Annotated in this window: 43 protein-coding genes and 1 pseudogene; 15 read left to right on the top strand and 29 right to left on the bottom strand. The window is 43.1% G+C overall.

Translation table 11 applies throughout. The features are described from left to right. Positions 1-265: 265 nt before the first annotated feature. A complete protein-coding gene (locus RB622_RS26895) occupies positions 266-889 on the top strand; it encodes an IS5 family transposase (RefSeq protein ID WP_308049893.1) in 624 nt (207 codons plus the stop codon). A 235-nt stretch (positions 890-1,124) separates the two neighbouring features. On the opposite strand, the gene RB622_RS30415 is transcribed toward RB622_RS26895, so the two are convergent. From RB622_RS30415 to RB622_RS26850, 10 genes and pseudogenes are all read right to left on the bottom strand, one after another. After that, on the bottom strand, positions 1,125-1,379 hold the full coding sequence (locus RB622_RS30415) for a transposase (protein ID WP_409021990.1): 255 nt from the start codon (positions 1,377-1,379) through the stop codon (positions 1,125-1,127). Between the two features lie 137 nt (positions 1,380-1,516). Continuing rightward, the gene (locus RB622_RS26890; protein ID WP_308049890.1) at positions 1,517-2,002 is read right to left on the bottom strand and encodes a transposase; all 486 of its coding nucleotides are present in this window, start codon (positions 2,000-2,002) and stop codon (positions 1,517-1,519) included. Positions 2,003-2,236: 234 nt separating this feature from the next. Beyond that, positions 2,237-2,957 (bottom strand): annotated as a pseudogene (locus RB622_RS26885) (helix-turn-helix domain-containing protein); the annotation flags it as partial. Between the two features lie 95 nt (positions 2,958-3,052). Further along, entirely contained in the window at positions 3,053-4,609 is a 1,557-nt protein-coding gene (locus RB622_RS26880) for a T9SS type A sorting domain-containing protein (protein ID WP_308049889.1), read from the bottom strand. A 28-nt stretch (positions 4,610-4,637) separates the two neighbouring features. Beyond that, on the bottom strand, positions 4,638-6,461 hold the full coding sequence (locus tag RB622_RS26875) for a tail fiber domain-containing protein (protein WP_308049887.1): 1,824 nt from the start codon (positions 6,459-6,461) through the stop codon (positions 4,638-4,640). A gap of 876 nt (positions 6,462-7,337) precedes the next feature. Then, positions 7,338-8,114, bottom strand: coding sequence for a LytTR family DNA-binding domain-containing protein (locus RB622_RS26870; RefSeq protein WP_308049886.1), 777 nt, complete (start codon positions 8,112-8,114; stop codon positions 7,338-7,340). A gap of 56 nt (positions 8,115-8,170) precedes the next feature. Continuing rightward, positions 8,171-9,241: a histidine kinase gene (locus RB622_RS26865; RefSeq protein ID WP_308049885.1), complete on the bottom strand. Its 1,071-nt coding sequence runs from the start codon at positions 9,239-9,241 to the stop codon at positions 8,171-8,173. 1 nt (position 9,242) lies between these two features. After that, positions 9,243-9,875, bottom strand: coding sequence for a histidine kinase (locus RB622_RS26860; protein ID WP_308049892.1), 633 nt, complete (start codon positions 9,873-9,875; stop codon positions 9,243-9,245). 1,213 nt (positions 9,876-11,088) lie between these two features. Continuing rightward, positions 11,089-12,606, bottom strand: coding sequence for a SusD/RagB family nutrient-binding outer membrane lipoprotein (locus RB622_RS26855; RefSeq protein WP_308049884.1), 1,518 nt, complete (start codon positions 12,604-12,606; stop codon positions 11,089-11,091). Between the two features lie 22 nt (positions 12,607-12,628). Then, positions 12,629-15,796, bottom strand: coding sequence for a SusC/RagA family TonB-linked outer membrane protein (locus RB622_RS26850; RefSeq protein ID WP_308049883.1), 3,168 nt, complete (start codon positions 15,794-15,796; stop codon positions 12,629-12,631). 753 nt (positions 15,797-16,549) lie between these two features. Between RB622_RS26850 and RB622_RS26845 the strand changes: the two genes are divergently transcribed. Continuing rightward, complete coding sequence (locus RB622_RS26845) at positions 16,550-17,146, top strand: short chain dehydrogenase (protein ID WP_308049882.1); 597 nt, start codon at positions 16,550-16,552, stop codon at positions 17,144-17,146. Between the two features lie 964 nt (positions 17,147-18,110). On the opposite strand, the gene RB622_RS26840 is transcribed toward RB622_RS26845, so the two are convergent. Next, complete coding sequence (locus tag RB622_RS26840; protein WP_308049880.1) at positions 18,111-18,956, bottom strand: hypothetical protein; 846 nt, start codon at positions 18,954-18,956, stop codon at positions 18,111-18,113. A gap of 33 nt (positions 18,957-18,989) precedes the next feature. Beyond that, positions 18,990-19,718 (bottom strand): hypothetical protein, encoded by a 729-nt coding sequence (locus RB622_RS26835; protein WP_308049879.1) that lies wholly within the window; start codon positions 19,716-19,718, stop codon positions 18,990-18,992. 335 nt (positions 19,719-20,053) lie between these two features. Between RB622_RS26835 and RB622_RS26830 the strand changes: the two genes are divergently transcribed. Continuing rightward, a complete protein-coding gene (locus RB622_RS26830; RefSeq protein WP_308049878.1) occupies positions 20,054-22,561 on the top strand; it encodes a mechanosensitive ion channel domain-containing protein in 2,508 nt (835 codons plus the stop codon). 50 nt (positions 22,562-22,611) lie between these two features. Here RB622_RS26830 and RB622_RS26825 read toward each other — a convergent pair whose 3' ends face one another. The 6 genes from RB622_RS26825 to RB622_RS26800 all read right to left on the bottom strand — a co-directional run bounded on the left by RB622_RS26825 (position 22,612) and on the right by RB622_RS26800 (position 28,388). Further along, on the bottom strand, positions 22,612-23,298 hold the full coding sequence (locus tag RB622_RS26825) for a hypothetical protein (protein ID WP_308049877.1): 687 nt from the start codon (positions 23,296-23,298) through the stop codon (positions 22,612-22,614). A 27-nt stretch (positions 23,299-23,325) separates the two neighbouring features. Then, on the bottom strand, positions 23,326-25,188 hold the full coding sequence (locus RB622_RS26820; RefSeq protein WP_308049876.1) for a hypothetical protein: 1,863 nt from the start codon (positions 25,186-25,188) through the stop codon (positions 23,326-23,328). 65 nt (positions 25,189-25,253) lie between these two features. Then, positions 25,254-26,261, bottom strand: a complete 1,008-nt coding sequence (locus RB622_RS26815; protein ID WP_308049875.1) for a S41 family peptidase — start codon at positions 26,259-26,261, stop codon at positions 25,254-25,256. A 2-nt stretch (positions 26,262-26,263) separates the two neighbouring features. Next, the gene (locus tag RB622_RS26810) at positions 26,264-27,199 is read right to left on the bottom strand and encodes a hypothetical protein (protein ID WP_308049874.1); all 936 of its coding nucleotides are present in this window, start codon (positions 27,197-27,199) and stop codon (positions 26,264-26,266) included. A 65-nt stretch (positions 27,200-27,264) separates the two neighbouring features. Then, positions 27,265-27,813 (bottom strand): DUF4833 domain-containing protein, encoded by a 549-nt coding sequence (locus RB622_RS26805; RefSeq protein WP_308049873.1) that lies wholly within the window; start codon positions 27,811-27,813, stop codon positions 27,265-27,267. A gap of 131 nt (positions 27,814-27,944) precedes the next feature. Continuing rightward, a complete protein-coding gene (locus RB622_RS26800; RefSeq protein WP_308049872.1) occupies positions 27,945-28,388 on the bottom strand; it encodes a hypothetical protein in 444 nt (147 codons plus the stop codon). 266 nt (positions 28,389-28,654) lie between these two features. Between RB622_RS26800 and RB622_RS26795 the strand changes: the two genes are divergently transcribed. From RB622_RS26795 to RB622_RS26750, 10 genes are all read left to right on the top strand, one after another. Next, positions 28,655-29,287 carry a hypothetical protein gene (locus tag RB622_RS26795; protein ID WP_308049871.1) on the top strand — a complete coding sequence of 211 codons (633 nt, stop codon included), beginning with the start codon at positions 28,655-28,657 and terminating at the stop codon, positions 29,285-29,287. 88 nt (positions 29,288-29,375) lie between these two features. Beyond that, complete coding sequence (locus RB622_RS26790) at positions 29,376-30,260, top strand: lysophospholipid acyltransferase family protein (protein WP_308049870.1); 885 nt, start codon at positions 29,376-29,378, stop codon at positions 30,258-30,260. A gap of 40 nt (positions 30,261-30,300) precedes the next feature. Beyond that, positions 30,301-31,482, top strand: a complete 1,182-nt coding sequence (locus tag RB622_RS26785; protein ID WP_308049869.1) for a porin — start codon at positions 30,301-30,303, stop codon at positions 31,480-31,482. A 16-nt stretch (positions 31,483-31,498) separates the two neighbouring features. Beyond that, entirely contained in the window at positions 31,499-32,932 is a 1,434-nt protein-coding gene (locus tag RB622_RS26780; RefSeq protein ID WP_308049868.1) for an anion permease, read from the top strand. 51 nt (positions 32,933-32,983) lie between these two features. Further along, the gene (locus RB622_RS26775; protein WP_308049867.1) at positions 32,984-34,894 is read left to right on the top strand and encodes a fumarate reductase/succinate dehydrogenase flavoprotein subunit; all 1,911 of its coding nucleotides are present in this window, start codon (positions 32,984-32,986) and stop codon (positions 34,892-34,894) included. Between the two features lie 19 nt (positions 34,895-34,913). Then, on the top strand, positions 34,914-35,660 hold the full coding sequence (locus tag RB622_RS26770; protein WP_308049866.1) for a succinate dehydrogenase/fumarate reductase iron-sulfur subunit: 747 nt from the start codon (positions 34,914-34,916) through the stop codon (positions 35,658-35,660). A 61-nt stretch (positions 35,661-35,721) separates the two neighbouring features. Beyond that, complete coding sequence (locus RB622_RS26765; protein ID WP_308049865.1) at positions 35,722-36,105, top strand: hypothetical protein; 384 nt, start codon at positions 35,722-35,724, stop codon at positions 36,103-36,105. Between the two features lie 64 nt (positions 36,106-36,169). Next, positions 36,170-36,526 (top strand): PKD domain-containing protein, encoded by a 357-nt coding sequence (locus tag RB622_RS26760; protein WP_308049864.1) that lies wholly within the window; start codon positions 36,170-36,172, stop codon positions 36,524-36,526. A gap of 210 nt (positions 36,527-36,736) precedes the next feature. Then, positions 36,737-38,395, top strand: coding sequence for a molybdopterin-dependent oxidoreductase (locus tag RB622_RS26755; protein WP_308049863.1), 1,659 nt, complete (start codon positions 36,737-36,739; stop codon positions 38,393-38,395). Positions 38,396-38,539: 144 nt separating this feature from the next. Then, positions 38,540-39,223 (top strand): hypothetical protein, encoded by a 684-nt coding sequence (locus RB622_RS26750; protein ID WP_308049862.1) that lies wholly within the window; start codon positions 38,540-38,542, stop codon positions 39,221-39,223. A gap of 423 nt (positions 39,224-39,646) precedes the next feature. Here the strand turns inward: RB622_RS26750 and RB622_RS26745 are convergent, their stop codons facing one another. From RB622_RS26745 to RB622_RS26730, 4 genes are all read right to left on the bottom strand, one after another. After that, on the bottom strand, positions 39,647-39,970 hold the full coding sequence (locus RB622_RS26745) for a hypothetical protein (protein WP_308049861.1): 324 nt from the start codon (positions 39,968-39,970) through the stop codon (positions 39,647-39,649). Between the two features lie 41 nt (positions 39,971-40,011). Continuing rightward, entirely contained in the window at positions 40,012-40,935 is a 924-nt protein-coding gene (locus tag RB622_RS26740) for an NAD-dependent epimerase/dehydratase family protein (RefSeq protein ID WP_308049859.1), read from the bottom strand. Between the two features lie 53 nt (positions 40,936-40,988). Then, the gene (locus RB622_RS26735) at positions 40,989-41,588 is read right to left on the bottom strand and encodes a Crp/Fnr family transcriptional regulator (RefSeq protein WP_308049858.1); all 600 of its coding nucleotides are present in this window, start codon (positions 41,586-41,588) and stop codon (positions 40,989-40,991) included. Between the two features lie 219 nt (positions 41,589-41,807). Continuing rightward, a complete protein-coding gene (locus tag RB622_RS26730) occupies positions 41,808-42,062 on the bottom strand; it encodes a hypothetical protein (RefSeq protein ID WP_308049857.1) in 255 nt (84 codons plus the stop codon). Positions 42,063-42,350: 288 nt separating this feature from the next. On the opposite strand from RB622_RS26730, the gene RB622_RS26725 reads away from it, so the two are divergent. Continuing rightward, entirely contained in the window at positions 42,351-43,853 is a 1,503-nt protein-coding gene (locus RB622_RS26725) for a choice-of-anchor I family protein (RefSeq protein WP_308049856.1), read from the top strand. A 182-nt stretch (positions 43,854-44,035) separates the two neighbouring features. On the opposite strand, the gene RB622_RS26720 is transcribed toward RB622_RS26725, so the two are convergent. The 4 genes from RB622_RS26720 to RB622_RS26705 form a co-directional block, all read right to left on the bottom strand. Next, entirely contained in the window at positions 44,036-44,884 is an 849-nt protein-coding gene (locus RB622_RS26720; protein WP_308049855.1) for a ThuA domain-containing protein, read from the bottom strand. Between the two features lie 120 nt (positions 44,885-45,004). Then, the gene (locus RB622_RS26715; RefSeq protein ID WP_308049854.1) at positions 45,005-45,850 is read right to left on the bottom strand and encodes a glycerophosphodiester phosphodiesterase family protein; all 846 of its coding nucleotides are present in this window, start codon (positions 45,848-45,850) and stop codon (positions 45,005-45,007) included. Positions 45,851-46,105: 255 nt separating this feature from the next. After that, positions 46,106-46,300 (bottom strand): helix-turn-helix domain-containing protein, encoded by a 195-nt coding sequence (locus tag RB622_RS26710; RefSeq protein ID WP_308049891.1) that lies wholly within the window; start codon positions 46,298-46,300, stop codon positions 46,106-46,108. A gap of 45 nt (positions 46,301-46,345) precedes the next feature. Beyond that, positions 46,346-46,594: a hypothetical protein gene (locus tag RB622_RS26705; RefSeq protein ID WP_308049853.1), complete on the bottom strand. Its 249-nt coding sequence runs from the start codon at positions 46,592-46,594 to the stop codon at positions 46,346-46,348. 577 nt (positions 46,595-47,171) lie between these two features. On the opposite strand from RB622_RS26705, the gene RB622_RS30410 reads away from it, so the two are divergent. Beyond that, complete coding sequence (locus RB622_RS30410; protein ID WP_409021988.1) at positions 47,172-47,372, top strand: transposase; 201 nt, start codon at positions 47,172-47,174, stop codon at positions 47,370-47,372. On the opposite strand, the gene RB622_RS26700 is transcribed toward RB622_RS30410, so the two are convergent. The 3 genes from RB622_RS26700 to RB622_RS26690 all read right to left on the bottom strand — a co-directional run. Beyond that, the gene (locus RB622_RS26700) at positions 47,328-47,471 is read right to left on the bottom strand and encodes a hypothetical protein (RefSeq protein WP_308049852.1); all 144 of its coding nucleotides are present in this window, start codon (positions 47,469-47,471) and stop codon (positions 47,328-47,330) included. The two genes, RB622_RS30410 and RB622_RS26700, sit on opposite strands and share 45 nt — an antisense overlap. A gap of 81 nt (positions 47,472-47,552) precedes the next feature. Then, complete coding sequence (gene arr, locus RB622_RS26695) at positions 47,553-47,981, bottom strand: NAD(+)--rifampin ADP-ribosyltransferase (protein WP_308049851.1); 429 nt, start codon at positions 47,979-47,981, stop codon at positions 47,553-47,555. Between the two features lie 67 nt (positions 47,982-48,048). Beyond that, positions 48,049-48,456: transposase (locus tag RB622_RS26690; protein ID WP_308049849.1), on the bottom strand; the 408-nt coding region annotated here is incomplete at its 5' end.

The following is a 48,456-nucleotide window of genomic DNA, read 5'->3' as shown; positions in this document are numbered from 1 at the left end:
AATTCCGGCGTTAATTCTAATTAATAGGCGGCCCCATAGTTCACCCTCATACTTCCAGATTTTTACTTGGACAAAAGAAAGTTAATATTTATTGTGCTAATCTAAAGGGGCGGCCCCGTGACTCTCAATGGCAGTTTGTCGAAAAAATAGTTGACAACAAAAGGGCAAGGCAACATTCCTTAAGAACCGTTGTAAATTCTATTTTTTGGCTCGTTGAAACTGGAACGCAATGCGGTCCGCCGCGCGGGCGAAATATGGAAAGTAAATACCCCGCCTGGCAGACAATTTACAGCGCGGCTGCCGTTACCATTTTCGGCAGTTTAAGCTTCGTGGAATCTGGAATCAATTGCTTGAAAGTATAGCCATTAGCGAACGCGAAAGACAGGAAAAAGAGCAAACTCCAAGTCTATTAGCTATTGATAGTCAAAGCGTTAAAAAAATGCAGTTTATTAATTTAGATTCAGGAATCGATGGCAATAAAAAGATCAATGGACGAAAAAGAACTATTCTGGTGGACACAATCGGAATTCCATGGTCAATCAAGGTTACGTCTGCTAATATTTCTGATAATCAAGCTGGTATTCAGGCACTTGAGCAGCTAAAAGGAAAAGTGCCACGATTACAAAAGATTACTGCTGATAATGGTTATAAAACTACATTTATTGAACACATAAAAAGTAATTTTAACTGGGAGGTAGAAATTGCACAAAAACCAGAATCCTCACAAGGATTTGTCCCCCAAAAGAACCGCTGGCAAGTCGAACGGTCATTTGGTTGGCTTAATTTTAAGCGAAGACTTTTCAGAGATGTTGAGAAAACCATAGAGTCTTCTGAGGCAATGCTTGAAATTGCCTATTTATCAATTTTCTTAAACAGAGTGACAAAATAAATATCCAAAACATACTCTAAGATAAAAACAAATTTTTATATAATTTTTTCAAGGAACCTGAAATCAGGTTTTATAACAAGTCCACATTTTGCCTGCTATTTTAGGCCGCTTTGCTATACTTCATAAGTTCAACATACTCAGTTCCACGGGTTATGGTAGCAAATACCCGATTAATGAGTTTGGCCTTAACGGCATTGAGTACACTCATTTTAGCTTTGCCATCCTTTATTTTGCGTTAATAATATAATTTAAGTTCCGGATCATTCTGTATAGCAGCGCTGGCACAGTTGCTTAATAAAGCCTTCATTTTTCTATTAGCAAGTGGGCTGACCTTAGTTTTTCCCCTGATGCTGCTACCTGAGCTATGCTCGAAAGGCGCGACTCCAGCATAACACGCAAACTGTCGACCCGTATTGAATGCTGTAAAATTCTGTGTAAAGATCAGGAAAGCTACTGCTGTAATCATGCCAATACCTACAACTGACTTGATCAGGTCAAAATGTTTTTGTACTTGTTCATCCTCTTTTACAGTCGCTTCTATCTGTTTATCAGTATCCTTTATTTGCTGTTCAATAAGTTTATGTTGAGCTGCCGACTGCTTGATAATAAACGAATTATCTACTAAATCTATAATATTTTGTAAATCCTTAACTGCATTTTAAGACTTACACTTGTCTTGACGAGCCTGTCACGAAAAGCCACCAAATTCTTTAATTTGAGCAAACATGCAGATGGCAACTGCATAGGTTTTAACATACGATGATGCAGACAAGCAAATTGAGCAATCCGTTTTGCGTCTATTTTATCATTTTTACCTCTAATGAGGCCTAATGATTTTTTTAAGTGCAATGGGCTTACTTTGGTAAACGGAAAATTTCCGTTCTGTAAAAAACAGCATAAAGCCAGGGTATAATGTCCCGTATGCTCCATACAAAAGAGGCTATTACTACTAGTTACATGATCTTTTTTAAGCCCAATAAGCATTTTCTTAAATCCCAACGTACAGTTTGCAAACTGGCGATGAATAAACTGATTTGGGTTATTTACATTGCATAGAGCAAAATCCAGTGTTAGTTTTGAAATATCAACACCGATAAACCATTCCTTTTCCATAGCGTAATTATTAATGTTGAATGACAATCCGAATGTATTGAAATGCTAATCCCTTTACTAAGCCCGTTGCTTAACATTCTAAATGGCACCTGTTCAATTCAAAAAGTATAAAGGACTAATTCCGGCGATAAGTCTAGTTAATAGGCGCCCCATAGTTCATCCTCATACTTTCAGATCTTTAAATTGGACAATAGGAAGTTAACATTTATTCTGTTAATCTAAAGGGGCGGCCCGGTCTGTTCCCCGATCAGTCAGTATGCGTAGCAGGTCAACTTCTTGCTCTTGATAAAATGGCAACACCTTATCGTTTAGTGTATCCGCAGCAACAAGTGCATTTTTACGGTCATAGACCTTTGCAAACGCTACTCGGCTATATGTGTCAATAAATGTTTGCTGATAGATCTTACCCACGCCTTTAATATAACCGACGTAATAAGTATCCGCGCGGCGGCCGCCTGAGCACCTAGGTAACCTGGATGGTGTGTTTCAATTTCACCCCTGCTTTGTTCTTCCTCTTTTTTGCGTTCAAGGGTGGCGACTTGCACATCTGAGAGAATTAATCCCTCTTGAGCGACCTTGGCATCTAGTGCTTTGAGCCTCTTCTGAAACGTTTCCAAATCATGTCGCACCCAAACACAGCGAATGGTTGAAGACGCAACAGAGATTCCGCGTTTCCTTAGCTCATTAGAAGCCCGTTGCTGTCCAAACGCTGGTGATTCTATGGCATAAGCTACTACCACATCCTCGCGTCGTTCGCTTCAATTTGCTTTTCAATGCGGTTCTTCAATAATGGGTTGCTTCCGCTGATTTCTTTCAAAGCAAGCTCCCCACCTTCATCATATAGCTTCTGAAAGCGATAAAAACTGTCCCTGGAGTAGCCCATAACTTTACAGACATCCGACACATTACCCAACTTCTCTGCTAACTTTAACAAGCCAAGTTTTGGTTGAATCAACTTCTGCGTTGTTGTCGTACTTAACTGATTTTAAGGCTAGTAAATTTACTAACTGTCAGATTAAGTTTCAACTAATACACAGTCAATGATGATTTTTATCTGTTAATTAATACTTTAGTCGTGTTTGTAGTTCCATCTGCTTTGTTAATTCTAAGCATGTAAATTCCATTTTTAAGCAGCTCTACATTTATTCCTTCTGAGGGAAGTACATTTGACTGATACACAGTCGTGCCTTTCGTATCCAGTACGGAGATTTCCGTAACTAAAGTATTGTTTGCATTTTTTAAGTAGATAACATCCGACACAGGGTTCGGGAAAATAATTACCGATTTGGAAAGGGCATTGAGTATAACACTTTGAATACGGCTGTATGCGAAAGAAAGATCCCTATCGACCATTTTGAGACGATAATAATTTGTTACAGGTGCGGGAGATTCGTCCGTGTAATGATAATTAACGATCTTTTTGCTTTCTCCAATGGCAGATTTTACTCCGATAACAATCCAGTCTTTTGCGTTAATGCTTCGTTCTATTTCAAAACGCTCCGAATTAATTTCTTCCGATGTTTCCCAGTAAAGTTGTGATACTTCTCCTTCGGCATTGGCTGTGAAACGTACCAATTTTACGGGTAATGGTAAGGAAATGGCACCGATGGCGATGGCACTGTACGAGCTCATGTTACTAACCGTACCGGTTACAATCGACCCTTCGGAATTAGTTGCGGCTCCTGACGAGCCACTCAGATTGTCCCATTGGTTCGTCACGGTATTCCATCCAACCAATCGGATATCAGCCGGTACATAACCATGCAGACCGGAAAAATCAGGAATTGAAACGGAAACGGTTAATGATGATGTTCCTGATACAGGAATCCAATCCCAAAAGCCAATAGGTGAAACCGATTCCAGCTTACTTATCCCTGCTGTACCCGCAGTATTCAGTGAAGTTCGGGCATGAGCTCCGCCAGTTGGGTCCAGCGTAGTGCCGACATCTCCTTGCCAGTAAGCTATCGAGAGTTCATCCGCAGGTAACGAAGGTGCTGAGATTGTGAGTGTACGAAGGTCAGCACCGGTCTGATTACCCACTGGATACACAAAGGCATCGTTTCCAGTCTTACTAACATAGCCGTTCACATACTGCGCATCACCTAAACTGCTGTGGGTATACGTCGCATTATCGGCAAAATGTATGGCTCCGGTAGCATGATTACTTCGGATTGTCGTCGTTAAACCGTTATTGAAGTCCAGGTGGTTTGCAACATTAATACCATTGTTGTTTGTGATAGCTGTAATTTCCGGGCCATTGTTAAAATTACCGTTGTAGAAATTTGGTGCCAACGTACCAGAAATAGTGTTTAAACCCCGAGCAAGAAATAAATCCATGCTTCCGCTAAGACTTGTCCAGTTTCCCAGATTGTTCATGACCGTGTTGCCGTGCTCGTATGTGCTTTTGTTTTGCAATGTCATCGAACCGTTTTCAAGAATAAAAAGACCGTCAGGGCTATAATCGCTGGCATAGCCTGCATCCAATATCAAGGGGTCTTTATCACCGCCGATTGTAGTACTTTGAGCAAAGGCTACTGTTCCAACCAACAGACCGACGGCACAACCCAACCATCGGGCAGGTTTATAAATTTTGTTATTTAACTGCATACAGATCAATTTTAAAGGTTTAGCCTGATTACTTTGCAGAAGAGGTATTTTCTGATTGCGGTTTTTGAAGGGCCATCAGCTTCTGTAATTCGATAACCTGATCTGCCAGTTGGGCAATGGCTTTTTCTGAATGTTCGCTTCTGTTTACTGCTGCCGATAATTTTTGGTTTTCAACTTTTAAAGAAGTTACCTGTGCACTAAGTTCTTGTATTGCTTTTGTTAATACAGGGATCAGTGAATTGTAATCGACAGCCAGGGTTTTATTGAGGTCTTTTCCTTCTCTGACAAGCTGAGGAAGCACTTTCTGAATATCCTGGGCTAAAAAGCCTATTTCTGAGCGGTTGTAGTCATTACTTTCAACAGCGCTTTTTTTCTCATAAAACACTGGCCGAAGCTTTTGCACTGTAGTTAAACCATTTTCAAATGTTTTGATGTTTCTTTTAAGGCGAGCGTCCGAGGTCAATATGACGCCACTATTGCGGACTTCTCCGGTGGCATTAATATCTCCGGTAACATCCAATTTGTAAACTGGCGCTGTCGAGCCAATTCCTACGTTTCCATTGGAATTCATGATAACCATTCTGGTATCCCGTGTAGTGGAAGTTCCGTCCGTTGTCGTTTCAAACGATATAGCACCATTTGTTCCGTAAGAACGATTGTATGCGATGCGGGCATCACGATCAAGGCCTTTTGTCTTTTTAAAGTCTATAAAGCCATTGTACTGCGCGTCGATAGTAGCGTCCCGGTACAATTCAATGCTACCATTTACAGCTGTAACCGATGTTGGAGATGCTAAAACACTTGTTTCATTGCTGATCAATAACCCTCCGCTCACATGAAGATCTGCCTCAGGTGCAGGTGTGTGAATACCAACATTTCCGCCATTATTTGTAATACGCATACGCTCCACAGTGTTGGTTCCACTATTTGTTTTGAAAATCATGTTGCCCTCGGCGCGCGATGATTCCACCACAAGGCCATTAGCCACCCCCGTTTCTTCTGTGGTATACAACCTGCCACCTAAATTTCCCGCGGGACTGTAAGCTTCAAACATCCCATCGGTACGTGTAGTACCTACCGTATGTAATCTTTGCGCGGGAGTACTGGTGCCTAAACCAACATTGCCATTACTGTTTAAAATAACCAGCCTTTTCGATAATGTAGCAGAAGTACCATCCGTCGTTGTTTCCAGAACCAGTCCGCCAGTGGGACCCACTGTATTATCAAAGAAAATCCGTGCATCGCGATCATGATCCCGATTGGCCTTAAAATCGACATATCCGTTAACATTCGGAACACTGGCAGTTGGGTCCCGATAGAGTTCTACGCCGCCGCCAACAATTTGCGTGGTCACCAGCGACCCAGCGACTGTACTTTCTGGGGTAACAAGAACAGAACCTCTTACATGCAGTTCCAGCTCCGGATTTGTAACGTTAATACCAACCTTTCCCATCTGATAAATGTTCTGGGTATTGGTTGTTGCACCAGTGTTGGTAGCCACGTTGAACCAGGGTTCAACATAAGCGTTGCCTGCACTAAACTTCTTACTAACCCAACCCGTGCCGTCCCAGAAATATTCACCGATTCCGTTTGCCGGGTAATTGGTGTTGCTGCTGGTAATACCAATGGTTGTATTGTAAACCGACATACCGGCAACGGGCTCTGATCCTGCCAACCCCCATGTGGTGGTGGTGATAAGTGCTACGCGAGGCATGAGCAAGCCTTTGTTGCTGCTGCTTAGTTCAAGTATTGCGCTGGCATCAGGTGCGCCGCTCGCGCCAACTTTCATTTGAGCAAAGGCAGTGGATGCTGCCAGGGAGGCAATTGCAAAAAATGTAATTTTTCTAAGCATAACAGGTTGGCTTTAATAGTCAATTAATAAAATAGGATTTAACAGCTCTACATCACCTGGATACTTTCATGGATGGAGCAGCGATCGAGGTTTGTTGAGTGTCTGATCATTAGATCATTTTATAGAGAACCTCATGCAAGAATAGAAAGCTGTATTGGCTATTCAAAAATACATTGCCCCGATTTTGACCAAACAGGCAAATTTGAATCCGAACCTGACAATTGACTATTTGAAAATTAGAGACAATGAATGATCCAGCGGTTCAAAGGACTTAAATCGAAGAAAGAATGCTGATTTCAGAAATTCGGAACAGGAAAGCTTTGAAGAATAAATCAATATCGTGCGGCCATATTTTCTCAATAGTATCCTTATCTGCCTCCACTTAAAAGAGAGGCTTCTGCAATGTTAAGGGTTGACCCGAGCCCAGTTGAGGAATAAATTTATGCTTTGGGGTATTTTGTTTTTATTCAAGTATTTACGTTTTCTTTTATCGTACGATTCGTAATATTTCCCCGAATATCCGGGGAAATATTGACCTGAAAATAAACGAGGAGGGTATTGATATTGTGTGTTAATCAGTGATTTGTGTGTGGATAGTGTTCCGTCCAGACGGGTAATCTTTACAAGATAAATTCCGGTAGAGAGGTTTTTTAATTGGCCTGGCCGGTCGAAACAGTTACGGGCGTTGCGTTATTTACTGAGTTTTCTCCGTTAACCGGTACGTTATCAGTAAAGGTGTTCATGTGCGATGTGTTTGTTAGCAATACTTGTACAAGTATAGAAAACAAACCGGGCAACAGAAAAATTGAACGAAGCAATTTTCTTGAACCCGGCAAAGTACTATATGAAGGCTTCAATTGTGGACATGAATATTCTTTATGCCCATTCGATCCACTTAAGGAATTCCGCAGCTTTTTCTTTACTTACGATAATTGATTCGGAGTTTTCAACGTTTAATTTAACCGACAATTTACGGGTTGAAAGAGGCTCAATGTCTAAAATTGAATTTCTGTTGATAATAACTTGACGATTCGCGCGGAAAAAGTCACGGGCCGGCAATGATAACATCAGATCGTCCAGTTTTTCCTTAACCTCGAATTTCTCATTTTCAGTGTGGACATACACGGTCATGAACGAATATCGAAGGAATTTAATGTTGGAAATGTAAACCGGGATAATTTTATTTTTGTAATAAACCAGAAGGGTGGTTTTGTAAGCATGGCTGAGTTCTTTTATAACATTATGATAGCGGGCAGGGCTTGAAATCGTCTCAGCGGGTGTCAGACTCTTTTGCATTTGAATTATCCTGTCAAAGCTTTTTTGGAGTTTTTCTTGCTCAATGGGTTTTAAAATATAGTCAACGCCATTATTTTTAAACGCCTGAAGGGCGTACTGATCGTAGGCAGTGCAAAAAATAACAGGTGCAGTAATCAATATAGAAGCGAATATATCAAAGCTGTTCCCATCTGTCAATTCGATGTCTGAAAGTATAATGGATGGCATAGGATTGGCGGAAAACCAATCAATAGATTCTTTTACGGATGAAAGAACACCACAAACGTTCGCTTCAATCGGTAACTGTTCGATCATTTTTGTTAATTCAGTTGCAAGCCTTAAATCGTCTTCAATTATTAAAATTTCAATCATCTGCATTAACTAATATTTTGTAAAATCTAATTGTAAATGGTTTAGGAATCCGGCAGGAATCATCAGATTGTCGCAATTCTGACAGTAAGGCAGTATTCATCTTCAACAATAACCACGGGTTCTTTCGCTATCAGAAGATAACGCTCACTCAAATTTTGTAATCCAATCCCCTTAGTGGTTTTACAGCCGACATTATCTTTAAAATGCAAATCGCTTTTTACTACAATATGGTGCTGGTCGCTAAAAATCTTTATTTTAAGAGGGATATTTGTCAATGTGGTATTATGTTTTACAGCGTTTTCAACTAACGTTTGCAAAGCCATAGGAGGAATTTTTCGGTCAAGAATTTGACCTTCCAGGTGAATCTCTACTATTACACCACCATCAAACCTCTCATTTAAAAGATGGATGTATGATTCTATGAATTCGACTTCCTTATGAACATCAATAAGATTTGTCTCCTGAGTTTGTTCCAGCAGATAGCGGTACACATTGCATAATCTGACGATGTAATTTTTTCCCCATTCATCCGTAATTCCCGACCTTAAAATACTTAATGAGTTAAACATGAAGTGTGAATCCATCTGTTGTTGTAGAAAACCGAGATGGGTAAGCAGGCTTTTATTATTTAGCCGTTCTAATTCAATTCTCTCTTCTTGAATTTCTTTTTGTTTTTCCAAATAATATGCAATGGGATACATCAGTCCTGCGAAGAGCAGACCTTTATAAATGGAGCCTTTTGTTCCGGTCAGCCATGCAGGATCATTTAGAGATTGAATCGAAAAATACTGAAATGCCAATTCGAAAGTATGGTAGAAGAGCAGGGAAAGCGATATGCAAAATAAAGAACTTATAGCTGCCTTTTGCCAGCCAGAGGCAATGTTAAGATTCTGAATAACGTATATTATGGAAAGCCATATTAGCAGGCATAACACAACGAACACGAGGTGGTGTATTGCCATAACCGTAGTATCAACATCATGATTCAAAGAAAGCCGTAATTGAAAGGCTCCCAAGGTTAGAAGAAATGATAAAAAAATGCCCTGTTTTGCAAGATCATTTTTAACCAAAGCGAAAATGGTTTTTTTTATGTTTAGAGAAAAACGATGTAAGGCGGAGGCATTTACTGGCATCTTAAATGGTTGAGATGGTTACATCATAATGGTTTGCATCACTTCTTACTACGACAGGGGTTTTGGTAAGAATTCTATAACGTTCTCGTAAATTTTGGAGACCAACCCCTGGTTGTTTTGTTCTCGAGAATCTTAACTGCACGTTATTACGTACGATGATATTATTCTTCTCATTAAATATTTCAATATACAGAGGGGAGTCCGGGCTCACGACATTGTGTTTAACTGCATTTTCAACCAATGTTTGTAAAGACATGGGTGGTATTTTTCGGCTTAAGAGCAGGTCATTGAGGTTGATGTTTAATTTGATACCGTCTTCAAACCGCACCTTAAGAAGATGATTATAGGATTCGATAAATTCCACTTCTTTCCTGACTGTAATGATGTTATCTCCCTTCGCTCCATCCACCAGGTAGCGATACACATTACAAAGTCTTTTTATATAATTCCTTCCCCATTCCTCTTCGATTCCCGAACTCAAAACATTAAGCGAATTAAGCATGAAACGATTATCCATTTGTTGTTGAAGAAAACCCAGGTGTGACAAGATGTTCTTGCGATTCAGACGTTCTAGCTGGATTTTTTCGTTTATCACCTGCCGCTGTTTGACAAAGTATTTTGCTATCGGGTACATAATGCCTCCTATAATAATACCTCGGAAAAGAAGTCCGACAAATCCTACGTGCCAGGGTAAGGTCTTGATTGGGAGTATGGGGAAATCTTCGAAAAGAAAGTTGAAAGAATAGTAAAAAATTACCGACAGAAAAGCGCAGGTTATAAGACACGATGCAGCTCTCAGCCATTTCATGGTAAAAAGAGTAGTTTGTAAAAAATACAAAGCAGAAATCCAGCAACCAAAACATAGAAAAACGATAACAAATTGGGAACCTGCAAGATTAATGGGATCATTGCCCTGCTTTTCTAACAAACGTGCAGGAAGTACAGCCATAGTCAGTAAAACTGATAAATATATACCGTGTTTTAAAAGATCTTTTTTTAGGTAGGGAAGAGTATACATGTAAACTGTTTCAAAAAGAAAGCTGGCTATAAATACTACAACTTATTCGATAGGTTGTAGTACAAATGTAATAGCTTAGTGGTTACATAGTGCTATGGTAAATTTAATAAATGCACTAGAAAATTTCCTCTGGATAATTCGGATACGCCGACTATTGGATTCCGAGTCAGACCGACCATTTTAAAGTATTGCTTTCTCTTATTGGTTACAGAATAATTATGGAGACTTCGGTACCTGTGACCACCTGAATACGGAAATCGAGGTCATATAAAATCGGACATTTCAATTAATTATAAATGATTGATTAATAAAGAAATAGACCAGGGTTAAATGATTTCTTAAAGTGGTCATTCTGCCGCGGAATCCACTGGTCCGTGTATGCGAATTCTCCATCAATATCTCTCTTACCAATAAAATTATATTAGCCGCTTTGAGTTAGATCAGGCGCTCCCTTTCGAGAAATTCGCTGCAAGGATCATTCTGAGGTTTTCGTTACAAATGGGCGAAAACATACGCTAGGAAACTAAGTGATCAGTTTATGGGTATTAAAAAGTTATCGTTTTGTAAATGGTCAACGCGTCCGAATTATTCAATTTCAGGACAAGACCATTCCAGTTCTCCGATGAAAATGGATCTGTGTTTTTTTTGACATGAAAAATCAAACCATTTGACGCCGATGCTAAAATAAGAGCTCCTTATCGATAGCGAGGTTTTGACTCTAAATATGTAAACGTCGAAAGGACGGCGATACATTAAAAATACCCCTGAAAACATCTGGTTTTCAGGGGTATTGCTCATTTGACAATGTTTCTTAACGTATTTCAATCAATTATTTAAGCAGCCACATTTTCTGATTGTAGTCATCGTTGCCGCCATATTGCGATTGAATTGCCTTTGTCAGGTTGTCGTAGTTGTAGTTGATCTCCGTGTCAGGATACATCCACCGCACTGGTATTTTATCCTTGTCCGTATTGTTGTTGGACAACGGATTAACCGGGAAAACCGGGAAGCCAGTGCGACGGTTTTCAAAATAACTGTCAAACCCGGACTGAAGGAATGTACCCAGATATCTTTGGGTCATGATTTTTTCAAGCTGCTGCTGTGTCGTACCAGATAATTTAACCTTGTCCGAGGCCAGGTAAGAGGTAATATAATCAGCATTGATTTTGCGGTTGTGGTGGAAATCAGCATTGTCAGGCGTGTTGTTTGCGGTAAACTGCATACTCGCACGAATCGCATTTTCGTAATACGTGCTTGTAGGTGTGCCGCTGATCCACCCTCGCAATGAAGCCTCGGCCAGCATGAACTGCAAAACAGGGTAGCCAATCAGATAAATCGGTTCGGAGTTGGCCAGTTCCGAATAGCGGGCGTTCAGGTTAGAATAATCCTTCGAAGACGCTACGGCAGTAAGATCAGAGTAAACAGCCGATGGATTTACGGCCCGATAAGCATCGTAACTTGAAGCGCTCACACCCGCTGCGATCTTAATGGGAGAAGGGGCAGCATAATAGAACAGACGGTAATCTTCCAGCTCTTTTAGTTTATCGACAATCATCGTTGACATCACCGTGTAGATAAGTCCCTGGTTGTTTAGTTTGAACCACGGATAACGCTGTCCCGCCACATCGGAATACACCCGCTGGAAGTTGTCGGCCGAGCTTTGAAAAATAGGTTTCGTTGTAACGATCGTATTGAAACGCGATTTGATGTTCAAGTCTGTATCGGCTTCTTTAGCAGAAAGGGAAAGAAGCACCTTCAAGGCAAAAGTGTTTACCACCTTTCTCCATTTTGCCACATCACCATTATAGATCGGATCACCCGCGAAATTTGCGCCTTGAGAGAATGCCTGATCAGCCTCTTCGAGCTCTTTCAGGATAGCCAGGAACACTTCTTTTTGCGTAGAGTACGCCGGCCGGATGGTACCTGTTTCTCCCTGCAGGGCATCTGCATACGGGATGTCTCCCAGACGCATCGTCATTTCATAAAACCTCCACGCACGGACGAACTTGCCAAGTCCGGTATAAGCGTTTTTTTGCGCTCCTTCCGGTGCCAGGTTGATCATCTTTGCGACGTTCGTAAGTACAACAAATCCGCTGTACTCCTGTTTTCCCAAATTGTTGTATTGCATTGAACTGGGGAACTCAGTATGGTTTATCGCTTTGGAAAGCAACATCGGATCAAGATAGCTTACCGATGTGATATTTAGAATCAGGTTGGTTGCCAGCATCTGTGGCGACACCGACGTGGCGGCGTTGGGATTGGTGTTAATCTCCTGGAAGTCGGCGCAGCTGTTTAATGTAAGCAAGCCACCAACTACGAGCATATATTTAGCAATGAATTTCTTCATGATATGGGTCAATTTGTGTTAATCAGAAAGTGAGTTGAATGTTACCTCCTATGTAGCGAACGGAAGGAGAAGTAAGCTGGCGGTCATCTGCTTTATCAGGATCAGCAAAACGGAAGTCTTTCGTCCACATCCATACGTTTTGACCTGTAAATGATATTGAAGCTGACTTAGCCCCCACGTATTTGGCAAAAGACGGCGGCAGTGAATAGCCAATGGAAAGCTCACGAAGCTTGAAGAAAGTAGCATTGGTCACGCCACGTGTTCCGTCACCGTAACGACGCGCATAAGTTTCGTAAGAGACCTTTGTGGTGTTAGGCCCATACTCACGCGTATCGCTGGTGATGTTACCCATATTGTCAAATGCAACAGAACCGGAAGTTACCACGACGCCTTGTCCTACATACGACTTGTTTTTGTTCACCACTTCATCATATCGCCATGGGTTATCCGAGTCAGGATGGGCACCGGTATCCCACATTTTGTAAGATGAGTAGTTGAACAAGTATCCGCCGATACGGCCATCAAATGCCGCAGAGAGTGTAAATTGTTTGTAACGAACCGTGTTTGCCAAACCAAAAATGAACTTTGGATCCGTATGACCATACAAGCTGTTATAGGTACTGGCCTGCGTAAGACCATTAGCCTGGTGGATCAGGTTGCCTTGTGGATCTTTTAGCCAGGTTGCCCCGGTGTACGTATCCGTGCGCCCGCCCACTTTTGTCCAGCTGTTTTTGGCAGAATATTGTGGATCCAGTGCTTTGAAGTAGCGGTGGTTGTAGGACCAGTTGGCCGTTGCATCCCACTGCCAATCACCTTTTTTGAGCACGGTTGCAGCAAGCGTGATTTCCATCCCCTTGCGGACATAGGTCTGATCAATGTTGATCAACGTGCTGTTAAAACCGGAAGCCTGCGATATCGGGGCGCTGGTTTGAATGTTGTAATTATACTTGTTGAAGTAGGCAACGTCCAGTTTTAAACGTTTCTTCAGGAAGTAAGCCGCTGTTCCAATTTCCCATGTACGGTTCGCCTCCGCCACTACGTTTACGCCGTCGATAATGGTACCCGGGTAAGCCGCAGAGTTCAGGCCGCTCCAGACACCAGTCGATGTGTTGTAGGTGTTGTTGGTTGCATAAACACCCAGGTCAGACTTGGAAAGCGTCCAGGAACCACGTACTTTCCAGAAATCAAGCCAATTGGGCAAGGTTTGGAAAAACTCACTGACTACGACACTTGCACCCGCTGAAGGATAAAAGTAACTGTTTGTCTTCGCAGGCATAGATGAGCTCCAGTCATTACGGCCCGTTACATCCAGGAAGAAGGTGTTGTTGTAGGCCAAACTTATTTTTCCCAGCAAGCTGTTTACCTGTTTGCGGAAGCGGGGATTGGATGCAGCGGTATTCGGATCAACGACGCTCACATCTGGTCTTTCGACGGAGTTGTTGAGCGAGTAGTAGCCTGGAATAAGCAATCCGCTTCTGGTTGCGCTGTAAAGGTAATTGTTGTCAAATTTGAAGATCGTACCACCGGCCAACACATCAATACCTAGTTTACCAAAAGTTTTATTGTAGGTGAATAACGCGTCTCCGTTAAAGCTGTAACCGTTTCGTTTAGCAATAGAATACAATCCGGATGCATCCCAACCGCGGGTAGAAAGGATTCCCGGCGGGTTTCTGCGTGTCTCGTTGTTTTGGTATAGGTCAAATCCTGGCCGAACCAAAATTTTTGCGCCTTCGAAAAGATCCAGTGTTGCTGTGAAGCTGGCGTTCATTTTGTTCTCCTCAATACCATTCAGCTTTTCATAAGCCATCATGTATGGGTTATCATACCACGCATTGTAGTGCCAGTTTTGTTTTACATTGGGTGTAATCCAGTAGTTGTTTTTGTAAAGGCTCAGGTCATATTCAGGTCCCATCCACATCAGGATGTTGTAAATGTAGCCCTGTGCGTCATATCCCGAACCGGCAACCTGAGGAGCCGATATACGGTTGTAGCCCACCTGGCTGTTCAGACTGAACTTTGTACCGATCTTCATATCGCCACTCACGTTGAAACTGGTGGTGTTCGATTTAAGGTTAGGGTATTGGCCTTTGTTGTAAATATGGCTCATAGATACACGGAAACTGCCGTTCTCGCCAGTTTGCGTAACGCTCACGTTGTTGTTCGAAATCAGACCTGGTACCAGAAAGTCCCGGAAATTATCTTTCCCCAGCGACCGTAGTTCCGACATTTCCATTTGTTTGGTAATCGGGTTCCACTGGTTGGCCATGGTGCCGTTATCCAGTTTGGCTCCCCAGATATAGTCAGTCGGGCTGTAGGCACTACCCAATCCGGCACTGTACGCGTGCTGGACTTTTGGTAACATCAAAAAGCCCGCGTTGAACATGTTGTTGCTATTCACCGTAACGGAAAGTCCTTTTCCTGTCCCGCCGCGTTTGGTAGTGACAATGACGGCCCCGCTGCCACCTCTTGAACCGTACAAAGCCGCCGCTGTCGGTCCTTTCAGTACGTCAATACTTTCAATATCGTCCTGGTTAAGGTTTTTCAGGGAGATGTTCACATAAGGTACGCCGTCGATGACCAACAGAGGCGTTTCCCCACGAAGGTCCAGCGTAGGCGCTTCGTTAAATTCCGTACTGTTCTTCACCCAAAGCCCCGAAACTTTTCCTGTTAAGGACGTTGCCAGATTGGTTCCCTTTACAGTCTGGATGGTGGAGCCGCTTACCTTTTGTACCGAGTAACCAAGCGCTTTTTCTTGAAGCTTCATACCAAGTGCACCTACAATGATAGCTTCGTCGAGGAGCTTGGCATCTTGAGACAATACCAGTTCAAGCATGCTTTGATTTCCCACAATAATTTCCTTGGTGGTGAAACCTACAAAGGACATAGTCAGCACTGCGTCCTCACTTCGGACACTTATGCTAAACTTTCCGTCCTGATCCGTAATCGTTCCGTTTGTCGTTCCTTTTTCAACGACGCTAACACCAATAAGGGTATTTCCGGCGTCGTCCTTGATGGTTCCCTTTACGGGCTTGTCAGCCGTGGAGCGTCCCGATCTAAGTGAAACGCCTGATGAAGGGTAGCGGGCGGCAGCACCGCTGTATCCTGTGATTGCCAGAATGACAAATGTTGTGTACAAGAGCTGGCGCAGCCAGCCAGTACGGCTGGGCAGGAGGGTAAATGTGTTTCGCATTCAGTTTGAGTAAATATAGTTCAGATATTGGTATAATTTTAACTGCACAAATTAACGTAAATTAGTATTTAACTACGATATGGGTCTCGGTAAGAAATTGCAATTTATTGTAATTTTATCTATATTTTTTGTGTGAACTGATATTTTGTTCCTGAGGTATCAAGTTTAAATTGTAGGCTTCCCATAATTAGGATGTTGGAAGTTTAGACTAAAGTCGGGGTGATATACCAGATTTACATTCATTTTAAAACTCAATTTGATAATATCTTCGTTTGTTGTCGCTTGGTTCTTCTTTTAACAAAGCTAAGGATGTTGAATTCTGCTCTAGATATCTCCCAGAGTAATTTGAAATGGAGGTACATAAATACTAACCGGAATTTTTTAAATTGGATCTAACTAACTCATTGCAATTGTATTCACTCTTGAATAAGTGATACTTGGTTAGTGGTAGTTATGAATACAAGCAAATTCTCAGTATTTCTGCTTCGGGTAGTTGTAAGAACGACCAAGAAATCTGACAGCAATAAGAAAAACCGCCCTTACATTATTACGGAGAGAACCATTAAAAATGAGCCTTAGGAGAAAAAGGAAGAAAGTGGCCCGAAATGATGACTTTTTATTAACACGCCTGGCGCAACTTACCATTTTGATGCAATCACCCTATTAAAATGTCCTGCAAGACTAAATTTTTGTCCTACCAGCCAAGCTTTACTATAAGGTAATTTTGCAGAGCATTATAAAACAAGATAAAATATGAAAATAGTAATTGTAGGTGCATCAGGCACGATGGGACAGTATTTGGCGAATGTGTTAGAAAGGGAAAATCACGAAGTAGTAAGAGCCAGTCGTTCATCAGAAGAGATACAGGTAGATACAACCTCTACCAAATCAATAGAAGAAATGTTTGCTAAGATAGGGCCTTTTGATGCCTTGATTACAACCGCGGGAGAAACTTTTGTCGGGCCTTGGAAAAATTTGAACGACCAAACTTTCAAAAAAGGAATTGAAGGAAAAATGATGGGGCAAATTAATTTGGTGTTAATTGGTCAGCAATACATCAATCCAAAAGGTTCGTTTACACTCATCACAGGAGCATTAACACACGAACCGCAAATTAATTTTGCTAACGCATCGGCAGCAAACGGAGCAGTAGAAAGTTTTGTAAAAGCTGCTGCAATTGAGTTGCCAAATGGTATTCGTATCAACGCAGTCAGCCCGGCAGTAATTGAAAATTCGCCACATTATTTTCCTTATTTCCCGGGGGAAATTCCAACAACGATGAAGCAATTGGAATTTGGCTTTAAGAAAAGCTTGTTTGGAGCTGTAACGGGACATATTATTAAACCGTAAAATAATCTAAATGAACACCAAAAGTAAAATTATCCAAGCTATCAAAATTTGGGTAGTAATTTACCCTTCGATAACGCTTCTTTATATGTTATTTGGTAGTTATTTAGCTGAAATGTCATTGTATTTAAGAATGCTAATCTTAACATTGGTATTAGTGCCTTGGATGGTATTTGTGGGGTTGCCATTTGTACATCTTTTGCTGAAAAATATCTCTAACAGTGACAAATAGTAGCCGAAGAACTTTTACCACAGCACTGGGCAAAGCATTAAGAAATGTGCTTATCATCGACAGTGAAAAACCCTGTAACCGGAGAGCTCGGAGCCACTGATCACCCCCAATTTCGTTGTAACTTTCCATTATTCAAAATAAAATGAAACTCAAACCCATTTTTTTTTAATAACTCTGAGTCAAGAAATTGATTTGCTGCATTCGTGTCATTGAACGTAGTTTGAGCTTGAAAAAAGACCGCGAGTCTGAGTTGAGCACTTGGTTACTTCTCTATATTTATTGCCTGAATCAGTTTCGGAAATTTGGTTAAATAATCGATTTAAGGTTAACTCGTCTCTACGGAATTTAATTATAGCAGTATCCAAATCAAGTTCGGTCGGAACTCGTTTTGTTGCTTGAAAAAGCCTTAGAAGCCGTGTCAATTGTTCGATTTGGTTTATATCGGTAGGGGGAAGGTGTATGACGCGAATTTTAGTCTTTGCAGTCGATATGAAATCTGTGAAATAAATTTTCGAATTTATTTCACAGATTCTTAGACGGGGTGTGCAGCGTCTGGGTAAGAGGTAATCCTCCGGGTGCTGGAGTACTATTTGTCACCACGGGACAATAGTAAAAAAATGATTACTCCTGTTGCCGGCAGCGTAGCGATTCTTATCACTAGGCCAACCGGCAGCAAGAGCTGCTTCAAATATCTTAAAACCGCTCGGATTTTCACCATTCGGATCCGCTCTGCGATTACTTGCTATACAAAGGAGATCTTTTTAAGACATATTCCAGCGCATTTTGGTAGGCATCCTGTGTTTTAAAAAAGGATTTGCGTGACTGACTGAACATGTTGTTGCCTTTGTCATTGTAGATATCCAGATTTATTGTCGTTTCGTAGTTCTCGTAATTAGTAGCACTGGCGGTCGCGTAGCCGGAACTCTTCTGTTCGTTACGGTTGCCTTTGCTCTTATCGCTGTATGAGTTGCTCGCAAGGCTCGACTGCGAGGCCTTATTTAGAACCACCGTTCCGTCAATGATAAACTCCACACCGATTGCGTTGCAGATATCGTCCATTGTGAAACCTTCAATGTTTTGTCTGGTTATGCCTGCCTTGATAAGCTTGGCGTTGGTGGTACGAGTGTCCACCACTGAAAGTACTCCGGCGTGTTTACTCAGAAAAGCAAAGCAGGCATTTTGTACCACATTACTAAGTTCATCAGCAGCTTTTTGCCCGTCTTTTATAAAACCGAACGGTAAAATAGCTATTTTGTTATGATGGTCTGACAGAAGACCGCTTCCTGCTGTGGAGCCGGAAGTTGTCTGATTTTTCTGAGTGGATGAGCTGAGTTGGGGTTTATTGAATATCTCGATTCTTCCACTTGCATAGGTAATTTTCAGTATGTCTGCTTTTTTGATGGAATAGGGTAATGTCTCGCCGGCATATACAAATTTGATAGCATCATCATTGATTTCTGTGACTTTTCCGGTCAGTTCATCACCGTTAAGTTGCAAAATTACATCGTTTTTTGTTCCGTTCTGAGCTTGCGAATTGATGGACAATACGATGAGGATAAAGAGCGTAAATAGCTGTTTCATTGGTTTTTAATTAAGTAATAGGTGATTTTGTTGTTACATTTCCGCTATTTCGCGGATACCCACATAGTTTTCTATCACGTACATATCCGGGATGGCAATGCTGTTGCCCTTGGTTACACCACAGCGGACAAAATACTCCTGGCCTTTTTGAATGTCCAGCACAACCGAATCTCCTTTCCTGGTCTTTCCCAAAAACCGGTGTTTGCCAAAAGTAGTGACTTTATATTGAAACTGGTGGCCATTGGACGAACGACCAATGGTTCCCTGATCATCCATCTTAATATTGTAGCTGATCGCTACGCCATCCAAATCTTTAGGCCTATAGAAATTGACAATCGCATAATCTGCATCCTTGGGTAGCCTGCTTTGATTCGCTCGTTTTTGTTCGTTGGCCAGCTTTTCAATCTGCGTCGGATCCGCGTTTTTATAAAGTTTTGCTGTCACATGGTAGCAACCATTACCCAGCACGGGTCTTTTGATTTCTGTTAAATGGATCAGGTTGGCTCCGGACTGCCTGGCAGTGAACTGGGCATAATTCATCAGGTTTTTATACCCACAGTTGCTTGAAAACATCGAAGTACCCATCTGAATATCCCTCACAAATTCTGATTTTTCAGGGACATTTTCATCGGGCTGCAAGGTGTAAATCTGGATGCTATCAGCAAGGGGATTAGCCCTGAAAGCATCGGTGGGGGACGTGCTCCGTTTAGCGCACTGCAAGAAAAGGAGGCTTAGGGCAAGCAGATATACGATTTTTTTCATAGCGGTGGCTGAATGGAATACGGTTTAGAGAAATGCTCAACTATTTATGTTTTTCTCGGGAACCGAAGTTAATAGGTGCCATTAGAAAAACAACAAAAAATACAATTTTTATTTTTGTCATTTCTTTCAATCAGTTGTAGAATAATAGCTACATTGTTGGTTTAGGAAATTTTGCTATATTATGACTCGATGGGGGCGATTTTGTTTATGGTGTGCCAAATGTGTGGTTGAGACATTTATTCGTGTCACATAAATTGTATTTTTCTAATTTTTTTTGAATATTGTTGTAGTGTCATTTTTAGTTATTATTGCTTCGTCCTATTAAATAAATTTTCATGCGGAACCGACCCATTCACGTGCATACTGGTAACTACCTTACCTTCTCTTCCAGTATTTTTACAAATTTCGTGTGCTCAGGGCTCTTCGTGTGTATCCTTTCTTTGGGAAGTACTTTTGGACAATCGGTGCCGGATTCCACCACGAAGAAGCAATCGACCTTTTCGTCTCGGGCGCAGCAGGCGATCCGGAGTGTGGCTGAAAATAGTAGAAGAAAGTATGAGGATGAAACCGTAGCATTTGGCCAACAACGCACACTGGATCGTATCGAAAAGGAAATTCAGGCGGCAAAGTTGTTCATAAAGAGCGAGTTGGATACGAATTCGGTTTCTGCCGAGATCGAGAAAGCGAGGCTTTGTTTCAATGTGGTCAGGGGAGGAACATCGATTGAAAAAGGAGAAATTTCCACGCATAGAAATCTGACAGTTTCCTCCGCGATCCTGACACAGCTGCTGAGGGATATGCGCGCGCGTAAAAGCCATATAGATAAGATGACAGAGCGGATGGTCGGTCACCGCTACCAGCTCGATTCTTTGTCGACGGATTCATTACTGTACACCTTGTCAGCGGATTCTGCTACGGTGATGGCTTATATGAACAAGCTCATGATCTCGAATCTATCGATCAAACCAATTGACTCTTTAATTGACAAGACCATTTCGAATTTGCAGACGATACAGTCTGGTCTTGACCCGCTTGTTTTCGAACTTGACCTCGCCCTGGAAGGGCTGGAATCGGAAAAAGAGCAGCTTTCTAAGAGGCTGCTCGCGAGGGAACTCCCCAATCTGTGGGAATCGGCCGGGCTGAACACAGTCTCACAGGTAATCCGTTTTTCCTATGCAAAGGAGGCAATGGTCCTGCAATTTTACCTGGCCAATTATAGCGGGCGTTTTTTAATCCTGCTTGTTGCCTTATTGATTAGCACTGTTTTCTTATACTCATTGCGGTCGCGCTATCGGGAGGGCAGACCCGTTGAAGGTCCACCAGAAAGTACCCGGGTGCTATCTGTTCCGCTCCCGGCTTCGGTATTGATTGTGATTTCCTTTTTGCAATTTATTTTTATAGATCCACCTTTTATAATCAGTATTTTATTCTGGTCTTTTTCGATTCTGAGTCTTGCGGTCATTTTCAGGGGATATATAAGTCGCTATTGGATGAGATTCTGGCTTACAATGGCGGTGTTGTTCTTGATCGTTTGTCTGGACAATATGCTTTTACAGGCTTCAATCGCCGAGCGATGGCTGATGTTAGCGCTGTCTGGTGCAGGTATGTTGTATACCGGACAAATCCTGCGTGGAAACCAACTTGAAACCTTGAAGGAGAAGTACATTGTTTACGCTATTCGTTTCTTTGTTTTGTCCGAGTTTTTTGCACTGATTTTCAATATTTTAGGTAGATATAACTTAGCCAAGACGTTGATGGTGAGTGGTTATGTTGGTTTGATCATCGCAATTTTGTTTTTGTGGGCCGTCAGAATGATCGATGAGGCGCTGAGGCTAGCGAACTCGGTTTATAAAAGTCCGGATAGAAAGCTGTTCTATGTCAATTTCGATAGGCTGGGAAACAGGGCTCCGGCACTTTTGTATGTCCTGCTTTGCCTGGGGTGGCTTATTCTGGTGGGGCGTAACTACTTTGAATTCAAACAGATCATCAGCCCATTTAACCTTTATATCACTGAATCCAGAAGCATTGGGGACTACGAATTTACAATCCGCGATTTGCTCTTGTTTATTGGGATCGGTGGCTCAGCCGTACTGCTTTCCCGCCTCGTGTCGTTTTTCGCAACCGATCCGGGGATACAGACGTCCGATCATCCGGGGGGTGCTGCTTCTATTGCTGCAAACTGGTTGCTGCTTATCCGGATCCTGATTATTACGGCCGGTATACTACTCGCTTTTGCTGCATCGGGTATCGCGCTGGACCGCCTCACAATTATCATAGGCGCGTTGGGTGTAGGTATCGGTTTGGGTTTGCAAAACCTGGTGACCAACCTCGTTAGTGGACTGATTATTGCATTCGAGCGACCAGTCAGCGTAGGTGACCAGGTGGAGGTCAACGGGAAGTTCGGAACGATGAAATCGATCGGTTTTAGGAGTAGTGTGATATCGCTGGCGGATGGAGCCAGCATGATTGTTCCCAATGGCGATTTGCTTAGTCAGCACCTGATTAACTGGACGATGGGCAAGAACAAACGTCGGCAGGTGATTAAAGTGGGTGTGGCTTATGGTAGTGACCTGGCTACTGTGAAAAATGTTCTTTTAGCGTCTATTGCAGGTAATGAAAATATTATGTCACGTCCTCAGCCAACGGTTCTTACGAAGGAGTTTGCTACGAATGCGATCGATTTTGAAGTGGTTTTCTGGGTGCGTAATATGGATCAGTCCGGCGTTGTCCAGGATCAGGTAATCAACCGGATCGATTTGTTGTTTCGACAAAATGGCATTGTAATTCCGTTTACCCATCAGGATATCAACGTTACGATGCAGCAGCCGAACGAAAAAAAATAACCCTACTGGTTTCAGCAGGATTATTTTTTTCATAGCAGCCCATACAGCTGCTATTTCTTGAAATTCGAGTATTCCAGAATGGTTGTTGTCGGAACCTCTTGTCCAAGCAATTTGATTGTCATGTTGATGTTGTCTTTTTTTGGGAAATATTTCTGTTCTGTCTCATTCCAGGTTAGTTCGGAGAATGAGTTTAAAACGGGTACGTTGAAAATTTTGATTTTTAACGGTTTTTCGTTCGTGGACTCTACCTTAATTAATTTACTCGTTTTGGTATCAATGGTTAGGTGAAGTCTGCAATCTTTAAGAAAGGCGTTATCAGCTACCAGCGAAGCCGGGTCGACTTTGTAGCTAACCACCAGTACTCCGGCATCGTCCTTTTCTACTTTGTACGAGCTATCATCAATTTTTGTGGGGGGATAGGGGGCTTTTCCGTGTTCTTTTTTGAAACGTTTAATTTCGGTCGTACTGGGTTCCTGGTCGTCCGAAGAAATAACAGTCCAACGGTCGTCTTCACTTTTAGAAGCGTCATAATGCCCCAGAATAACCTTCTGCGTTCCTTCTGTGGCAACTGTTTCCTTCAAATCATAAGAATAGTCGGTAGGTTTTAGTCTTAATTTTTCATCCAGAATCGTTTCATCCAGCTTATATTTGGCGAGTGCGTTGACAACAACGTCTTTCTGGGCAAAGGCTTGGTGTCCGATCATCACCGTAAGCACCTGAATAATAATTTTTTTCATTGGTTTAACAGGTTAAAATGTTGCTGTTTATTTTTTAAGCCAGGCTTCATTAAGATTTTTTTTGCTTTGATCTGCGAAACGGAAACTGTCCGCATCTTCATAGTTCAGCTTGACAGTTCCCTTCAGTTCCATATCCTGTCCCGTACGCTTCACCTTCACAGTTATTGGACTGCCTTCGTCAAGATCATAGCCAAGATAAATGATCGAATTTGGATCCTTTGGATCCACTGGTATTCCGTTGATTTCCAAAAAAATATCATTGTCCTGGATGCCCAGGTTCTGGTAAAACAGGTTCGCTTGGTCAGGAACGGATGCGAGTATCAGCGTGTTGGTAGAGTCGGTTTTAATGTACGCAACATCCTGGCTCACAAAAACTATGGGCTCCGGGAACGGGACGACCTGCTTTTTAAGGCCTACTTTGGCAAGAAAGTCCGCGTAAGTAATGCGCTGATCATTCCGAACATATGTTTCCAGAAATATACCGGCCTCTTTACCTGCAATTTGCGTGATGATAGGGATCAGCTCGGCATCATCAAAGGGCTTGTCTGCTCCGTATTTTTTCGAAAGTTCCCCCATGAGCCACAGCAGGCCGCGTTGTCCTTGCGTTTGTTCCCGGATCACAACGTCAAGGCACATGGCGATGAGCGCACCTTTTTCATACACATTGGGATATTGGGCCTTCATTTTCGGATCGAGAATATTGCGGCTCATTTCAGTAAATGAAAGCTTATCGTTGTAATTGTGTGAATTTTCAATTTTTCTGACCATCAGGTCATAAAAGGCGTTGTCTGTGATCAGCCCTTGGTTGACTTGAAAGAGATTCGAAAAATATTCGGTCACTCCTTCATAAAACCACAAATGCTGGCTCATTTTGGGACTATTGAAATCGAAATACTGAATTTCTTTCGAATGGACTTTCAGGGGTGTGATCGTATGAAAAAACTCGTGACTGATCACGTGGATCAGGTCTTTACTTTTCATCGGTTCGCGGAAAACAGCGGAGGTAGAGGTATTGTGTTCTAATGCGCCGATGCCCTTGGCGTCGTCGTCGGTTCCTGACGAGATATAGGAAAGCACTGCATACTTTTTGGTATCATTAATAGGTCCCAGGAATTTTTTCTGAGCACTCATCATCTTTTCCAGGTCGGGGCGCAAGTCGCTTGCATGCGTTTTTCCGCGCTTCGAGTATACACCAAGCAATACCTGCATGTCGTTGACCCAGAATGCAGAAGTGTCAGCCGGGGCGTACATGACGGGGTGGTCTACCACTTCCGGGTATCGACTTAGTTCGAAAATATCGTTTTTTGTATTATTGTCCTGGTCAACCATTGCGGTTGTACCGTAAAGATTCTCCGGGTGGGAAATGCTGATACGGTAGGGTTTTTCAAGCTGATCGGTGAAATAGCCTACAAACCCGGCCATGTTTAGCAAAAAATATTTTCCTGCATCGATGTTAGTGCCTGCGGGAGAAAATATCGTTTTGCTTTTTTCTGAAAAAGGATCGCCGGATTCCTCTGTGTCGAAGGTGTCGTTAACAAGATAGGTGAGATACGCAAGCTGTGTTGCATTTTCGATGACAACCGTATTTGAGTCGGTTCGGCTTAACTTTATTTCGCTCCCATCTTTCTTAAACGCCTTTATATCATGGACATATCTGCCATAATCAGCAATGGCATAAGTGCCAGGGATGATCTTGGGGAAGTGATAGGCCATTGATCCCGATTTTTGACGGGGTGGCACCACTTTTACGCGGACGCGATCCGCATCGACGTTCACAAGATCGATGGAAACCTGTACGGCGTCCCTGGGAGTGCCCCCCGGGTATTTAGTTGAAGAACATGCGCAGAGACCAAGTGCGATAAGAGGTGGGAAAAATGATGAAAACTTCATAATGTAAATTAAATAAAGATGCTTTACCGGCTGAGATGGTAAACTTCCAGCCGGCAAAGTCCAAATTACAGCAATTCCTGAATGGCGCGCTCGATAATTCCGTCTTTTGTTTTGTTATTCCAATCGAATGTGGCCGGAATATCGGCAGGAACTCCAGCTTCAAAAGCGTTACTTTTGTCAAGGGTCAATGCCTGGGAAATTGAAAAACGGTAAGTCCAGCCATTGGGAAGCTGGCCGCCATTGGGTAAGCCTAATCCTCCGCCGGTCGTGTCGCCAATCAGCACGACGTTGTCCAGCGCCTTGGTCGCCAGCGAGGTGAACGATGCCGCGCTATAGGTGCCGCGATCGATCAGAACCGCGATCTTTTTGGTATATCTTACTCCGTCATATGGTTCAACATAAGCGGGCTGTGGTTCGGAAAAGTCGTTCCGGCCTGGTCCGTTTTTTACACGCACGTAATACACCAGTGTTTTTTTGTCAATAAATCGGCTCAGCAGCTCAAATACGTCCGTTACAGCGCCGCCGCCATTTTCCCGGAGATCCAAAATCAGACCTTTGGTGTCCTTGTAGCGATTAAGGACGAAATCAAGGTTTTTCTTGTCAACCGTTCCGGTAAATGCAGGAAACCGCACATAACCGATCTGGCCATTTGCGATAAAATCATGTGAAAATGGTCCCGAGATATAGTAATCTCTCGGAAGATAATTGTCCTGCACAAAGCGCCAGTCGAAATTATCTTTTCCATCCCGAAAGACTTTGTAATCCGAGATATTAAAATTGGAAACCAGATTGGTATGGTCATCCCGAAGTTCATTAAGCATCCCACCCAACACCTTGAAAAGCGAGTCGTCAGACATACCCTGGTAGATTTTTGCGGAGTACTGGGTCTTAACTTTATCCCAGTCGATGCCCTTGAGCTCGAAATAGGCATATTTTTCATTACATTGATTCCAAAGGTATTCGAAGTTTTTCATAGGGTCTTTGGATTCCTTTTCTTCTTCGAAAAAAATGGACTCGCACCCGGACAATAGGAAAATGCTTAGTATGGTCAGTAAAAAAGTATTTCTTTTCATGGTTAGTTATTTTTTGTGTTGAACAGCAGCGCGACGCGAAGGGTATGAGAAGCCATTTCGAAATCGGCGTAATCTTTTCTGGTCTTGTAAGCCTCCCAGCCATACGAGAACCGCCATCCGTTTTTGTTTTTTAACCAAAGTGTGTAATCGACACTGGTGCTCAGAGAGTTAACGCCGAATGCTTTGAAGCGATAATCGTCCAGTAAGCCATCAATGCCTGTTTTATCTACTACCTGTCCGATACCCAGGTACGAATATCCGTTTCTAAATGAAGAACTGAGAATGCTTGCGTTGAGCTTGAATGACAAGCTTTTTTTCATCGGTTCTTTTCCGCGACGGCCTGTTGTTCTGCTCAGATCTTTAGTCACTTTAAAAGTACCAAAGACGACAGGGAATGCTTCGATGCCGACAGCACTATTCCTGAATGACTGATTTATACGTAAATTTCCGGTTAGATTGGCTTCTCCACCCACTTTGAAATTCCACCTGTCCGATCCGTTTTTGAATATCTGGTATAGGCGTGCGTGATGCACGGAAAACGTTGTAAGCGTGCCCTGTGCTTTGTGATCATTGTAATCGCTGGTTAGCGTGCCTCTTGTGACGACGATACCGGTGGAGATATCACGCATCGGTCCCAGTCTGGATAATGATCCGGCGATCCGGCTTACCGATCCTTCATAAAAAAGCGGGGAAGTGGCAAAATCCCTCAAACGCCCAAGTCCTGTACCGGCTGAGATTTCGATGTATTTCGAATTACCCAGATAGGAGGGGTCGCCAGAACTTTGGGCATGACTATGGTTGGGGTTGACGGTCAACAGTGAAGCTGACAGAATTACAAATGTGCTCCGGGCGGCGCGCATGAGTTTCTTTCCGGGGCTCAGGGCTTTGCCTGGCGGTAGCACGCATTTTGACGCATTTGGTTTTCGACGTTGTTGCATAAGTGTACGATGGATTTGAATTGCCTGAAATGGAAATGAATTGATTTATTGTTGACTTGCTAAATTTAATCCGGGAATACCCGCTCTGTAACCACCTTTCCGGTATAGAGTTCGGTACCATGGAAATCCAGGTACGCAACATCAGGATGCAGGTGATTGCCCCCGACAATGCGGATGAAGATCCGTTTCAACACGCACTGACGGTTGTTTAGTGAAAGACTGATGTGGTATTTATTATCTTTTCCTTTTAGAAGCAGCATCGCCATTTTGGGATAGGCGACCGCCTTGACATCATACTGTTCGTGCCCTTTGGGTTTTACAGACAGCCCGTATGCAAGGTCTTTCTGTAAGATATTCAGCGGTTTATGCGTTGCGCCTTCAGTATATTTGATCCAGAAAATCTTGATGGGATCTTTCTGATTGATAGCTCCGGAATCATCCGTATTTAAGGTATAAACGACGGTGTTGATATCCGGGTCGCGCTGAATGTAGAATAAGAGATTTGGGACGTCAGGAACAGGCCAGGAGCCGTCCGGCGGCGGAGATTTCTGGGCGCAGGCTGTTGTGTAAGAAATTACAACAACGGATAATAGTGTGTAGAATTTGATCAACATGTTCCAGTTTAGTATGTGAATTTTTTGTTTCAGTCATGATTGCAAATAATATGCCAGTCTTTAAAAGTGATAGACTAAGCAGGTTTGCAAAAAGATTGTGTAGCTTAAAATAATGAGGAATTGCTGGATGCTCATACGTTCTGCTGCCTTCCTAGTGCTACTTCATAGGGTGTTTTGTAGTTTGCCTCGGACGTACGTGTCCAGTTTTCAAAGACAAAGTTGCCGGACACGGTGTTTTGCAATAGGCTAACCCGGTACTGTTTCTGCCAATTACCATCCTCTGATCGTACTGTATAGGTAACTGGTGTGGGAAAATCCTGAGCAATACCGGTTTTTGGGTTTATCCTCGCGCCGGTTGTAAGCACGAAATCAGGTGCAAATGCCTTGATGTTCATTTTATCATACTTCACAAACGCCGGGATGGTTGTATTGGAGATTACAGCAGGTGCGATCAGGACCGAGTCCGGTAATTTGATGCTAAGTATATCTGCCTCCATATTTTCTGCCGCCCGTTTGATACCCCCTCCAAGTAAAGAAACAAAGAAGAGGAATGTGGCCACGTTTGCATTTTCCATTGATTGTGCAATTTATTGTACCCAAAATATTATCTGATTGTTTGTCATGGGACTTTTAGCAATACTAGACATTTTTTTTACCAACATAAACTGAAATTGTAGAAATATTTTGTAACATTGAGGTATTAAGGAAGCGCGGGATATAGGAAAAGTTAGGTTTTCTTTTGACTGATTTTGTTAAACAAAAATTGGGAAAATATAATTTATGCAGATTGCTCCGAGAGCAGCCTGTCGTTTGAATTTATCAACCATGAAAACGAACTTCTATGCTACGAAAAATTCTTTTGTCTCTTGGTGTAATTGCTATCGGAGTCTCCGGCTGTACAAAAAGCGATGATTCAGGAAAGGGAAAAATCTCTGAAAAAGCCAGGCCCGACAGTGTCGAAATAAGCGCTCCGACAGATCCGGATCCATCGGATACGATCGCGGCAGGAGATTATGTATCCGGGACAGCGGATATCAAAACTGCCATGCGGATAAGCAAAGTGCTTCCAAAGGTGCTGGAAAAAGAGCTTATGAATGCTGATTCATCAGCGCGGCGGTTCGTATACTATGAGACTGACCTGAATGATGACGGGAAAAGCGAATTTTTGGTTGGTTTTACGGGTATGAACTGGTGCGGATCGGGAGGCTGTACGGCCTTGCTCTTATCGCAGGAAGGGGAGTTGATCACCCATTTTACCGTAGCTGATTTTCCTTTCATAATCCTGGACCAAAAGACGATGGGATGGAAAAACCTGGTGGTTTATAGTGGCGGCAGTGACCGGCTGCTTGCCTGGAATGGCAAAGGCTACCCGGGAAATCCGTCTATAGCTCCCAAATTCAAAAGAAAATTAAGCGACAATTTTCCCAGGGCTTTGGAATTTGCGACGAAGCCTTATCCTTGGTTCGCCTTTTAGCCAAAGAGGTTTATCCCCCTAAATCTAAGGGTAAAGCTCTATTGTGGCATATGGATCCTTACAATCAACTCTACATCGTGACGTTATTATGGAACGACAAGTAACTGCCCATAACTTTTTTATCAGATTCTTGCTGTGTATTGCTTCGGGATTGTCATTTGTCGTATACCTGTTTGTTTATCGGATGTTTCGATACAGATATGCTGTAATTATTGATAATTTATCGAAGTCATTTCCGGAAAGAAGTCAAAGTGAAATAGCGGCCTATGCTCGGAATTATTATCGACACCTTGGCGATTTGGTTATAGAACAGTTATTGTTTATAGTTGTCGATGGCGGTACCAGAAAAAGACTTGCCAACTATACCAACATTGAGCTATTGGATGGATTTTATAAGCAAGGCAAAAATGTAGTAACGCTGGCATCCCATTGCGGAAATTGGGAATACCTTATTAACCTTCCGAAGATCCAGGGGTTCAGGACATACACAGCTTATACACCCCTTTCGAGTAAAGTGATTGACCGCTACATTCTCAAAATGAGATCTATGTTCGGAGTGAATTTAATCCCGAAGAAATATTTTTTTCGGGGCGCACTAGCTGCGTTGCGAGCAAGAGGCGAGCCATCAATGGTTGTTGTCATCGCGGATCAGCGGCCTGCTCCGGGCAGTGGCAAGCATTTTGTACAGTTTTTGAATCGGCCTACACATGTGCAAATCGGTGCTGAACGGCTTGCGGAGTCGTCAGGTGCAACGGTGTTGTTTTTGGAATGCGTTAAAAAGTCGCGGTTTCATTACGATTACACTTTTCACGTTGTCACAGAGAATGCCAAGGGTTGCACTCCGATGGAGATTACCGAGACTTACTACCATATGCTTGAGGAAAATATCGGCAAATTTCCGTCTCACTGGCTCTGGTCGCATAATAGATGGAAACCATTGTTGGAGCCACAAGTCGGAATTGTCACCCGATAAGGTTGTCGTTGTTTCTTAGTCGCCTCTCACTAATAGTCTTATGCTAAAAACCTTTACTGCTTTAATCTGTACTGTTCTGATCTTTGCTGAAAGAACCTATGCGCAGCAGCACGATGTAACCTCGCTGCAAGCCGCACATCCGCAGACCAATCCCGATAGTATCGGTAAGAATTTTTCCTCATATAAACGCTCTTTCTCAATTGCAGGCGTACTGCAAACGCGCTACGTTGCTTCGCTGAATAAGGATGTTGATGTGAACGGAAAAAATTTTGATCCCGGTAGCACAAAAGGCATTACGAACACATTTATGGTCAAACGGGCCAGGGTGATGTTCAAAGCCAATATCAATGATCATTTTTCAGCCAATGTGCTGGTGAATTTTGCCGATTTTAATAATACCAATACATCGGGAAAGGTTCTTGAAAATGCTTATATTAAGTATACCTTAAATAAACATTTCAATGTGCAGGCGGGACAGTTTCGTCCGTTTTATGGGATAGAGGACGCTCTGCCGGTAGACATCGTGCGCACACTTGATTTTTCCAACCAGTATTATGCTTTTGGCCGTAACGGCTGGCAGAGCTTTCAGATCGGATTATCTGTGTTCGGAAGTGTGACGAAGGATGACAGGCTGCGATATTTTGCCGGCGCCTACAATGGTAATAATAAAAATCAGCTGACCGATGACAACAATGAAAAGAATTTTTATGGTCGGCTGGAATTCCAACCGCTGAAACAACTGGTTGTGGCCGGGAATGGAGCCTTTGGTAGTTTAGGGGAAAGCGGAAAGGGATCTAGCTGGGGTGGCGATGCCACGACACGCATCGATCTTTCCAAAAAATGGAAATTGCTCTTAATGGCCGAATACAAAAACGGCTCCAACTTCACTGCCTACAATGCTGACGCTTCTGTGGGTAAACCCGGGTTGGATCAGTACCGGATGGAGGGTTTTTACTTCTTTCCTACGTTGCGGTTTGAGTACAAGAAGCCAAGGGTGAGGGCCATAGAGTTCTCTGCGCGCTACGAATATCTTGACGAGCATTATCGTCGTGAAAGTAACCCCCATCAGACGCTCATTCCAAACGTGTCGCTCATTTTTGCTGATGAATTTTATGCCGCCATTCAACTGGGGGTATCCGTGGACTGGAATAAAAGGGATGTTCCATTGTCCACGACCTACACCCGTCAGCTCGCTTATGTCCAGTTACAAATAAGGATTTAAACCCTGTAAATATTCTATGATGAAAGAAATTAAACCCGTCTCCTTGCTGATAACCCTGGCCATCGGTCTTTCGATCTGGTTTATTCCCGCACCCGAAGGTGTGAAGTCCAACGCCTGGCATTTGCTGGCCATATTTATTTCGACCGTTGCCGGCATCATTATGAAAGCCGCGCCAATGGGTACGATGGCAATGTTAGGTATTACCTTATGCGCTGCGACGCAGGTGCTCGCACCGGGTGATGCAGGCAAATCCATTGCCCATGCATTAAGTGGTTTCGGTAACTCAACGATCTGGCTTATTGGGCTCGCGTTTTTTATTGCCAGAGGCTTTATCAAAACAGGGCTTGGTACCCGGCTTGCTTACAACTTTATCCGTATTTTCGGTAAAGGGCCACTTGGGCTTGCTTACGGGCTCAATATTGCTGATTTACTGCTGGCCCCGGCGATCCCCAGTAACACGGCCCGCGCCGGAGGGGTGATTTTTCCGATCATGAAGTCGATTGCGATCAATATGGGTTCGGTGCCCGAGAAACCTGAGACGCACCGCAGGATTGGAGCCTTTCTCACATTGAGCAGTTACAATGCTAATATGATTACTTCTTCCATGTTCCTGACAGCAACTGCAAGTAATCCAATGGCGCAAAAGTTTGCCAAAGACCTAGGCATTACGATAAGCTGGGGAAGTTGGGCGTGGGCGGCTTTGATTCCGGGGCTGGTCTGTTTTCTTTTAATCCCGCTTTATCTTTACAAATTTTATGGGCCGGAGCTACGCCAAACCTCTGATGTACCTCAAATTGCGGCTGAGAAGTTGAAAGAAATGGGCCCAGTTACAAAGCAGGAGTGGCTTATGGTCACGACATTTATTACACTGCTAATTCTGTGGATTTTCGGAAGCACAGTTCAGGTCGATGCCACCACTGGGGCGTTAATAGGGCTATGTATATTACTGCTTACGAATGTACTAACCTGGGAGGATGTGAAAGCTGAAAAAGGGGCCTGGGATACGATCGTCTGGTTTTCTTCGCTGGTAATGATGGGTTCTTACCTCAATTCTTTGGGTTTTGTAGGTTGGTTCGGGAATTTGGTAGGGAAGCAAATGGGGCAGATGTCTTGGCAAATGGCTTTTCCGCTGATAATCCTCGTATATAGTTATTGTCATTACATGTTTGCGAGCGCTACTGCGCAAGCGGCCGCGATGTATCCGGTTTTCCTGGCTGTTGGTATTTCCGCGGGGATTCCCGGGACAATGCTTGCAATCTTTCTGGGTGCATGTCCCACGCTGATGGGGGGGATCACACATTACGGTCATGGTCCGGCACCTATTTTTTTCGGAAGCACTTACGTCGATATGCGAGACTGGTGGAAGCACGGCTTCTTTTTAAGCGTGCTCTTTTTGGCTGTCTGGTTTCTGATCGGTGGTGGATGGTGGAAACTTATCGGGTTGTGGTAGTGGTATCCGATCTTAGTTTTAAAGTACTTACACTCAAAATTAAAATTGTTTATGCTGAATGCTAAAATTCCGGAAGGACCTCTGAAAGAAAAGTGGACACATTATAAGGAGCATGCAAAACTGGTGAATCCTGCCAATAGACGTAAGTTCGAAATTATTGTTGTCGGCACTGGCCTGGCTGGAGCGTCTTGTGCGGCGTCGCTGGCAGAACAGGGATATCACGTCAAGTCGTTCTGTTTTCAGGACTCTGCCCGAAGAGCGCATTCAGTAGCCGCACAGGGTGGGGTGAATGCGGCGAAAAACTACAAGAACGATGGCGATAATGTGTACCGGATGTTCTACGATACGATCAAAGGTGGTGACTTTCGTTCCCGAGAAGCCAATGTTTACCGCTTGGCCGAATGCTCGCTCAACTTGATCGATCAATCGGTAGCGCAAGGAGTTCCTTTCGCAAGAGAATATGGGGGCTATCTCAATAATCGTTCGTTTGGTGGTGTACAGGTTTCAAGAACTTTTTATGCGCGTGGGCAAACTGGTCAACAGTTGCTTCTGGGCGCCTATCAGGCGCTGATGAGGCAGGTAAGTGTAGGGAAGGTGCAGACCTTTACCCGCCACGAAATGCTGGATTTGGTTGTGATCGATGGAAAAGCAGCGGGCATCATCACCAGGGACCTTGTGACCGGAAAGATCGAAAGACACGCCGCCAATGCGGTTGTGCTAGCGACGGGAGGTTATGGGAAAATCTATTATTTGTCGACGCTGGCCATGGGATGCAATGGCTCCGCGATTTGGCGGGCACATAAAAAAGGAGCGTTTATGGCTGCGACGAGCTGGATTCAGATCCATCCTACATCGCTTCCGCAATCGGGTTCTCATCAATCTAAGCTCACTTTGATGTCGGAGTCTTTACGAAACGACGGAAGAATATGGGTTCCCTCAAAACAGGGGGATCAGCGATTGGCAGTAGCGATACCAGAAAATGAGCGGGATTATTATCTGGAACGTCGCTATCCGGCATTTGGTAACCTGTCGCCAAGAGACATCTCGTCCCGGGCCGCCAAAGAGCGCATAGACGCTGGTCATGGCGTCGGAGCAATGAAAAATGCAGTTTATCTGGATTTTTCCAAAGCTATTAGAGAGCAGGGTGAAGCAAAAATCAGGGAAAAATATGGTAACCTTTTCAGGATGTACCAAAAAATTACCGGGATTGATGCCTACCAGGAGCCCATGATGATTTCTCCGGCGGCACATTTCACAATGGGGGGACTATGGGTTGACTATGAGTTGATGACGACCATACCAGGTCTTTTTGCGTTAGGTGAGGCCAACTTTGCCGACCACGGGGCAAACAGATTAGGAGCCAACTCTTTGTTGCAGGCCAGTGTGGATGGTTATTTTATTGCACCTTACACCATTCCCAATTATCTGGCTGATGAGATTAACGTCACACGGCCGTCAACCGACCACCCAGCCTTTGAAGAGGCTGAAGCAGCCGTCAGACAGCAACTTGAAAAACTTCTTGCCATTAAAGGAACGCTTTCGGTAGATCATTTTCATAAAACCCTGGGAGCGTTACTTTACAACAAATGTGGACTATCAAGGAACGCGGAGGGATTAAGGGAGGCTATCGGCGATATACGGGCGTTGAAAGATTCATTTTACCGGGACTTGAATGTAACGGGGGATGATCTGCTTAACAGCGAACTGGAAAAAGCAGGGCGCGTTGCAGATTATTTTGAGCTGGCAGAGCTCATGTGCCTTGATGCTCTAAGTCGCGAGGAATCATGCGGAGCCCATTTTCGGGAGGAGTTTCAGACAAAGGATGGGGAAGCAGTCAGAAATGATGCAGATTATTGCTTTGTCTCAGCATGGGAATGGAAGGGTGCTACGACCGAGCACAAGCTGCACCGTGAGCAGTTAACATTTGAAAACGTGAAACTAACCGTTCGCAGTTATAAATAAGGTACTAAACTTCTGGGAAATGAAAATACATCTCAAAATATGGCGACAAGACAGTACTGAGGCAAAAGGAAAATTTGTCGACTATGATCTTAGCGAGGTAGATGCGCATATGTCTTTTTTAGAAATGCTCGATTCGCTCAACGAGCTGCTTATTTCCCGAAATGAGCGGGTTATAGAATTTGATCATGATTGTCGGGAAGGTATTTGCGGACAATGCGGGGTGATGATCAATGGCCGGGCTCATGGCCCGCTTGATCATACGACAACTTGCCAGTTACATATGAGGACATTCCAGGATGGCGACACTATTTTAATAGAACCATTTCGTGCGGCAGCATTCCCGGTACTGCGTGATTTGAAAATTGACCGTTCAGCATTCGACAGAATCATCCAGGCAGGTGGCTTTATTTCGGCCAATACCGGTCAGGCACCTGAGGCAAATAGTATTCCGATAGCTCATGAAACAGCAGAATCGGCGTTTGATTCGGCTGCGTGCATCGGCTGCGGCGCCTGCGTCGCTTCGTGCAAAAATGCAAGCGCAGCACTTTTCACTTCTGCGAAAATCAGCCATTTAGCCCAGTTGCCGCAAGGTAAAATTGAGCACAGGGTTCGGGTACGGAAAATGACTTTGCAAATGGATGCGGAGAAATTCGGGGCCTGTTCGGATACTGAGGCTTGCGCAGTAGAATGCCCTCAGCAGATTTCAATATCAAATATCGCCAGGATGAACCGGGAGTATTTGGTTACCTCACTGTTTTCTATTTAAAGGAGTATGAGTTTATTGGCTGAAATTTAAAAATGCCAAACTTTAAATTAAAATGATTGATATGAAGAAGATTGGAATTATCACCGTTTTTTTGTTTACATTATTTACAACGCTATGTCCACTAGATACTACGGGTAAAAGCAATTGCATGATGGCCGTTACTTATAGTGAAATGGCCTACGCGCAATTTAAGAAGGTCAATAAGGCTTCGTCATTGGATAACGCGAAAAAAGCATTGAAAAAAGCCTTACAAAACGCGAAGGAGACGGCAGCTTACGCAGCCCAGTGCGGCTGTTCCAATGCAGAAACGTATTCACTTTCTGCGTTCACCATTGCTGAGAAGGGTGTAGATGCAACATCAGTTGAGGACTTGAGCTCTATTTCAAAAAAGGCGATGGACCTTTCGCTGGATGCGATGCAGTCTGCTCAGCAGTGTGGCAAATGAGTTAATAAACCAGCATTTAAACCAAAAATATGTCTTATTTATTTTTCCCCTTAGATTTAACTTTATGAAAAGGAAACTTTTGTCGTGCATCATTCTGGGTTCAGTTTGTATTTTTGAGGTTTCATGTAAAAAGGTTTTGGAATCGATTATCAACTGTACCGGAGAATCTGTGTTTATGTCACTACATTACACCGTAGACGCATCCTCTCCTAAGCTCGTCCATTTCGAGGGTAAGTATTCGGGCTCGCATAGCTTTGATTCAGTTACCTGGGATTTTGGAGACGGAAAGACCGGAACGGGAAAAACGGTAGATCATACTTATGCTGCCAGTGGAACCTACAACGTCAAGGCGAAAATTAAAGTAACAGACGGTAAATCTCATTGTGAAAGTGATCCTGTAAGATCTGTCGTAATCAACTAGTGACGAAACTTTGCAGGATGAGCAGTTCGTAATGATGTTTGGTATCCTCCCGTCCAATAAAATTGGAAGAGAGGATACCAAAATAGCCCATTTCTGACGGGAGCCTAGCCATTATGATTGTCATTGGACTCGTCCTGATCTGTCGCCAACTTGCTGACTGAGAATTGCGATTCCGCAACTGACAGGGAAAATAACCTAGCTCTACATGATATGTCTTTAAACTTTACCCCAGCCGAGAAGGCCGTGCATTATCCCGACGATCGAAGGTTTGTTCTGGGTCTGAAACCAGATATTTTGATTGGTCTAGCTTTGGTATTTCTGACGGTTGTGGGAACCTCCTGGGCGCAGTTTTTGATTTTTGGATTGCCAGAAATACAGTCACCGACGGAATCGGGTGAATCTGTCGGCTTCCCGCAGTGGGTAAGATTAAGTCACTGGGTTAACTTTTTTTTTCTGATAACGATAATCCGAAGCGGATTATCCATTCTTGCAGACCACCCCAGACTTTACTGGAATAACGGCTGTACGCCTGGTACCGAATGGCTTAGGTTTACACCAGTCAAAGTTCCGAAAGACCGTCTTTGGACTGCGAAAGATGATGCACGTTACATAAACCCGATCGTAGGATTACCCGGTTACAGGCACACTGTCGGCCTGGCCCGACATTGGCATTTTATCGCGGTTCCATTTTTCGTGTTGAATGGTTTGATATTTGTGGTATTGTTATTTAATGATGATCATTGGAAAAAGATTGTTCCTGCAACATTTCAAATTTTGCCACAGGCCTGGGCCTACTTTGTACATTACGCTACCTTTCATTTTCCTCCTGAGCCGAACGGATTTTATCACTATAATCCACTTCAACAACTGACATACTTCGCAGTGATTTTTGTGCTGGCGCCAGTTGCGATTGTCAGTGGCATGGCCATGTCGCCAGCAATAGAGAACAGATTTCACTGGCTTCCAAAAATATTTGGAAATAGGCAAGGTGCGAGATCTGTTCATTTTCTTGTCATGGCTTCCTACGTAATTTTCCTTGTTGTGCACGTCGGGCTGGTTATTATGACAGGCCTTAAACGCAATATGAATCACATCACCCTGGGGACCGATAGTGAAACAAGTTCACTGGGGATCATGATTGGTGCTTCGATCGTCGGGTTTACTATTTTGTTCGCCGTTTTTGCACATTGGTTATCCTGGAAAAAACCGCGGTTGCTCCAAGGCGCCGAAGCAACCATAAATGGAAATTTATGGAAGTTTTCTATCGATCGGCTTCAGCCGAAAGCTTACTACAAGAAAGAAGACATCACTCCATTTTTCTGGCCGAATGGGAAAATTCCGGAATCACGCATGTGGAGAAAATTGTCAGAGACTAATTTCAGGGACTTCAAACTGAAAGTAAACGGTCTTGTAGACAATCCCGTTGAACTGAGCCTGGAAGATTTGTTTGCCTTGGGTAAGGAAGAGAGCATCACAATGCATCATTGCATCCAGGGTTGGTCAGGAATTGCCGAATGGGGAGGTGTGCCATTAAAGCAATTGATTGAGGTCGTTAGACCGCATCCGACTGCCACAACAGTTGTTTTTTATTCCTTCGGTGAAGGTCTTTACGGAGGGGTTTATTACGACACACATTCGTTAGATAATTGCTTAAAACCGGGATCGCTCCTTGCCTGGGAAATGAATTATCAACCATTACCGGTGACGTATGGGGCTCCGTTGCGCTTAAGAGTGGAGAATCAGCTGGGATACAAAATGGTAAAATGGGTAGAGAGGATCGAATTTGTTGAATCGCACAGCACCGTTGGAAAAGGTTTTGGTGGTAAAAATCAGGATGATGAATATTTTGACTTATTAGCGAATACTTAATGAGAACCTGTTCAGGATCACGCGTTGGCAGCTGGTTTGATGTGCAGATTGATTCTTAAAATAAGAACCTGGATTCAGGTCTACTGGGCCAGTTAGCCCGTGTGCAACGGAAGATAACATTTACAATCATACTAAGAGTTTATTATGAAAAAAATATTACTGTTCCTTTGGCTATGTTCTTATTCCTTGCACAGCTATGCTCAGGAGAGACATACCATTGGGGTTTTTCGGAGTTTTCCCACTGGGAAATTTGGTTCGTCACACCTGGATGGCGGCGGATTTGCGAAATCAGGCTGGGGATTCTTATTGGAAAATAATGCGAAGCCTAAAAGCTTTGCTAAATGGCTATCATTGGCAACCAGGTTCAGTTATCAGAAAAATGAAATCGATACAAAGGGACTCGCCAGAAAATTTACGGAAGTATTAGGGTATGAAACGCGTATCAGCGATGCTGCTTATGAGCCCATTACGTTGCTGGTTGGTCCTCAAATAGAATTGCCGTTACGAAGAAAGTTGCACCTGCAATTGAAGTCAGGCTTTGGTGTGATGTTTACAAAAGTAAACGCCTTTAATATTACGGTCTTTGATCCCCAGGGGGCTGTGTTGTTCGAGGACGTCCTGGATGGAAGCGGAAATATTCCGTTTGCATACATGGGTGGTGTGCAATTGAGACAAGGAATTACTGAAAAAATTTCGGTTAATCTCTTCACTGAATATACCTCGGCTAAGGGAAAGATGGGATCCAAACTTGGCAAAATCCGAATAAAACCATCGGAATTTGATATATCTACGCTTAGTTTGGGATTGTCGCTAAGATTTGACTTCTAACAGTCAAAAGTTTCACATGCACTGGATGGAGGTAATCAAAGTAGTGATAACAAATTAATGTTATTGGGAATGCGAAAGGTGGATCGGTTTAATGATTTTATTTTCAGGTGTTTGTGATTTAAATATCACCTTAAAAAAAGTCCCGCAACAATGGAAAAGAGAAAGTAACGTGAGCTGACACCAAGAATTGCCATTTGTTAAGCCAGTTAAAAACGCGGTCGCAAATGCATGCGACCATGTCAACTTTGCCTGTCATCTTACTCCATTAATGACTAAGTTGATGGGGTGTAAAACTTGAAATTTGTAGGGGGATACTCAGAAGAATTTCAGGATTTTCTTTTATCATAAGCTCGTAGCGTTCATTTGCACTTTGGGATTGCAACATGGAAGTTCTTTTCTTCGTCATAATAAATTGATTTGCGGTTATAAATAACAGGTGATCTTGTTTCCAGAATTGTCGTGGTAAAAGACCCTGAGTTTTCCAGTTTGCAGAAAAACAATTTGCTTGCATATTTTACCTTCTTTGATCCAAAACTCACCCTTTGATAATTCCAGCCTGGCAAATGCGCTTTCAACTCTGGTGTTTTCCGCACAAGTTAGCTGGATCATCTCATTGATATTATCAGTTAAAGTCATGCGCTTAAGGTTGTTTGGACTGCTTATGATTACTCTTGAAATTGACCATCTTAAAAAGTCTTGAACATGGGCAAATTTAGCAACCACATGCACAGTAATTTTCACTGCCATCGGGGGAAAGCACTCCTGAGAAAGAATCGTTGAAGATTCTGTTAATGTTGACTATTGATCATATGCTTAATTCCCTCCGTATAGCCTATGGGTGAGAAAGAGAACCTCTCTTCGAATTTGCTGCTGTCAAATACGTAATCACGATCGTATTGATAGGCCATTTCACGTAACTCCTTCACAATGGGAACAAAAAGGCCAATCAGGCTCATCATCAGCCGTGAGAAAATATAAAAGCGGGGCTCTAAATGCATTTCCAAGGCTATCTTTTCGATGAACTGCTTTCCCGTCAGCCTTTCAGCAGATGTGGGTAAGTGCCATATTTCACCAAAAACATCGGATGTATTACCCAACAGGGCAACGGCTTGTGCAGCATCAGGCACATAAGTGAACGCATGGAACTTGTTCGCATCGATTTGCCAAAATGCCTTTTTCTCCTTCCCATACTGGTCAAAAACCATTACTGCGAGGGGGCTGTTTTTAACTGACGGCCCATAAAAATCAGCGCTTCTGGCAATCAGCGCCTTCAGTCCACGTTCTTTAATTGCCTCAAAGAGCATTGTCTGCAAATCGGCCCTTACCTGACCTTTTTTGCTGGATGGCTTGCAGGCGGATGTTTCCTTCATGTGCGGGATTTCGCTTTCTGCGTACATGTAGATGTTGTCCAGAAAAACCAGCCGTGCACCGTGTTTAATGCATGCATTAATGACATTGGCCATGACCACGGGCCAGTGCTTTTGCCAGGTATTAGTATCGTATTTTAGACCAACTGTCAGATAGACGACTTCCGAACCCGCCACGGCGGCGTCAACCTGGTTCGCTTGTGTAAGGTCGGCTGCATAGAGTTCGTCATCCCCGTTTACCTGCACTGGATTGCGGGACACCAGACGAATACGGTCCGTGTAAGTTTTTAAGTTCCTGGCCAGTGGAATACCCACTGCACCACCTGATCCGAGTATTGTTTGCATTGTTTTTTCTTGCAAAGGTACTGTGCGTTAATAGCAATAAACATTGACGCAGGTTAAGATTTTGCCTGTACCATCAGGCGTTTTTTGATCCGGCTAAGGCTTTCGGGCGCAACACCCAGATATTGGGCGATATAATGTTGGGGAACGCGCCGGAAAATTTCCGGCCGCTCTTCAAGAAGTTCAATAAACTGTTTTTCCGGGGAGAAATACAGCAAGGATTTGGTACGCTGCATGCTTTTGGCTGCGACACCTTGGATGCAGATCCTGAAAAATTCTGCCATCGCAGGCGATTGGTTCAATAATGATTTCAGCTCATCGTGACGGATACAAAGGCAAGTTGTATTGACAAGTGTTTTGATGGAAGAAGGGGACTTTATCTGCTGGGAAAAGCTCTCCAGGTCTGTAACGAAATCCTTTTCAAAAGTGAAATGGCAGGTGCGCTCATGACCGCCTTCGTCCACATAAAATTGGCGCAGGGCACCCTTAACTACAAAAAATACTTCGTGAGCCACATCACCAGCCTGAAGTAGGAGGGCGCCTCTTTTGTATTTTTTTTCGGTAAAAAAAGACTGAATAATCGACGCCTCGAGTTTGGTGACGGGGACTTCTTTCTTAATCGTTTCGATCAGGTCAATGTGGTGCACGTCTAACACGTCTTAGGTTATCTTTCAAGTTATTTTTTTAATTGTTAAATTCCAAAGACGATTGGGAAATCGGGTCTGAAAATGTCGTATTCAGGGGAGTGTATTCTTAACAATACTGAAGATCTTTACATCCCATTATTTTAAAATAACGGGATGTAAAGAGAAAATCACGACGCTGCCAAGCAACGGAATCAACAGAAAGCCCGAAAATATGCGAAACGGATTTGTTTACTTATCTGCTTCGTTCTTCTTCTTAGGCTTTTTTGCTTTCGGAGAATCGCTGTCGGCAACTTCTTGATCGTTCGCTTTTTCCGAGGCTTTCTTTTCTTCTTTTTCGAACAATGAAGAAAGCTTCTCAGCTAGTTTTGTTGCGGATTTTTTTATACGACCTTTTGCTTTTTCTGAAAGGGCGTGGGAAGCGCTTAGCTGCGACTCGACAGCTTTAATAATGTCAGCTTCTAAGGACTTTTTCTTTAAGTTCATATCCGGGATAAATAACGTTCGAGGCTGCAAGTTCTCTGATTATTATAACAAGATGATGATGTCAATGTAAACTTTGGACTTCAAAAACGTGTCTTGTGTTAAGTTTTTGGCAGTTAAAGAATGTATCTTCTAAATAAGCACGAATTTATTTTTTGGTAATCGAGTGCCTGGCTGGAACTGCTGGATTTACTCCTGCCAGGTCAAGATTATGAGATTGTTAAGGTTTTAAAAATGAGATAAATAAAATGAGACCGGACGTAATTTTATTGTCTAACTACTCACAATCACATGTTGCAAAAAAATACTATTCCCGCAATGAGCTTATTGGCTCTGTTAGTCTTCGGTTGTACCGATCATAACATTGAAGGACCCGGCGCTGAAAATCCTGTGGCATTTCATGAGGTCGCTGCCATCGACCTTGGTGGTTTGGCGGCCTCGGAAATCTCGGCCTATGATCCCGCGACAAAGCGGCTTTTTACTGTCAATAACGAAGCGGCTGCCATTGTCGATGTTCTTGATCTTTCCGCCTTTCCGACCATTAAAAAATTGCAACCCATTAATGTATCTGCTTTGGGTGGTGTTGCCAACAGCGTGGCCGTTTCTGATGGAAAGCTGGCCATTGCTCTTGAGGCTACCAACAAGCAGGCCAATGGAAGTGTGATTGTCGTAAATACGTCGTCACTGGCGCAGATCAAGCAAATTCAGGTTGGTGCTTTGCCGGACATGGTGACATTCAGTCCGGATGGCAGATACATTGTTACGGCAAACGAAGGTGAACCGAGTGCAGATTACAAGGTTGATCCGGAGGGTTCGGTTTCGATCATTGATGTTCAGGACAATTATAACGTAAAGACGCTCACATTTGGCGGATTTGCAGGTTCCTATGCCCAGCTTGCAGCGAACGGTTTCCGTATTTACGGTCCTAACGCGAGTTTTGCTCAGGATGTTGAGCCGGAATATGTAGCGGTTTCTGGCGATTCAAAAAAGGCTTTTGTAACCTTGCAGGAAAATAATGGAATTGCTGAAATTGATCTTGTAAATGGCGTTATTTTGAAAATAAACCCGCTGGGAACGAAAGATTTCAGCCTGATGATTAATGCGGTTGATGCCAGTGATAAGGATAATAAAATAGCACTGGCACAGTGGCCGGTTAAGTCATTCTTCCTCCCTGATGCCATCTCATATTTTTCAGTAAACGGAAGCGGGTATCTGATCACTGCCAATGAAGGCGATGCCCGGGAGTATGCAGCTTTTGACGAGCAGGCGCGCGTGAGCTCCCTAAAACTTGATGCAACTGCATTTCCAACCGCGGTCGCACTTAAATTACCTGAGAATCTGGGCCGTCTTCGCGTTACAAGTACGCTGGGCGACACCGATAAGGATGGAGATTATGATGTTCTGTATGGTTTTGGTGGCAGAGGGTTTAGTATTTACAATGCGGGTAATGGTCAGCTTGTTCACGAATCAGGCAGGGGATTGGAACAGCAGGCGATTGACGCCGATATGTATGATGATGATCGTTCTGACGATAAAGGTGTGGAGCCGGAAGGCGTGACGACTGGGTTGATGAATGGAAAACCTGTTGCATTTGTAGCACTTGAACGCGTTGACGCGATCGCAGTGTATGATCTAACCAATCCTTCAATTCCTAAATTTCTTCAAATGATAAAAACAGGAGATGCGCCTGAGGGGATTCTGTTTGTACCTGCGGATAAAAGTCCCAATGGTAAAGCGCTGCTGGTTGCCAGTAATGAGGGAGACGGGACCGTCAAATTTTATCAGACAAAGTAGATTATAAAATATAGTCAGCAATACGAAAACACAGGATGATTCTGCTACTGCGGTTAATCCTGTGTTTTTTACTTTACGCGCTGAATGATTTTTTTAGATAGGTTGCCTTTGACCTGTGTTTAATACTTCTCGTTTTACTTTCCTTTGTATGGATCATACGCTTTTTGTCGCGATCGATAAATTTATTGAATGGACCAACGAAGTCCATTTTCGATCAAATGGAGGAACCTGGTATCTTTCCAGGCTTCGGCTGAGTGCCCCATGGATGTGTAAAAAGTCTTGCCTTTATGAACCCGGCGATACCACGCAACCGGATGATAACTTCCCATGCCGAAGTTTTTATCCCGGATCCAAAGCAGATTTCCACTGGGCTTGATACTATTGCCGTTGATGTAAGCGGCTACATGAACCTCTTTTGGCTTGTTAAAAAAGACGTACCATTCGTCTGTATGATTCCAGGAATGCGGCAAGTTATTGGTAAGTAGCGTGTCCGCTCCTGTCTGAAGATGGATTACGGCTTTTTGTAGATGCGGGCTGAGCGAATGGTGTGAAAATCTTGCACCAATTAAGTACTTTTCGTACCAGGGCCAGTGATGCGAGTTATCACCAGCCCCGTGAATACCTACCAGACTTCCGCCGTTCTCTATGTATTTGCTAAGGGCTTGATGTTGCTGCTCGTTCAGGACACGCCCGGTAACATTATTAAAGACTACGACCTTGAAGTGCGCAAGTTGTTGTAAATTGAATATGCCGCCCGCTTCGGTTTCATAAATGAACCATTTATTTCGGCGGGCCATCTCTGAAATAGCAGATTTTGAGGCCTCAATAGATTCTGAATGCCGAAAGGCGGTTGTTTTGGAAAAAACCAATATGGCTGGCTGCCGCTGCGGGAAATTTATCACTGGCTTTTCGGTTTCATAACTTACGGGAAAGCCATAGGTGATTTTATAGATGAAAATCGCTGTTCCTACACTCGTCAGTACGACAAGTCCCAAAAGACACCGGAAAACAATTGTAATAATTTTTTTCATACGTCAGCTTGGTAGGTTTACCCGGCATTGAGCGCAGCAAATTGCAAAAAAAAGTCCTGACCAGGCAACAGTTTACACAGCGCTGAAAAAAAAGTATGCGCTGCCATTTTTAAAAAGAATCTACGGATGTAAATGAACACTTCGAAGATACTTTAACAATTTCTCGGGCTCGTCGGTTTGAATAATATTTGCACCGTTTTGGATAAGCTCAGTTACGGCTTGTTTTGCATTCCCCTGTTTAATCTCCTGATCCGGCTTGCCCAGTGCATTAATCCATACTCTGGCACGACCTTTTTTTATCATGCTCGTCAGCTGGGTCGTATAAAACTCGGTATCGATATGAATTACCCGGGGGCTGTATAACTTTAAAGCCGAGTCGGCCATAGCCAAAGTATATGCCCTGGGCATTAACATACTACTACTTTCGATGGAATCTACTTTCGATAAGATTGTATAGTCACTGTCAAAATAGAAAACAATATCCTTTGTTTTAGTTTTGCGAACAACCTCGATTACTTTATCAATATTGCTGGTTTTTAAATCAAGATCAACCAGGATATTACCTTTGGCAACCAGTAAAACTTCCTCAAGAGTTGGGATTTTCTCGTCGGTCAACCGACCATTGGCTACGAGTCGTAATTTTCTCAAATCTTCATAGTTCTGTGTTTCCAGATCTCCTTTTCCGTTGGTGGTGCGGTCTATTTTGCCGTCATGCATAAGCATGGGCACTCCGTCTTTGCTCACTTTTACATCGATCTCTACAATGTCAACCCCCAGTCTGATTGCTTCCCGGACGGCGGGGATTGAGTTTTCAGGATAATGATGGTGAACTGCGCGGTGGGAAGCCACCATAATATTGTCTGATGAAGTATTAAAAAACTCTTTTCTTATTTTATCGACCCGGTTTTGAGCCGTAACAGGTAAATAGCTCAGTATACATATTAGAACTAGGGGTAATCTACGCATGCTATAAAATGGATTTGTAAAGATTAAAGTATATTTTCAAGGTATCTGTGCATATTGAGCTGTGCCAGCGAGCCTGTTTTTACAGGCCACGGGGCACAATTCATATGGTGTAATACTAATACCGGTGTTGTGTGGTTTGAGACTATTTCAAATGCCCGTTTTTAGGATTGTTAATGATTTCTTTATGCGTCATGAGAAATTCCCGGAGAATTTCATAAAGTATGTCACACCAGTCAATAACAACCAAACTGGTTGTTATTGACTCGACGTTTGTCCAATCAACGCCGTAGGCGCATATCCAAAATGTTTTTTAAAAGCATACGAAAAGTGCGAGAGGTTTTCAAAGCCTACTTCATAGCAAACATCGATCGGTTTCTTTTTCTTTTCGATAAACTGGTAGTGGGCACCGAAGGCATAATAGTACTGGTTGGTAGTATTGGTCGGGTTCAGAAAGCCAATGTATTTTAGGTATTTCAGATTTGTAAAGTATTCAAGTCATTTTAAGCTATTGTGATTACCCGGCAAAGTAATCGTAAGGCTGTCAATCTCTTTGACTGCACCGTATGGAATTTTTCCGTCCGAAATAGGATTAGGATCAATTTTACTTTCTATAAGGTATTTTTCAAATGCTGGCGACACCGTGATCAGTTCATTATCCTTCATGCCAGATTTAACATTTTCATGTTTACAGCTAAATACGTTTATGGCAAGGAAAATGAACGTGATCGTCCTGTTTTTGTTCATGGAATGGGTATTTTAAATTTTTTTACTTTAAAAACTAAATGTATAATCTTACTTTGTGAAGCCAATTCTTTTAACTGCATTGTGCTGTTTGGTTTCCAACATACAATAAATAAAGTTAACCTCATTATTAATGATGAGCGACTTCAAGAAATATCGCGTAGGTATGTTAACCTTTTGAAAGAATATCATCCACATCGTTGGGAGCATGCCAATTTGCTTCTGAGTGGTCAGTTCAGGCAGGTGTAATTTTCAGAAAAGGTGGAGAATTTGGAAGCATTGATCATCTGATTTCGTGACGGATTGACCGTCAGTTGATAATTCTTTGGTATGTGTTAAGTTATTGTCAATCATTTTCTTGTACTGGTCAGTTCCAGCCGATAAGACCTGCTTTTAATTTCCGAATTGAGGTGATCAGTGGTTACGAATTCTCCACGTAAACTTCTATCGAACTGGGATCAGGCGCAATACCAATGATCCAGCGTTAGCACCGCGGGAAGTCAAATTCCGTCAAAAGGGTTTTGACTATAATTTGAGTGCTGTCGACATGCTCTATATCAGTCTTAAATTTTAATTAAACATTAAAAAGAACATTCCAATTGTTGGATTAATACACAAATTTTCCATAGCCAAGAGCTTTCCGTGCTGGCTCGGTCTTTTACCAAACAATAAAATCAGCGGCGGAAAACTGATTGGTAATAGGATGCTTTCCGGAAAAAATCACATAGCCAAAGTACTACGACAAGCAGCCAATTTCATTGGTAATCGGCGTAGCCATTGAGGCATCATCGGGCGGAGGAATTGCGCTGTATTCGTCTCCGCCCGAGATCATAAATTGCGTTTTTACGACAAACAAACGCGGACAGGGTGGGGCAATCATGCTGTTTGGAGACGGTGCAACACCAACAATCAGCCAATGCGCAATATCAGATAATTCCGGTACTGATGGTGGTGGGGGTATTTACAATGCTTCTATCCCTTTCGCTTTCAGTTTTGCCAGTGCGTCTTTCATAGCCTTTAGCTGCTCTGCCGTGTGCGATTGCCAAACTGTGATTTCACCGACAACTTTAAAAGGGTGCAACGAGCGATAAGACTTTGTAGGGTTCCCGGGGAATTTTTTATCGGTTAAGTTAGGATCGTCTTCAACGGGGCCCGTCGGTTCGACTAAATAAATTCTTTCAGTCCCTTCGCCTGCTGCAAGCTCTGCGCCCCAGATAGCGGCATCCAGCATTGCCGAGAGGTAAATGTATTTAGCACTATTTCTTTGCCCATAGTTTGAGCTAAGGCCAATTTTGATGAAGTCCCCAATCTTCAGGTCTGCTTTTGTGCCGTGGAAGTATGTTTGCACAAAAGGGCTATGGGCGGTTGGGATGGTTTGATTGTCTTCCATGGTTATAATTATATGACTATCCGTTACTTATGACTATCCGCTAATATTGTTTAATTGCGAAAGTTAGCTATATTATTTTCAGTTGACTTCCCTTAACCTCTCTTTTCTTCCAAATAAATGGAATTGGGTTTTGGTTAACCGAATCTACATAAGCTTTTATATGTTCACATAGTTTTTGAGTACTACTAAAACTGGCTCCGTTTAATGATTTTCTGGTGAAAATTCCAAACCAGACTTCCACAAGATTCAGCCAACTGGCTGATGTAGGAGTATAGTGAAATGTGACATTTTTATTGTCTTCCAGCCATTTATCATTCTTTTTGTGTGTGCAGTAATTGTCGAGTATTACATGCAACGCTGTGTCTTTCCCATACTCTTCAACAAGTTCATCCATGTAAGCAATAAAATCTACTCTTGTTTTGGTTTGCGTTGTTTTTGCATTGACTATCCCTGTTGCTACCTCCAGCGCTGCAAA

Source organism: Dyadobacter sp. LHD-138 (genome assembly GCF_030929615.1).
Lineage (GTDB): Bacteria > Bacteroidota > Bacteroidia > Cytophagales > Spirosomataceae > Dyadobacter.
Note: the sequence above shows the minus strand (reverse complement) of the source record. Positions and strands in the feature narration are given on the sequence as shown.

Coding starts and splice junctions, on each gene's coding strand:
- RB622_RS26890 (WP_308049890.1), bottom strand. CDS start 2,002: ATGGAAAAGGAATGGTTTATCGGTGTTGATATTTCAAAACTAACACTG.
- RB622_RS26880 (WP_308049889.1), bottom strand. CDS start 4,609: ATGCAGTTAAATAACAAAATTTATAAACCTGCCCGATGGTTGGGTTGT.
- RB622_RS26875 (WP_308049887.1), bottom strand. CDS start 6,461: ATGCTTAGAAAAATTACATTTTTTGCAATTGCCTCCCTGGCAGCATCC.
- RB622_RS26870 (WP_308049886.1), bottom strand. CDS start 8,114: ATGCAGATGATTGAAATTTTAATAATTGAAGACGATTTAAGGCTTGCA.
- RB622_RS26865 (WP_308049885.1), bottom strand. CDS start 9,241: ATGCCAGTAAATGCCTCCGCCTTACATCGTTTTTCTCTAAACATAAAA.
- RB622_RS26860 (WP_308049892.1), bottom strand. CDS start 9,875: ATGTACCCGATAGCAAAATACTTTGTCAAACAGCGGCAGGTGATAAAC.
- RB622_RS26855 (WP_308049884.1), bottom strand. CDS start 12,606: ATGAAGAAATTCATTGCTAAATATATGCTCGTAGTTGGTGGCTTGCTT.
- RB622_RS26850 (WP_308049883.1), bottom strand. CDS start 15,796: ATGCGAAACACATTTACCCTCCTGCCCAGCCGTACTGGCTGGCTGCGC.
- RB622_RS26845 (WP_308049882.1), top strand. CDS start 16,550: ATGAAAATAGTAATTGTAGGTGCATCAGGCACGATGGGACAGTATTTG.
- RB622_RS26840 (WP_308049880.1), bottom strand. CDS start 18,956: ATGAAACAGCTATTTACGCTCTTTATCCTCATCGTATTGTCCATCAAT.
- RB622_RS26835 (WP_308049879.1), bottom strand. CDS start 19,718: ATGAAAAAAATCGTATATCTGCTTGCCCTAAGCCTCCTTTTCTTGCAG.
- RB622_RS26830 (WP_308049878.1), top strand. CDS start 20,054: ATGCGGAACCGACCCATTCACGTGCATACTGGTAACTACCTTACCTTC.
- RB622_RS26825 (WP_308049877.1), bottom strand. CDS start 23,298: ATGAAAAAAATTATTATTCAGGTGCTTACGGTGATGATCGGACACCAA.
- RB622_RS26820 (WP_308049876.1), bottom strand. CDS start 25,188: ATGAAGTTTTCATCATTTTTCCCACCTCTTATCGCACTTGGTCTCTGC.
- RB622_RS26815 (WP_308049875.1), bottom strand. CDS start 26,261: ATGAAAAGAAATACTTTTTTACTGACCATACTAAGCATTTTCCTATTG.
- RB622_RS26810 (WP_308049874.1), bottom strand. CDS start 27,199: ATGCAACAACGTCGAAAACCAAATGCGTCAAAATGCGTGCTACCGCCA.
- RB622_RS26805 (WP_308049873.1), bottom strand. CDS start 27,813: ATGTTGATCAAATTCTACACACTATTATCCGTTGTTGTAATTTCTTAC.
- RB622_RS26800 (WP_308049872.1), bottom strand. CDS start 28,388: ATGGAAAATGCAAACGTGGCCACATTCCTCTTCTTTGTTTCTTTACTT.
- RB622_RS26795 (WP_308049871.1), top strand. CDS start 28,655: ATGCTACGAAAAATTCTTTTGTCTCTTGGTGTAATTGCTATCGGAGTC.
- RB622_RS26790 (WP_308049870.1), top strand. CDS start 29,376: ATGGAACGACAAGTAACTGCCCATAACTTTTTTATCAGATTCTTGCTG.
- RB622_RS26785 (WP_308049869.1), top strand. CDS start 30,301: ATGCTAAAAACCTTTACTGCTTTAATCTGTACTGTTCTGATCTTTGCT.
- RB622_RS26780 (WP_308049868.1), top strand. CDS start 31,499: ATGATGAAAGAAATTAAACCCGTCTCCTTGCTGATAACCCTGGCCATC.
- RB622_RS26775 (WP_308049867.1), top strand. CDS start 32,984: ATGCTGAATGCTAAAATTCCGGAAGGACCTCTGAAAGAAAAGTGGACA.
- RB622_RS26770 (WP_308049866.1), top strand. CDS start 34,914: ATGAAAATACATCTCAAAATATGGCGACAAGACAGTACTGAGGCAAAA.
- RB622_RS26765 (WP_308049865.1), top strand. CDS start 35,722: ATGAAGAAGATTGGAATTATCACCGTTTTTTTGTTTACATTATTTACA.
- RB622_RS26760 (WP_308049864.1), top strand. CDS start 36,170: ATGAAAAGGAAACTTTTGTCGTGCATCATTCTGGGTTCAGTTTGTATT.
- RB622_RS26755 (WP_308049863.1), top strand. CDS start 36,737: ATGTCTTTAAACTTTACCCCAGCCGAGAAGGCCGTGCATTATCCCGAC.
- RB622_RS26750 (WP_308049862.1), top strand. CDS start 38,540: ATGAAAAAAATATTACTGTTCCTTTGGCTATGTTCTTATTCCTTGCAC.
- RB622_RS26745 (WP_308049861.1), bottom strand. CDS start 39,970: ATGGCAGTGAAAATTACTGTGCATGTGGTTGCTAAATTTGCCCATGTT.
- RB622_RS26740 (WP_308049859.1), bottom strand. CDS start 40,935: ATGCAAACAATACTCGGATCAGGTGGTGCAGTGGGTATTCCACTGGCC.
- RB622_RS26730 (WP_308049857.1), bottom strand. CDS start 42,062: ATGAACTTAAAGAAAAAGTCCTTAGAAGCTGACATTATTAAAGCTGTC.
- RB622_RS26725 (WP_308049856.1), top strand. CDS start 42,351: ATGTTGCAAAAAAATACTATTCCCGCAATGAGCTTATTGGCTCTGTTA.
- RB622_RS26720 (WP_308049855.1), bottom strand. CDS start 44,884: ATGAAAAAAATTATTACAATTGTTTTCCGGTGTCTTTTGGGACTTGTC.
- RB622_RS26715 (WP_308049854.1), bottom strand. CDS start 45,850: ATGCGTAGATTACCCCTAGTTCTAATATGTATACTGAGCTATTTACCT.
- RB622_RS26705 (WP_308049853.1), bottom strand. CDS start 46,594: ATGAACAAAAACAGGACGATCACGTTCATTTTCCTTGCCATAAACGTA.
- RB622_RS26700 (WP_308049852.1), bottom strand. CDS start 47,471: ATGATTGCCCCACCCTGTCCGCGTTTGTTTGTCGTAAAAACGCAATTT.
- arr (WP_308049851.1), bottom strand. CDS start 47,981: ATGGAAGACAATCAAACCATCCCAACCGCCCATAGCCCTTTTGTGCAA.